The sequence below is a fragment of the Dietzia sp. UBA5065 genome (assembly GCA_002415925.1).
Taxonomy (GTDB): Bacteria; Actinomycetota; Actinomycetes; order Mycobacteriales; family Mycobacteriaceae; genus Dietzia.
Genome location: DIAZ01000057.1, coordinates 4,993 through 61,189, shown reverse-complemented (window position 1 = coordinate 61,189; position 56,197 = coordinate 4,993). Strand labels below are relative to the sequence as shown.

47 protein-coding genes and 1 tRNA gene are annotated in these 56,197 nt (G+C 72.0%); 9 read left to right on the top strand and 39 right to left on the bottom strand.

The window, feature by feature from the left end:
• Positions 1–54 precede the first annotated feature (54 nt).
• Positions 55–2,235, bottom strand: a complete 2,181-nt coding sequence (gene ligA, locus B4M60_RS04305; RefSeq protein WP_291080610.1) for an NAD-dependent DNA ligase LigA — start codon at positions 2,233–2,235, stop codon at positions 55–57.
• 59 nt (positions 2,236–2,294) lie between these two features.
• On the opposite strand from ligA, the gene B4M60_RS04300 reads away from it, so the two are divergent.
• Entirely contained in the window at positions 2,295–2,990 is a 696-nt protein-coding gene (locus B4M60_RS04300) for an exonuclease domain-containing protein (RefSeq protein WP_291080608.1), read from the top strand.
• A 10-nt stretch (positions 2,991–3,000) separates the two neighbouring features.
• On the opposite strand, the gene B4M60_RS04295 is transcribed toward B4M60_RS04300, so the two are convergent.
• The 6 genes from B4M60_RS04295 to B4M60_RS04270 all read right to left on the bottom strand — a co-directional run bounded on the left by B4M60_RS04295 (position 3,001) and on the right by B4M60_RS04270 (position 10,028).
• Positions 3,001–4,083 carry a cobalamin-independent methionine synthase gene (locus tag B4M60_RS04295; protein ID WP_291080606.1) on the bottom strand — a complete coding sequence of 361 codons (1,083 nt, stop codon included), beginning with the start codon at positions 4,081–4,083 and terminating at the stop codon, positions 3,001–3,003.
• Complete coding sequence (gene mnmA / locus B4M60_RS04290; protein ID WP_291080604.1) at positions 4,080–5,210, bottom strand: tRNA 2-thiouridine(34) synthase MnmA; 1,131 nt, start codon at positions 5,208–5,210, stop codon at positions 4,080–4,082. The genes B4M60_RS04295 and mnmA overlap by 4 nt, the downstream gene beginning before the upstream one ends.
• Positions 5,207–6,403: a cysteine desulfurase family protein gene (locus B4M60_RS04285; protein ID WP_291080602.1), complete on the bottom strand. Its 1,197-nt coding sequence runs from the start codon at positions 6,401–6,403 to the stop codon at positions 5,207–5,209. The genes mnmA and B4M60_RS04285 overlap by 4 nt, the downstream gene beginning before the upstream one ends.
• Positions 6,404–6,486: 83 nt before the next feature.
• On the bottom strand, positions 6,487–7,437 hold the full coding sequence (locus B4M60_RS04280; protein ID WP_291080600.1) for an electron transfer flavoprotein subunit alpha/FixB family protein: 951 nt from the start codon (positions 7,435–7,437) through the stop codon (positions 6,487–6,489).
• Between the two features lie 51 nt (positions 7,438–7,488).
• Positions 7,489–8,274 carry an electron transfer flavoprotein subunit beta/FixA family protein gene (locus tag B4M60_RS04275; RefSeq protein ID WP_291080598.1) on the bottom strand — a complete coding sequence of 262 codons (786 nt, stop codon included), beginning with the start codon at positions 8,272–8,274 and terminating at the stop codon, positions 7,489–7,491.
• Positions 8,275–8,396: 122 nt separating this feature from the next.
• Positions 8,397–10,028 carry an AMP-binding protein gene (locus B4M60_RS04270; RefSeq protein WP_291080596.1) on the bottom strand — a complete coding sequence of 544 codons (1,632 nt, stop codon included), beginning with the start codon at positions 10,026–10,028 and terminating at the stop codon, positions 8,397–8,399.
• A gap of 170 nt (positions 10,029–10,198) precedes the next feature.
• On the opposite strand from B4M60_RS04270, the gene B4M60_RS04265 reads away from it, so the two are divergent.
• A complete protein-coding gene (locus B4M60_RS04265; RefSeq protein WP_291080595.1) occupies positions 10,199–11,596 on the top strand; it encodes a PQQ-binding-like beta-propeller repeat protein in 1,398 nt (465 codons plus the stop codon).
• Here B4M60_RS04265 and B4M60_RS04260 read toward each other — a convergent pair.
• Genes B4M60_RS04260 through B4M60_RS04250 form a run of 3 tightly spaced genes read right to left on the bottom strand, consistent with a single transcriptional unit; the run spans position 11,581 to position 14,381 of the window.
• Positions 11,581–12,801: a THUMP-like domain-containing protein gene (locus tag B4M60_RS04260; RefSeq protein WP_291080594.1), complete on the bottom strand. Its 1,221-nt coding sequence runs from the start codon at positions 12,799–12,801 to the stop codon at positions 11,581–11,583. The genes B4M60_RS04265 and B4M60_RS04260 overlap by 16 nt on opposite strands.
• Before the next feature lie 9 nt (positions 12,802–12,810).
• Entirely contained in the window at positions 12,811–13,560 is a 750-nt protein-coding gene (locus B4M60_RS04255) for an NUDIX hydrolase (protein ID WP_291080592.1), read from the bottom strand.
• Complete coding sequence (locus B4M60_RS04250) at positions 13,557–14,381, bottom strand: ABC transporter ATP-binding protein (protein ID WP_291080618.1); 825 nt, start codon at positions 14,379–14,381, stop codon at positions 13,557–13,559. Before B4M60_RS04250 ends, B4M60_RS04255 begins: the two co-directional genes overlap by 4 nt.
• A 169-nt stretch (positions 14,382–14,550) precedes the next feature.
• Between B4M60_RS04250 and B4M60_RS04245 the strand changes: the two genes are divergently transcribed.
• Entirely contained in the window at positions 14,551–16,569 is a 2,019-nt protein-coding gene (locus B4M60_RS04245; protein ID WP_291080590.1) for a maltotransferase domain-containing protein, read from the top strand.
• 11 nt (positions 16,570–16,580) lie between these two features.
• Positions 16,581–18,914, top strand: a complete 2,334-nt coding sequence (gene glgB / locus B4M60_RS04240) for a 1,4-alpha-glucan branching protein GlgB (RefSeq protein WP_291080588.1) — start codon at positions 16,581–16,583, stop codon at positions 18,912–18,914.
• Positions 18,915–18,921: 7 nt separating this feature from the next.
• Here the strand turns inward: glgB and B4M60_RS04235 are convergent, their stop codons facing one another.
• The gene (locus B4M60_RS04235; protein ID WP_291080586.1) at positions 18,922–19,851 is read right to left on the bottom strand and encodes a tetratricopeptide repeat protein; all 930 of its coding nucleotides are present in this window, start codon (positions 19,849–19,851) and stop codon (positions 18,922–18,924) included.
• Positions 19,852–19,886: 35 nt separating this feature from the next.
• Positions 19,887–21,086: an acetyl-CoA C-acetyltransferase gene (locus B4M60_RS04230; protein WP_291080584.1), complete on the bottom strand. Its 1,200-nt coding sequence runs from the start codon at positions 21,084–21,086 to the stop codon at positions 19,887–19,889.
• Between the two features lie 76 nt (positions 21,087–21,162).
• On the opposite strand from B4M60_RS04230, the gene mce reads away from it, so the two are divergent.
• Together mce and B4M60_RS04220 are read left to right on the top strand one after the other, a co-directional pair.
• Complete coding sequence (gene mce / locus B4M60_RS04225; RefSeq protein ID WP_291080582.1) at positions 21,163–21,633, top strand: methylmalonyl-CoA epimerase; 471 nt, start codon at positions 21,163–21,165, stop codon at positions 21,631–21,633.
• A 35-nt stretch (positions 21,634–21,668) separates the two neighbouring features.
• On the top strand, positions 21,669–22,580 hold the full coding sequence (locus B4M60_RS04220; protein ID WP_291080580.1) for a hypothetical protein: 912 nt from the start codon (positions 21,669–21,671) through the stop codon (positions 22,578–22,580).
• A gap of 297 nt (positions 22,581–22,877) precedes the next feature.
• On the opposite strand, the gene nucS is transcribed toward B4M60_RS04220, so the two are convergent.
• The 16 genes from nucS to rho form a co-directional block, all read right to left on the bottom strand.
• Positions 22,878–23,558 (bottom strand): endonuclease NucS, encoded by a 681-nt coding sequence (gene nucS / locus B4M60_RS04210; protein ID WP_291080578.1) that lies wholly within the window; start codon positions 23,556–23,558, stop codon positions 22,878–22,880.
• A 39-nt stretch (positions 23,559–23,597) separates the two neighbouring features.
• The gene (locus B4M60_RS04205; protein WP_291080576.1) at positions 23,598–24,047 is read right to left on the bottom strand and encodes a DUF2550 family protein; all 450 of its coding nucleotides are present in this window, start codon (positions 24,045–24,047) and stop codon (positions 23,598–23,600) included.
• A gap of 57 nt (positions 24,048–24,104) precedes the next feature.
• Entirely contained in the window at positions 24,105–24,476 is a 372-nt protein-coding gene (locus B4M60_RS04200) for a F0F1 ATP synthase subunit epsilon (RefSeq protein WP_291080574.1), read from the bottom strand.
• 9 nt (positions 24,477–24,485) lie between these two features.
• Positions 24,486–25,934 carry a F0F1 ATP synthase subunit beta gene (atpD, locus tag B4M60_RS04195; protein ID WP_291080572.1) on the bottom strand — a complete coding sequence of 483 codons (1,449 nt, stop codon included), beginning with the start codon at positions 25,932–25,934 and terminating at the stop codon, positions 24,486–24,488.
• Between the two features lie 3 nt (positions 25,935–25,937).
• Positions 25,938–26,924: a F0F1 ATP synthase subunit gamma gene (locus B4M60_RS04190; RefSeq protein WP_291080570.1), complete on the bottom strand. Its 987-nt coding sequence runs from the start codon at positions 26,922–26,924 to the stop codon at positions 25,938–25,940.
• Between the two features lie 54 nt (positions 26,925–26,978).
• Entirely contained in the window at positions 26,979–28,619 is a 1,641-nt protein-coding gene (atpA, locus tag B4M60_RS04185; protein ID WP_291080569.1) for a F0F1 ATP synthase subunit alpha, read from the bottom strand.
• A 101-nt stretch (positions 28,620–28,720) separates the two neighbouring features.
• Positions 28,721–29,539, bottom strand: coding sequence for a F0F1 ATP synthase subunit delta (locus tag B4M60_RS04180; protein ID WP_291080566.1), 819 nt, complete (start codon positions 29,537–29,539; stop codon positions 28,721–28,723).
• 14 nt (positions 29,540–29,553) lie between these two features.
• Entirely contained in the window at positions 29,554–30,126 is a 573-nt protein-coding gene (locus tag B4M60_RS04175; RefSeq protein WP_291080564.1) for a F0F1 ATP synthase subunit B, read from the bottom strand.
• A 26-nt stretch (positions 30,127–30,152) separates the two neighbouring features.
• Positions 30,153–30,401, bottom strand: coding sequence for an ATP synthase F0 subunit C (locus B4M60_RS04170; protein ID WP_291080562.1), 249 nt, complete (start codon positions 30,399–30,401; stop codon positions 30,153–30,155).
• A gap of 99 nt (positions 30,402–30,500) precedes the next feature.
• On the bottom strand, positions 30,501–31,280 hold the full coding sequence (gene atpB / locus B4M60_RS04165; RefSeq protein ID WP_291080614.1) for a F0F1 ATP synthase subunit A: 780 nt from the start codon (positions 31,278–31,280) through the stop codon (positions 30,501–30,503).
• A 242-nt stretch (positions 31,281–31,522) separates the two neighbouring features.
• Positions 31,523–31,963, bottom strand: coding sequence for a hypothetical protein (locus tag B4M60_RS04160; RefSeq protein WP_291080560.1), 441 nt, complete (start codon positions 31,961–31,963; stop codon positions 31,523–31,525).
• A 10-nt stretch (positions 31,964–31,973) separates the two neighbouring features.
• Positions 31,974–33,134, bottom strand: a complete 1,161-nt coding sequence (locus B4M60_RS04155; protein WP_291080559.1) for a glycosyltransferase family 4 protein — start codon at positions 33,132–33,134, stop codon at positions 31,974–31,976.
• Positions 33,135–33,137: 3 nt separating this feature from the next.
• Positions 33,138–33,791 (bottom strand): L-threonylcarbamoyladenylate synthase, encoded by a 654-nt coding sequence (locus B4M60_RS04150; protein ID WP_291080557.1) that lies wholly within the window; start codon positions 33,789–33,791, stop codon positions 33,138–33,140.
• Complete coding sequence (locus tag B4M60_RS04145; RefSeq protein WP_291080555.1) at positions 33,788–34,588, bottom strand: N5-glutamine methyltransferase family protein; 801 nt, start codon at positions 34,586–34,588, stop codon at positions 33,788–33,790. The genes B4M60_RS04150 and B4M60_RS04145 overlap by 4 nt, the downstream gene beginning before the upstream one ends.
• Positions 34,589–34,591: 3 nt before the next feature.
• Positions 34,592–35,677, bottom strand: coding sequence for a peptide chain release factor 1 (prfA, locus tag B4M60_RS04140; RefSeq protein WP_291080553.1), 1,086 nt, complete (start codon positions 35,675–35,677; stop codon positions 34,592–34,594).
• Positions 35,674–37,653: a transcription termination factor Rho gene (rho, locus tag B4M60_RS04135; protein WP_414646726.1), complete on the bottom strand. Its 1,980-nt coding sequence runs from the start codon at positions 37,651–37,653 to the stop codon at positions 35,674–35,676. Before rho ends, prfA begins: the two co-directional genes overlap by 4 nt.
• Before the next feature lie 424 nt (positions 37,654–38,077).
• Between rho and B4M60_RS04130 the strand changes: the two genes are divergently transcribed.
• Entirely contained in the window at positions 38,078–39,748 is a 1,671-nt protein-coding gene (locus tag B4M60_RS04130) for a long-chain-fatty-acid--CoA ligase (RefSeq protein WP_291080551.1), read from the top strand.
• Positions 39,749–39,770: 22 nt separating this feature from the next.
• Here the strand turns inward: B4M60_RS04130 and thrB are convergent, their stop codons facing one another.
• From thrB to argS, 5 genes are read right to left on the bottom strand one after another with little or no spacing between them, the layout of a single operon-like run.
• Positions 39,771–40,733, bottom strand: coding sequence for a homoserine kinase (gene thrB, locus B4M60_RS04125; RefSeq protein ID WP_291080550.1), 963 nt, complete (start codon positions 40,731–40,733; stop codon positions 39,771–39,773).
• Positions 40,730–41,812 (bottom strand): threonine synthase, encoded by a 1,083-nt coding sequence (gene thrC, locus B4M60_RS04120; RefSeq protein ID WP_291080548.1) that lies wholly within the window; start codon positions 41,810–41,812, stop codon positions 40,730–40,732. The genes thrB and thrC overlap by 4 nt, the downstream gene beginning before the upstream one ends.
• The gene (locus B4M60_RS04115) at positions 41,809–43,161 is read right to left on the bottom strand and encodes a homoserine dehydrogenase (RefSeq protein WP_291080547.1); all 1,353 of its coding nucleotides are present in this window, start codon (positions 43,159–43,161) and stop codon (positions 41,809–41,811) included. Before B4M60_RS04115 ends, thrC begins: the two co-directional genes overlap by 4 nt.
• Positions 43,158–44,576: a diaminopimelate decarboxylase gene (gene lysA, locus B4M60_RS04110; protein WP_291080545.1), complete on the bottom strand. Its 1,419-nt coding sequence runs from the start codon at positions 44,574–44,576 to the stop codon at positions 43,158–43,160. Before lysA ends, B4M60_RS04115 begins: the two co-directional genes overlap by 4 nt.
• Positions 44,573–46,225: an arginine--tRNA ligase gene (argS, locus tag B4M60_RS04105; protein ID WP_291080543.1), complete on the bottom strand. Its 1,653-nt coding sequence runs from the start codon at positions 46,223–46,225 to the stop codon at positions 44,573–44,575. The genes lysA and argS overlap by 4 nt, the downstream gene beginning before the upstream one ends.
• A gap of 188 nt (positions 46,226–46,413) precedes the next feature.
• Here argS and B4M60_RS04100 point away from each other — a divergent pair.
• Positions 46,414–46,489 (top strand) — tRNA-Arg (locus B4M60_RS04100).
• 92 nt (positions 46,490–46,581) lie between these two features.
• Here B4M60_RS04100 and B4M60_RS04095 read toward each other — a convergent pair.
• The 5 genes from B4M60_RS04095 to B4M60_RS04075 form a co-directional block, all read right to left on the bottom strand.
• Entirely contained in the window at positions 46,582–47,061 is a 480-nt protein-coding gene (locus tag B4M60_RS04095; RefSeq protein WP_291080541.1) for a MarR family winged helix-turn-helix transcriptional regulator, read from the bottom strand.
• A 58-nt stretch (positions 47,062–47,119) separates the two neighbouring features.
• The gene (locus B4M60_RS04090; protein WP_291080539.1) at positions 47,120–49,759 is read right to left on the bottom strand and encodes an AAA family ATPase; all 2,640 of its coding nucleotides are present in this window, start codon (positions 49,757–49,759) and stop codon (positions 47,120–47,122) included.
• Positions 49,756–50,943, bottom strand: a complete 1,188-nt coding sequence (locus tag B4M60_RS04085) for a metallophosphoesterase family protein (protein ID WP_291080537.1) — start codon at positions 50,941–50,943, stop codon at positions 49,756–49,758. Before B4M60_RS04085 ends, B4M60_RS04090 begins: the two co-directional genes overlap by 4 nt.
• Positions 50,944–51,004: 61 nt before the next feature.
• Positions 51,005–51,769: a hypothetical protein gene (locus B4M60_RS04080; RefSeq protein ID WP_291080536.1), complete on the bottom strand. Its 765-nt coding sequence runs from the start codon at positions 51,767–51,769 to the stop codon at positions 51,005–51,007.
• Positions 51,766–54,642 (bottom strand): DEAD/DEAH box helicase, encoded by a 2,877-nt coding sequence (locus B4M60_RS04075; RefSeq protein WP_291080535.1) that lies wholly within the window; start codon positions 54,640–54,642, stop codon positions 51,766–51,768. The genes B4M60_RS04080 and B4M60_RS04075 overlap by 4 nt, the downstream gene beginning before the upstream one ends.
• 227 nt (positions 54,643–54,869) lie before the next feature.
• On the opposite strand from B4M60_RS04075, the gene B4M60_RS04070 reads away from it, so the two are divergent.
• On the top strand, positions 54,870–55,571 hold the full coding sequence (locus B4M60_RS04070; RefSeq protein ID WP_291080533.1) for an HNH endonuclease family protein: 702 nt from the start codon (positions 54,870–54,872) through the stop codon (positions 55,569–55,571).
• An 86-nt stretch (positions 55,572–55,657) separates the two neighbouring features.
• Here the strand turns inward: B4M60_RS04070 and B4M60_RS04065 are convergent.
• A partial coding sequence (locus tag B4M60_RS04065; protein WP_291080531.1) for a DbpA RNA binding domain-containing protein occupies positions 55,658–56,197 on the bottom strand: 540 nt, incomplete at its 5' end.

The window sequence follows — 56,197 nt, the reverse complement described above, 5'->3', positions numbered from 1 at the left end:
CATCCGGCATCCGGCATCCGGCATTCGGCACAGGGATCGCCGGGACCGCACCCCTCAGCCCTCGTCGGGAGCGTCCTCGGACCCGTCCTCGTCCGAGGGTGACGGACCGTGTTCCAGCAGGGACACGAACCCGGCCTCGTCGAGGATCGTCAGCCCCAGCTCCTCTGCCTTGGCGGCCTTGGACCCCGGGTTCTCCCCCACCACCACGTAGTCGGTCTTCCTGGACACCGAGCCGGAGGCCTTGCCCCCGCGGGCGATGATGGCCTCCTTGATGCCGTCTCGGGTGAATCCCTCGAGGGAGCCCGTCGCCACGATGGTCAGGCCCTCCAGGGTCCGCGGGATCGACTCGTCGCGCTCGTCGGCCATCGCGACGCCGGCGGCCGCCCAGCGGTCGACGATCTCGCGGTGCCAGTCCACGCCGAACCACTCGACCACCGACGCGGCGATGATCGCCCCCACGCCGTCGGTCTCCGCGAGGTCGTCCTCGGTCGCCGCGCGGATCGCCGCCATCGTCCCGAACCGCGTTGCCAACGCCCGCGCAGCGGTGGGCCCGACGTGGCGGATCGACAGCGCGACGAGGACGCGCCACAGCGGGCGGTCCTTGGCGGTGGCCAGGTTGGCCAGGAGCTTGCGGCCGTTCTCGGTGAGCACCGTGCGCTCGGCGTCGGCACCCTCCTCGATCTGCCTGCGGGTCGCCTTGTCCACCCGGGTGTAGAGGGTGGTGCGCAGCAACTCCGCCTCGCCGAGGTCGAACAGCCCGGCCTCGTTGTCCAGTACCCCGCTCGTCAGCAGGTCGCTGGCGCCCTCGTACCCGAGCGCCTCGATGTCGAGCGCGTTGCGTGAGGCGAGGTAGAACAACCGCTCGCGGAGCTGTGCCGGGCACGAGCGTTGATTGGGGCAGCGCCAGTCCGCGTCGCCCTCCTTGGCCGGGGCCAGGACCGTGTCGCACTCGGGGCACCGTTCGGGAAAGACGAACTCGCGCTCGGTGCCGTCGCGGCGCTCCACCACCGGGCCGAGGACCTCGGGAATGACGTCGCCGGCCTTCCGGATCACCACCGTGTCACCGATGAGCACGCCCTTGCGCTTGACCTCGGTCTGGTTGTGCAGCGTCGCCAGCGAGACCGTCGACCCGGCCACCGTCACCGGCTCCATGTGCGCGAACGGGGTGACCCGCCCGGTGCGGCCCACCGAGACCCTGATGTCGAGCAGTTCGGTCATGACCTCCTCCGGTGGGTACTTGTAGGCGATCGCCCACCGGGGGGCGCGCGAGGTCTGCCCGAGCCGACGCTGGACCGAGAGGTCGTCGATCTTGACCACCAGCCCGTCGATCTCGTGTTCCGGGTCGTTGCGGTGCTCGCCCCAGTAGCGCATCCGCTCCAGGACCTCGTCGACACCGATGGCGGGTTCGGTGTAGGGCGAGACCGGAAGGCCCCACTCCGCCAGCGCGAGATAGACGTCGTGGAGACTGTCGAACCCCGTTCCCTCCACCGCGCCGAGCCCGTGGCAGTACATCCCGAGACGCCGCTGGGCGGTGATCGCCGGATTCTTCTGCCGCAGTGATCCGGCCGCGCTGTTGCGCGGGTTGGCGAACGGCGCCTTGCCCTCGGCCACCAGGCGGGCGTTGAGCTCCGCGAAGTCCTCGAGCCGGAAGAACACCTCGCCCCTCACCTCGAGGAGGTCGGGCACGGGCCGGCCTGCCGAGGGGGTGAGGGTGACGGGGATGTCCTCGATCGTCCTCGCGTTGAGCGTGACGTCCTCGCCGGTGCGGCCGTCGCCGCGGGTCGCGGCGCTGACCAGCTTCCCGCCGCGGTAGACCAGATCGAGGGCCACCCCGTCGATCTTGACCTCGCACAGGAACCGCAGTTCGCTCTCCGACGCGTGGGCCCGCTCGACCGCGGAGGCCACCCAGGAACGCAACTCCTCCTCGGAGAACACGTTGTCCAGGCTGGTCATCCGCTGGAGATGCTCCACCGGGGCGAAGTCCGTGGAGAAGCCGCCCCCCACGAGCTGGGTCGGCGAATCCGCGGTCCGCAGGCCCGGGTGCGCCTCCTCCAGCGCCTCGAGCTCGCCGAACAGTCGGTCGAACTCGGCGTCCGAGACCACCGGTGCGTCCTTGACGTAGTAGCGGAACTGGTGATCGCGGACCGTCTCCGCGAGCGCGGTCCACGCCTGACGCGCGTCAGGCGGGATGTCCCCGGTGCCGATGGGCTCGTTGCTCTGGCTGGCTTGGCTCACGAGGACAGGGTAGTGCGACGCGCACCCGGGGTGTCGGAGCGCTGGCCTACGGTGAGCCCATGAACCAGGAGAATCAGAACCCCGTCACCATCGACCGGAACCGACTGCTCGCGTTCGACCTCGAGACCACCGGTCCGGACCCGCGGACCGCCCACGTCGTCACCTCGGCCCTCGTCGCCATCGACGGCCCCACCAAGGTCGAGCACACCTGGATGGCCGATCCGGGGGTGGAGATACCGGAGGGGGCCACCGCGGTGCACGGGATCACCACCGCCCAGGCCAGGGAACACGGGCGGCCGCACGCCGAGGTGGTGACGGAGACCATCGCGGGCATCCGGACGGGGTGGCGGGAGGGCCGGGCACTGGTGGTGTTCAACGCGGCCTACGACCTCACCATCCTCCGCCGGTGGGACCCCTCCTTCGAGGTGCTCGGGCCCGTGGTGGACCCCTATGTGGTGGACAGGGCGGCGGACCCGTACCGGAAGGGCAAGCGCACCCTCGCCGCCCTGTGTTCGCACCACGGGGTGAGGCTGGACGCCGCGCACGACGCCTCGGCGGATGCCGTTGCCGCCGCCCGCCTGGCCTGGAAGCTCCTCGGGGAGGTTCCCGACCTGGTGGGGGCGGACTGGCGACGGGTGAACGCGCAGCAAGCCCGGTGGCACGAGGAGCGGCAACGCGATTTCGCCGCCTACCTCGAACGGACGGGCAAGGACCCCTCCGGCGTCAACACGATGTGGCCCGTGGCCACCGTCTAGGTGATCACCGCTACTCGGCCAAGCGGGGCGCGCCCTCCGCCACGCGCCGCACCGCGGCCAGAGCCTGGGCCGGGGTGAGCCGCCCGGAGGTCATGTCGTCCACGGTCGGGGTGAGGACCAACTGGGACAGACCCGCGTACCGGTGCGCGCTGAGCCGCTCGAGCAGGGAGAGGACCGCGGACACGGACCGTTCGACGTCCCCGCTCGTCCGAGGGGGACGGGGCGTCCCGGGGAGTCCCTCGAGGTGGAGCGTCCTGCCGTCGCTCAGGACGGTGCCCGCGGCGTCGAGCGCGGAGTGGGACAGGCCCGAATGGAGCAGGCCGGCGGGCACGCAGAGCCCGTCGAGCGGGGTCTCGTCCCTCGGGGTCTCCGCGACCACGGCCCACCTCGCGGGCGCCTCCCCCTCGACCCCGGCCGGTACCCGGATCACCACGTCCGCCACCCCCGCGCGGCGGAGAGCGTCACCGAAGCGGCACAGGGTCAAGGAGAGCTGGTCCTCCGGCACGGCCGCGATCGGATCGAAACGGCTCGGTCCGGCCACTGTTCCGGCTGCGACGTGCCAGAGCATCGGCTCGTCGAGCAGGATCCGTGCCCCCGCACCCAGGCGTCCGGCCAGGCGGACGACTCCCTCGGCGACCCCCTCCGCCAGCGACCCGGCCAGGTCCCGTCGGGCGCCGCGGTCGGTGAGAACCGGCAGGCCGCCGGGGAGCTCGAGCCGAGCGGCGAGGGACCACGGGCCGAGCACCCGGACCTGCAGTCGGCGATCCGCGGGGGCGGGGTCGCCCTCGGGATCCCTCGCCACCTCGTCGGCCTCCTCGAGCGCGTCCAGGTCCCGGTCGAGCAGGTCGGACGCCGTCCGGGCGAGCCTCCCCGGCGACGTCGCGAGACGCCAGCCGCGGGTGGAGATGTCGACGGGAAGGTCGGCGAGCAGCGCGAGGGTCCGCCCGGTCTGGTCGGCGGCCGGGCCGCGGTCGGGGAGCTCGGCGAGGAACGGCATCGCGTGGCACTCCCCCACCACGACGCGCGCGGCCTCACGGGGATCCGTGCCGGGCATGGGACCGGGGCCGGTGTGGGCGGTGGACACCGGGGTCACGGCGTGTGCGCGATCGGGACAGCGGCGGTGATGGTCCCGCTGCCGAGCACGCGATCGCCCTCGGGCTCCGGCCGGTAGAGGACGGCCGCCTGCCCCGGGGCCACGCCGCGCACCGGCTGGTCGAGGGCGATCTCGAGCCGCGCGTCCGGCCCGTCCCCGATGCGCCTGACGAGGCCCGGGGTCGCCTCGCCGTGGGCGCGGATCTGTACCTGGCATCGGGTCTCGCGGATGTCGTCGTCGACCAACCAGTAGGGCGAGGACGCGGTCATGCTCGCGGAGAGCAGGTGATCCGACCCTCCGACCGTCACGGTGCCCGTGTCGGCGTCGATCGCGGTGACGTAGCGGGGGCGGCCGTCGGCGGCGGGCCCCTCGAGTCCGAGCCCCTTGCGCTGACCGATGGTGAACCCGTACACGCCCTCGTGCCGCCCGAGTTCGTCACCGGTGTCGGCGTCGACCACGGCTCCGGGGCGCAGGCCGATCCGGGCGCCGAGGAAGGCCCGGGTGTCACCGGAGGGGATGAAGCAGATGTCGTGACTGTCGGGCTTGGACGCCACGGGGAGACCCGCCGCCTCGGCCTCCGCCCGGACCTCGGACTTGAGCGAGTCCCCCAGGGGGAACATCGAATGGGCGAGCTGCTCGGGGGTGAGCACCCCGAGCACGTAGGACTGGTCCTTGCCGGGATCGACCGCACGTCGGAGGACGGGACGCCGGGAGCCGTCGGGCAGCTCCTCTGTCGAGAGCCGCGCGTAGTGCCCGGTGGCCACCGCGTCGAACCCCAGAGCCGTCCCGCGGTCGAGGAGCGCCTCGAACTTGATGCGCTCGTTGCACCGCAGGCACGGGTTGGGGGTCTCTCCGCGGGCGTAGGACTCCACGAAGTCGTCGATGACGTCGGCCCGGAACCGCTCGGCGAAGTCCCACACGTAGAAGGGGATGCCCAGGAGATCCGCGACCCGGCGGGCGTCGCCGGCGTCCTCGCGTGAGCAACAGCCCCGTGAGCCCGTCCGGAGGGTGGCCGGATCCGCGCTCAGCGCGAGGTGCACGCCCACCACCTCGTGGCCCGCCGCCACGGCCCGGGCCGCGGCCACCGCCGAGTCCACCCCCCCGCTCATCGCCGCGAGGACCCTCACGACGCCGCCGCCCCGGTCCGCGGCATCCCGAGCCCCGCGATCCGCGCGCGGTCGACGGCGGGGACCAGCGCGGCGATCGCGGCATCCACGTCGGCCTCGGTGCTGGTGTATCCCAGGCTCAGTCGGAGGCTGCTCCGCGCGGCGGAGTCGTCCGCACCGAGCGCCAGCAACACGTGACTCGGCTCGGCGACCCCCGCCGTGCACGCGGATCCGGTGGAGCACTCGACGCCGGCCGCGTCGAGCAGGAGGATGAGGGACTCGCCGGAGCAGCCCGGGAACGTGAGGTTGGCGATCCCCGGCAGCCGGTCCCCGCCCCCGTTGGCGATCACACCGGGAACCGAGGCCCGCACACCCTCGACGAGGCGCTCGCGCAGCCCCGTCAGTCGACGAGCCTCGGTCTCCATCTCCCGCACCGCCTCGTCGAGGGCCACGGCCATCGCCACGACGCCCGGGACGTCGACCGAACCCGATCGCAGATCCCGCTCCTGCCCACCGCCGAAGCTGACCGGCAGGCAGTCGGCACCCCGGTCGATGAGCAGTGCCCCCACGCCCAGAGGCCCGCCGAACTTGTGGGCGGACAGGCTCAGCGAGGTGGCGCCGAGCGTCTGGAAGTCCACCGGCACGTGGCCGACGGCCTGGACGGCGTCGGTGTGGACGGCCGCCCCGGCGGCCCGGGCCACCGCGGCGACCCCCGCCACGTCGGTGATGGTGCCGATCTCGTTGTTCCCGAGCATCACCGCGACCAGCGCCAGACGCGCACCGACCTCGTCGACCAGCTCGCGGACCGCGCCCGGGGTGACGGCGCCACGTCCGTCCACCGGCAGCACCCGGACGTCCATCCGGCCGCCGCGGTCGGTGGCCAGATGGGCCGCCGAGTCGAGCACGGAGTGGTGCTCCGTCGCGCCGACGGCCACCACGCCACCGCCGGCGGCGGCCGCCTGACCCAGCACGGCGAGATTGTCGGATTCGGTCCCGCCGGAGGTGAACACGACCTCCGAGGGCCTGCACCCCAGGTGCGCGGCGAGGGACTCGCGGGCCTCCTCCACCCGGCGGCGGGCGCGGCGCCCCGCCCCGTGGAGCGAGGAGGCGTTGCCGACGGTGGAGGCCGCCTCGGCGTAGGCCGCGATGGCCGACGGACGCATCGGGGTGGTCGCGGCGTGGTCCAGGTAGTGCGCGGTGCGGGTCGTGAGCATGTCGTCGGCAAGGATACGCCCGAATGCGCCGGACCCCGGCACCGCAGGGGTACCGGGGTCCGGGCGACACTGGCGTGTCGGACTCACTTACGGGCGTTGATGGCCTCGGTGAGCTGCGGGGCGACGTTGAACAGGTCGCCGACGATCCCGTAGTCCGCGATCTCGAAGATCGGGGCCTCCTCGTCCTTGTTCACGGCGACGATCGTCTTGGAGGTCTGCATTCCGGCGCGGTGCTGGATCGCGCCCGAGATGCCGAGGGCGATGTACAGCTGGGGCGACACGGTCTTGCCGGTCTGGCCGACCTGGAACTGCCCCGGGTAGTAGCCCGAGTCGACGGCCGCGCGGGACGCGCCGACGGCGGCCTTGAGCGAGTCGGCGAGCGGCTCGACGACCTCCTCGAACTTCTCCGCCGAACCGACGCCACGCCCGCCGGAGACGACGACGGAAGCCTCGGTCAGCTCGGGGCGGTCGCCACCGACGATCGGGTTGCGCGAGATCACCCTGGCGGCGTTCTCGGGCTCGGGGACCTGGACCTCGACGACCTCGCCCGCGCCGGCGGACGGAGCGGCCTCGACCGCGCCCGGACGCAGGGTGTAGACGGGGGTGTCACCGGAGACGGTCGCGTCGACGGTGAACGCCCCACCGAAGATCGAGTGGACGGCCGAGCCGTCCTCCCTGATCTCCACGACGTCCCCGAGGATCCCGGAGCCGGTGCGGGCGGCGAGGCGACCCGCCACCTCCTTGCCCTCGAACGTGGCGGCCAGGACGACCGCGGCCGCACCCTGCTCGGCCAGCCCGGCCAGGACGTCGACCTTCGGGGTGACGAGGTAGTTCTGGACCGCGTCACCCTCGGCGACGTAGATCTTCTCCGCGCCGGCCTCCTTGAGCGCGTCGGTGAGCGCGGCGGCGGTGCCGGTCTCGCCGAACACGACGGCGGACGGCTCACCGAGCGCGCGGGCCGCGGTGATGAGCTCGAGGGTGACCTTCTTCAGTTCGCCGTCGACGTGCTCGACCGCGACGAGGACTTCAGCCATGGTGGGTTCTCCTTGAAAGAAACTGGTGTGAGTCGGTCGGGTGAGCCCGGGTCAGATGAGCTTCTGCGCCACGAGGTACTTGGCGACGTCGTTGCCGCCCTCGCCCTCGTCGGCCACCTTCTCGCCGGCGCTGCGCGGCGGCTTGGGGGTGGACGCGGTGACCGTGGAGGCGGCGTTGTCCTTGCCGACCTGGCCGGCCTCGACGTTGGTGTCGGCCAGCGTCAGGGTCTCGACCGGCTTCTTCTTGGCGGCCATGATCCCCTTGAAGGACGGGAAGCGCGGCTCGTTGATCTTCTCGCCCACGGAGACGACGCAGGGCAGGGTGGCCTCGACCTCGAACAGCCCCTCGTCGGTCTCCCGCTCGCCCTTGACGGTGTCGCCGGAGATCTCGAGGGTGCGCATGTGGGTGAGCTGCGGCAGGCCGAGGTACTCGGCGATGATGGCGGGGACGGCGCCCATCCGACCGTCGGTGGCCTCGTTGCCGCAGACGACCAGCTCGGTGCCCTCGATGGTGCCGAGGACGTTCGCGATGGCCCACGCGGTCTGGACGACGTCGGAGCCGTGGAGCGCCTCGTCGTTGAGGTGGACCGCCTTGTCCGCGCCCATGGACAGGGCCTTGCGGATGGCCTCGGTCGCGCGGTCGGGACCGGCGCACAGGACGGTCACCTCGCCGCCGTTGGCCTCCTTGATCTGGAGAGCCTGCTCAACGGCCTTCTCGTTGATCTCGTCCAGGACCGCGTCCGCGGCCTCACGGTCCAGGGTGTAGTCACCGTCGGAGAGCTTGCGCTCCGAGTAGGTGTCCGGAACCTGCTTGATCAGTACGACGATGTTCGTCATGGGCCTGCGTCGACCTCCTGCGAGTCGGGGCTGGGTGCGGTCCGAACTGGCCGGGCGCACCGGATTGTGGTCCTGCGAGACACAATAACGTCACTCGGCCCGACGCCGCAGGGTCGGGGCTGTCAGTTGATGCGCTTCTCCCACCCAGACCACGCCGCGTCGCGGAGCTCGTTCTTGCGCACCTTCCCGGTGGAGGTGCGCGGCAGCGCCTCGGTGAGCTCCACCGCGCCCGGCACCTTGTAGCGCGCGATCCTGGTGCGGCAGTGCGCGATCACACCGTCGGAGTCGAGGTCGGAGCCCGGCCTGACCACCACGTAGGCCTTCGGCCGCTCTCCCCACTTCTCGTCCGGCATCGAGACCACCGCGCAGTCCACCACGTCGGGATGCGACACGATCGCCTGCTCGACCTCGATCGTCGAGATGTTCTCGCCGCCGGAGACCACGACGTCCTTGGCCCGGTCGAGCAGCTGGACGTAGCCGTCCGGGTGCATGACCCCGAGGTCGCCCGAGTGGAACCAGCCGCCGGCGAACGCCGTCGCGGTGGCCTCGGGGTCGGCGAAGTAGCCCTTCATCACGCCGTTGCCGGTCATGACGACCTCGCCCATCGTCACGCCGTCGGCGGGGACGTCGACCAGGTGCGTCTCGCCGGGCGTGGTGCGCTCCACCACGCGGACGGTGTCCGCGTGGATCATGGCCACCCCCTGCCGGGACTTGAGCCCCGCGCGCTCGTCCGGGTCCAGGTCCGCCCAGCCCGGCTGCGGCGCGCAGACCGTGAACGGCCCGTACGTCTCGGTGAGCCCGTAGACCTGGGTGACGTCGATCCCGAGCTCCTCGAAGCGCCGCAGGATCGTGGGCGAGGGCGGGGCGCCGGCGGTGATCATCCGGATCCCCTCGGTCGGCCGGGCCGCCGGGTCGTCCGCGATCGTGGACAACACGGCCGGGGCGCCGGCCAGGCGGTTGACGCCCTCGTCGTCGAACAGTCTCCAGATCTCGTCCCCCCGCACGGCGCGCAGGCACACGTGGGTTCCCATCGCGCCGGTCAGGGCCCACGTCGTGCACCAGCCGTTGCAGTGGAACATCGGGAGCGTCCACAGGTAGCGCGAGCGGTGGTCGAGGCCCTGGGTGATGATCTCGCCGAGCGCGTTGAGGTAGGCGCCGCGGTGGGTGTACATCACGCCCTTGGGGCGACCCGTGGTGCCCGAGGTGTAGTTGACGGCGATGACGGCGTCCTCGTCCGAGACCGCCCAGGACACCGGCTGCGGCGAGGCGAGCGCCAGCTCGTCCTCGAGCGCCTCCGCGCGGGGGCCGAAGCGCGCCGGGTCCGGTTGCGTCCCGTCCGCGTCGGGCGCCACCAGGATCAGCCTGATCGACTCCGGCACCTCGTCACCGAGGCCGGCCAAGAGCTCGGCATCCGCAATCAGCACCCCGATCCCCGCATGGTCGACGATGTAGGCGATCTCCGCCGGGGCGAGACGGGTGTTGAGGGCGACCACCGCCGCGCCGGCGAGCGGCACGGCGAACTGCGCCAGGAGGGCCTCCGCGGAGTTCGGTGCGAGCACCCCCACCCGGTCGCCGCGGGCCACACCCCGCACCCGCAGGAGCGCGGCGAGCCGCGTGGCGCGGTCGGCGAGCTCGGCGTAGGTCTGCCGGCGGGGTCCGTCCACCACCGCGGTCGCGTCGGGCGCCACCCGAGCCGCCCTCTCGAGGAAACCCAGCGGGGTGAGGGCGGTGTCGAGTCCGGAATCGGCTGTCATCGCGGTGTGGACCGCCTCTCGTGGTCGGGGGGTGATACCGGTCACCGTAACCGCGCCGGCCGGCGGTCGCCCGGCGATCCCCGGACATCCCCCTAGCGACGCCCTCCGGGGTCGGGGCGCGGCCGCCGACTACGCTCTCCCCTGACGACCGCGTAGCGAAGGGGACTCGAGTGGCACCGGCACCGACACCGCCGCCGGCGGCGGGGGCGACTCCCCCGCGCCGCGCGGCTCGGCCCGTCCGCGCGCTCCTGCTCGGCTCGGTCGTCCTCGCCCTCGCCGCCGGGTGCGCCTCGAGCACCGAGAGCGGCGGCGCCCGCCTCGGCCAGGCGGACAGTTGGTCGTCCGTCACCGGCGGTCCCCCGAACTCCGGGCGCGCACACTCCTCCGTCGCCGACTCCCCCGAGCTCGTGTGGTCACGCCCGCTGGGCGCACCGGCGACGGGGGTGGCGAGCTCCGACGGGATCGGCACGTTCTTCCAGGCCACCGTCTCCGAGCGCGGGTGCAACCTCTGGGCCCTGACCGCCGAGGACGGGCGGAAGCGCTGGTGCCTGCGGATGCCCACCGACGGGCCACGCATCACCGCCACCGTCGACGGCCGGGGCTCGGTGTTCGTCCCGATGTACGGCGGGGTCGGGGCGGTGTCGGCGGAGGGGGAGAACCGCTGGTTCGCCGAGACGCGCGGCATCCCCACCACCGTGACGCTCCTGGACAACCGGAACCTGCTGCTCGTCTCCCACCTGGGGATCGCCCGGGTGGTCAACACCCAGACCGGCCTGGACGCCTCCCCCAGGCTCCCGGTCGCCGGCGAGCTCGCCCCGTCCGCCCCCGGATTCGGCCTGCCGTGGTGCGACTCCGGCGAGCGCGGCTGCCCCGCCCCCGGTCCGGCGGCCGTCGACACCGCGAGCGGCACCGCCTACCTCACGGTGTGGCCACCCACCCGCCCCGCCCCGGAACTCGTCGCCGTGCGGCTGACCACCGGCGACACCGGTCTACTGGAGGTGCTGTGGCGGACCGGGCTCCCGGCGGGCCGGCTCGGCGTGCCGGTGGTCCTGTCGGACGACCGCGGTGAGGTCTACGTGCACGCCGAGGACGGCACGCTGACCTCGTACTCCACCGCCGACGGCGCCGCGCGCTGGTCCGCGCCGATCGGGTACCGCCCCGACACCCCGCCGGCGCTGCTGCCCGACGGGACCCTGGTCACCGGTGGCCGGACCTCCACCGTCTGGAGGGGGGTCGACGACGACCACGCCGCGGACGCTGGCCCGGCGCCCGTGGTGGCCGTGCGCGGGGCGGACGGAACCGGCCGCGAGGTCTGGCGCCGGGACGACCTGCGCCAGCTCACGAACCCCGCCGCCACCGCGGACGGCAGGGTGGTGGTCGCCGTCAGGACGGCGGGGGCCGGTGACGCGCCGGGCATCGCCCTCCAGCTCCTCGACGGCGGCGACGGCCGGACGCTCCACGAGATCCCGGTCCCCGCCGCCACGGGCCCGGTGTCCGGTGTGAGCGTGGATGACGACGGCCGGATCGCGCTCACCACGGCGGTGGGTGCGGTCTACGTCTTCGCCTGACCGTCCGTGCGGGGCCCGCATACAAAGACCACGGCCGACCTGTCGATCCTCGTCACCACCAGGGCCAGCGGCCGTGAGCCCTTCAGGGCCAGCGACCGGCGGAGCACGTCCGGGTCCGAGTCGACGCCCCGCACCAGGATCTCCAGCGAGCCGCAGTCCCGGTCACGCAGCACCCGGCGCAGCTCCTTGCGGTCGAGCCTGCACCGCTGCAGGACCTCGAAGCCGGTGTATCCCCGCGGCACCCGCGGGCCGGTGAGGTGGGCGATCCGGGGGTCGAGCTGACGGAGCCCGTGGCGGCGGGCCCAGTGCCTCACCAGCCCCGCCCGGACGACCGCCCCGTCGGGGTCGACGATGTACCTGTCCGCCTCCCCGTGGGCGTCCACCTCGTCGTCGTCGCCGTCCGTCACCTCCTCCACGTGGACCGCCACGCCGTCCGCGACGAGTCGCGGGGGCCCCCAGGGACCGGGGTCGCCGGCCGGGACGGTGCGGATCACCGTCGCGCGGCGCGCCACCCCGGCGGACAGGCCCGGCGACCACAGGCACGCCTCGCGCACGGACCCGTCGAGCGAGACCAGCTCGACCTCCCCGGCGTGGTCCAGCACGGAGGTGTCCAGCCCGGGCGCGCACTTGATCACGTGGTCGCGGCCCCGCGCCGCGGCCAGCAAGGCGGGCAACGGCGGGCTCAGCTGCTCGGGGTCGTGGATCCGCCGGCCGCCCGACCGGCGGGCGGGATCGGCGACGAGCACCGCGTCCACGGTGGGCGGGGCGAGTGCGTCCGCCACGCACACCAGCGCACCGGGCACGTTGCGGGCGGCCATGCGGGCGCGGACCGGGTCGAGATCCGAGCCGACCACCCGGTCCGCGGTCCGGACGAGCTCGCCCAGCTCCGCACCCACCGAGCAGGTGACGTCGTGGACGTCCCGGCCCGCCAGCCGCCGCGCGCGCAGGGCGGCGACGGGCCACGCGGTGGCCTGCTGGACCGCCTCGTCGGTGAGCAGCATCCGCTCGGCCCCCCGGATGCGGCCGCGGGCCCGGAGGCGGGCGGTCACCAGGTCGATCGCCGCGGCCGCGTGCGCGGGGTCGGCCCCGCGGACGACCGCGGTCGACGCCACCAGCCGTGCGCGCGACCAGTCGAGCCCCGCGGCGAGCGCGAGCAGGTCGCCCCCGGCGTCGGTGGTGAGGAAGTCCAGGTCGTCCGGCGTCACCGGCGTCCCCTATCTGCCGCCCGGGGCGATGCTCCGGGGCGCGTCGAGGAGTTCGGCCACGTCGACGGCCGTGGCGAGGCCGGCGAGCACGTCCAGGGTCGGACGGAGCATCCCGAGGTGTCCGAGGATCCCCGCCTGGGCGGCGTCGTCGGCGCGGATCCACTCCGCCGCGCGGGCCTCGCTCGTGCCGCCGTCCGGCTCGGCGCCCTCCGGCAGCGCGGCCACGAAGAACAGCGTGTCGTAGCGCCGTGGCGGCCCCGGCGGGGTGGTCCAGCGGTCCCACGGCCGCAGCCGGTGCGCGGACAGGATCAACCCGTGCGCGGAGAGCAGCGTGTCGAGGTCCCCCTCCCCGGCGTCCAGGGCCCGCCGCTCCTCCGGGCCCGGGAGATCGACCGGACGCCCGTCCCCCGCGGCCGCGGGATCGGGCTCGGCCAGCAGGACTCCGGTCTCCTCGAACAGCTCCCGGGCGACCCCCCGAACGGCGGCGGCCGCCCGGTCGGCGGGGATGCCGAACCGCTCCGCCCACCAGGTCGCGTCCGGGCCGCGCCAGGGCCGGGTCCCGCGGTAGTCGCGGGGGTCCACCCCGCCACCCGGGAACACCGACATGCCGGCCGCGAACTGCATGGTGGACACGCGGTGCTGGAGGAAGACCTCGACGCCTCCGCCCACCCGGGCGTCCCGGATGAGCGCGACCGTGGCGGCCTCGCGGACGGGCACGGACGCCGCCGGCACGACCGTGACGGGATCGGGGCGGCTCACGGCCGTCGGTGGCGGCCGAGCCGGCGCGCGCGCCGGGCGAAGTACCGCCCGTCGATCGCGTCCACGACGATCGACTGGGAGAACGCGCGGCTGAGGTTCTCCGAGGTGATCACGTCGTCGATCAGACCGAGCGCGGTCACCCCGCCCTCCGCGAGCAGCATGGCGTGGGTGAACCCCGGCGGGATCTCCTCCACGTGGTGGGTCACCAGGACCGTCGCGGGCGCGTCCGGATCGAGCGCCATGTCCCCGAGTCTGGCCACCAGGTCCTCGCGGCCGCCCAGGTCCAGGCCCGCGCCGGGCTCGTCCAGGAGGAGCAGTTCGGGGTCGGTCATCATCGCCCGGGCGATGAGGACGCGCTTGCGTTCCCCCTCCGACAGGGTCCCCCAGGTCCGCTCGGCCAGATGCTCCCCGCCGATCATCTCTAAGGTGTCCGCGGCGCGGTCGAAGTCCGCCTGGTCGTAGCGCTCCCGCCACCGACCGAGGACCGCGTACCCGGCGGAGACCACCAGGTCCTGCACCACCTCGTCGCCGGGGATCCTGCCCGCCACCGCGGCCGAGGACAGCCCCACCCTGCTGCGGAGCTCGGTGACCTCGGTCCGGCCGAGCTGCTCGCCCAGGATCACGGCCGTCCCCGTGCTCGGGTACTCGAGCGCCGAGGCGATCCGGAGCAGCGAGGTCTTGCCCGCCCCGTTGGGCCCCAGCACCACCCACCGCTCGTCCAGCTCGACCTGCCAGGTCACGGGCCCGACCAGCGTGCGCCCGTCCCGCCGGAGCGAAACGTCGCGCAGGTCCAGGACGAGGTCGGGGTCGGTCTCGATCAGGGTGGTCACGGCCCCCATCTAACCCCGTATCGGGGACCCGGGTGGCCGGGACCACCTCCCGTGCAGGTGGACCGTCGGTGACCTCGCTCCCCGATCGCCCCCGCTTCGCTAGCGTCGTGGGGGTGGAGGCATCCGCGCCGCGGAATCCCCAGCCGAGAGGAGCACCGACGTGAACGACCGTCTGGCCATCGACGAGGTCCGCCCACTGGTCTCCTGCGGGAGGTTCCCGTCCAAGTCCGTGGTGGGTGAGGTCCTGCCGATCTCCGCGACCGTGTGGAGGGAGGGTCACGACGCCGTGGCCGCGAGCCTGGTGGTCCGCCGCCCCGGCGGGTCGTCGTCCCGCTCGACGATGGTGCACGGGGCGGAGGCGGACACCGTCCACGCCCTCCTGCACACCGATGTCCCCGGCATGTGGTCGTTCCGCGTCGAGGCCTGGTCCGACCCCTACGCCACCTGGCGCAGCGGCCTGGTGAAGAAGATGGACGCCGGCCAGGGCGCCGAGGTGCTGGGGAACGAGTTCGAGGTGGGGGCCCGCGTGCTCGACGCGGGCGCCGCCCAGGCGGGTGCCGCCGGGGCCCCCGACCGCGCGGCCCTCCTCACGGAGGCCGCCGCGGCCCTCCGGGGTCCCGGCGACGCGCACGCCCGGAGCGGGCGGGCGCTGTCCCCCGAGGTCGCCGCGGCGATGGCCGCCGGCCCGGTCCGGGAGCTCGTCACCGTGGGGCAGACCCACCGGGTGTGGGTGGACCGCCGCGAGGCGCAGTTCAGCTCCTGGTACGAGTTCTTCCCCCGCTCGACCGGCGGGTGGAACGACCGCGGCGAGCCCGTCCACGGCACCTTCGCGACCTCCCGCGGCTACATCGACCACGCCGCCGACCTCGGGTTCGACGTGGCCTACCTCCCGCCGATCCACCCCATCGGCGAGGTGAACAGGAAGGGCCGCAACAACACGCTCACCCCGGACCCCGGCGACGTCGGCTCCCCCTGGGCGATCGGCTCCGCGGAGGGCGGCCACGACGCCGTGCACCCCGCCCTCGGCACGATCGAGGACTTCCGTGACCTCGTGGCGTACTCGGCCACGCGCGGCGTCGAGATCGCCCTCGACCTGGCGTTGCAGTGCGCACCCGACCACCCGTGGGCCGCGGCCCACCCCGAGTGGTTCACGGTGCTGCCCGACGGCCACATCGCCTACGCCGAGAACCCGCCCAAGAAGTACCAGGACATCTACCCGGTCAACTTCGACCTGGACCCCGAGGGCATCTACGCCGAGGTCCTCCGGGTGGTCCGCCTGTGGACCTCGCTCGGGGTGCGGATCTTCCGCGTGGACAACCCGCACACCAAGCCGGCGGACTTCTGGGCCCGCCTCATCGCCGAGGTCAAGCGCACGGAGCCCGACGTCCTGTTCCTGGCGGAGGCGTTCACCCGCCCGGCCCGCCTGTTCGGGCTGGCCAGGCGCGGATTCTCGCAGTCCTACACCTACTTCACGTGGAAGACCACCAAGGCCGACCTGGTGGAGTTCTGCGAGCAGCTCCTCGGGCACGTCGACGAGGCCCGGCCCAACATGTTCACCAACACCCCGGACATCCTCCACGAGTCGCTGCAGCGCGGCGGCCCGGCGATGTTCGCGATCCGGTCGGTGCTCGCGGCCACCCTCTCCCCGGCGTGGGGCGTGTACTCCGGCTTCGAGCTCTACGAGTGGCAGCCGGTCGCCGACGGCAGCGAGGAGTACCTGGACTCCGAGAAGTACGAACTCCGGCCGCGGGACTTCGCCGGGGCCGAGGCCGCCGGCCAGTCGCTGGCCCCCTGGCTGCGGACGCTCAACCGGATCCGCCGGGAGCACCCCGCCCTGCAGCAGTTGCGCACCCTGCGCTTCCACGAGGTGGACAACGACCGGATCATCGCCTACTCCAAGGTCGACCCCGCTAGCGGCGACTGCGTCCTGGCCGTGGTCTCGCTCGACCCCCACGGGGCACAGGAGGGCACGCTGACGCTGGACATGGCCGCCCTCGGATACGACGACGACGCCCGGTTCAGCGTCCACGACGAGGTCTCCGGCCGCGAGTTCCACTGGGGGCCGAGCAACTACGTCCGGCTCGAACCGTGGACGGCGGTCGCCCACGTCGTGGTGGTCCCACCGTGCGACGAAGCACGTAGGGTCGAACTGACCTACCGCACGCACATCGTGGATTGAGGCACAACGGCATGGGAAAGCACCACAGCGAGAAGGGCCGGTCCGCTCCCGACGGCCCCGCCACGCCGGCCGGGGCATCGGCAGCACCGCCCGTCGATCCGGATGCGGTCTGGCTGACACCGGAGCAGGTAGCGGACGGACCGACGGGGCCGGCCTCGTCGTCGTCGACCCCGGTCGCCCTCCCCGGGCACGTCCTGGACGCGCTGCGCTCGGGCACCCATCACGACCCCCACTCGGTCTACGGCGCCCACCGGGCCGGTGACGGCTCGGTGGTGCGCACCATGCAGCCCGGCGCCACGACGGTTCAGATCCGGTCGGGGGACCGCGTCGTGACCATGGAACCCCTCGGCGAGGGCATGTTCCACGCGACGCTGCCCGAGGCCGACGTCCCCGACTACCGCCTCCACGTCACGTACCCGGACGGGCACGAGCGCACCGTCGCCGACGGCTACCGCTTCCTGCCCACGCTCGGCGAGGTGGACCTCCACCTGATCGGCGAGGGCCGGCACGAGCGACTGTGGACCGTCCTCGGCGCCCACGTGCGTACCTACGACACCGCCGGCGGACCCGTCACGGGGACGTCCTTCGCGGTGTGGGCGCCCAACGCCCGCGGCATCAGCGTGGTGGGCGACTTCTGCGGGTGGAACCCGCTCGCGCTCCCCATGCGCTCGATCGGGTCCTCCGGCGTGTGGGAGCTCTTCGTCCCGGACGTCACCGACGGGGCGACCTACAAGTACTGCGTGCGCGGTGCCGACGGCCGGACCGTCGACCACGCCGACCCGCTCGCGGTGGCCGCCGAGGTGCCCCCCGCCACCGGGTCGAAGGTGTTCACGTCGCGCTACGAGTGGGACGACGACGAGTGGATCGCCGCCCGCGCGACCCGCGATCACTCGCGCCTGCCCATGACCACCCTCGAGGTCCACGTGGGCTCCTGGAGACCCGGACTCGGGTACCGCGAGTTCGCGCACCAGCTCGCCGACCACGTGGCCGAGACCGGGTTCACCCACGTGGAACTCATGCCCGTCGCCGAGCATCCCTTCGGCGGCTCGTGGGGCTACCAGGTGTCCTCCTATTTCGCCCCCACCAGCAGGTTCGGGTCCCCCGACGACCTGCGTTACGTGGTGGACCACCTGCACTCCCGCGGCATCGGCGTCCTTGTCGACTGGGTCCCGGCGCATTTCCCCAAGGACGAGTGGTCGCTCGGCCGGTTCGACGGCACCGCGCTGTACGAGCACGCCGACCCGCGCCGCGGCGAGCAGCCCGACTGGGGCACCTACGTCTTCGACTTCGGCCGTCACGAGGTGCGCAACTTCCTCGTGGCCAACGCCCTCTACTGGGCCGAGGAGTTCCACATCGACGGGCTGCGGGTGGACGCCGTCGCCTCGATGCTCTACCTGGACTACTCGCGCGAGGAGGGCGAGTGGACGCCCAACCGCTACGGCGGCCGGGAGAATCTCGAGGCCATCTCGTTCCTCCAGGAGGTCAACGCCACCGTCCACCGCGAGCATCCCGGGTTCCTCACCGTGGCCGAGGAGTCCACCTCGTGGGGCGGGGTCACCGCCGGCACCGACACCGGCGGGCTCGGGTTCTCGATGAAATGGAACATGGGGTGGATGAACGACACCCTGAGGTACGTGGGGCTCGACCCCGTCTACCGCAGCCACCACCACGGCGAGGTCACGTTCTCCATGATGTACGCGTGGAGCGAGCGGTTCGTCCTGCCGCTGAGCCACGACGAGGTGGTCCACGGCAAGGGCTCCATGTGGCAGCGCATGCCGGGGACGTCGTGGGACCGGGCCGCCGGCCTGCGCGGCCTCTACGCCTACATGTGGGCGCATCCGGGCAAGAAGCTCCTCTTCCAGGGACTGGAGTTCGGCCAGACCGGGGAGTGGAACGACGAGCAGGGCGTGACCTGGGAGAACCTCGAGGGCTGGGAGGGCGAGTACCACCGCGGCATCCTCGCCTCGGTGCGCGACATGAACGCGCGCTACGCCGAGAACCCGGCGCTGTGGGCCCTGGACGACGACCCCTCGGGCTTCTCGTGGATCGACGCGAACGACGCGGCGCACAACGCGTTGTCGTTCCTGCGGACCGACCACGCGGGCAACACGATCGCCTGCGTGGTGAACTTCTCCGGCGCCACCCTGGGCGGCTACCGGATCGGGCTGCCCGAGGGCGGGTTCTGGGAGGAGATCCTCAACACCGACGCGACCGGGTACGAGGGCTCGGGGACGGGCAACCTCGGCGGGCTCCACGCCGAGGACGTCCCCCACCACGGTCGTCCGCACTCGGCCGCCATCACCGTCGGTCCGCGTGCCGCGGTGTGGCTGCGGCACTCGCGGTGACCCCCGGTCAGTAGAGGGCGCTCGCGAGGTTCCGGCGGGCGGCCAACACCCGCGGATCGTCCCCCGGCAACGCCTCGAGGAGCTCTATCAGCCGGGCGCGCAGCGTCGCCCTGTGGTCGCCGGCGCTCACGCGGATCGCGTCGACCAGTACCCCGAACGCGGACTCGTACTCCCCGCCCACGAGCGCCCGGTCGGCGGCGCGCAGCGCCGCCTGGACCGTGCCCTCGCCCGCGTCGGACTCCTCCGTGGCGCGCCGCGCGGCCTGCACGTACCGCAGGGCCTCGAGGATGCCGTGGTCCCCGGGGCGGGACTCCACCAGGGCCGTGAACCGCTCCTCGGCGGTGACGAGGTCGCCGTCCGCCAGCGCGTCCTCCGCCGCATCACGTTCCTCGTCCGCCGGCTCCTCCCCGTCGCCGTCCCCGGGGGCCGGCGCGGGGCCGCCGAGCTTGCCCTCGGTCGCCTGCAGCACGGCCGCGAGCCACTGGCGGAGGGCGTCCTCGGGCTGGTCGCCCTCGAAGTCCGCCAGCGGGCGTCCCGCCGCCACGGCCACCACCGTCGGCACCGCGCGCGCCTGGAACGCCTGGGCGATCCCCGGCGCGGCGTCCACGTCCACCACCGCGTGCACCCACTGACCGGCGGCCTCCTCGGCCAACGAGGCGAGCAGGGCGGTCAGCGCGGACGGGGCCCGGCGGGACATGAGCTCGACCACCACGGGAACCTGGGTCGACCGGACCAGGACGTCCTGCTCGAACGACGCCTCGTCCACCACGATGCTGCCGACGTCCCCGCCGTCTGCGCCCGGGACGCGGCCCGGGACGGCCGCGTCCCGTTTTGCTTCGACACGCTTCTTCAACCCCGTCAGGTCCACTGCGCCGGCGAGCGACGCCGCCAGGTGCTTCTCGGAGGCGGACGGGGGTCGGTTACCTGGTCTCGTCACGGCGTCGATCCTGCCATGACGAGACCGGTCCGGTGTCAGCTGGTCGCGGGAACCCGGATGATCAGGGCGTCGCCCTGGCCACCGCCGCCGCAGAGGGCGGCCGCGCCGAGGCCGCCGCCGCGGCGGGCGAGCTCCAGGGCCAGGGTGAGGACCACCCGGTTGCCGGACGCACCGATCGGGTGCCCGAGCGCGATCGCGCCGCCGTTCGGGTTGACCGCCGCCTCGTCGGCCCCGAGCTCGCGGGTCGAGTGGATGCCCACCGAGGCGAACGCCTCGTTGAGCTCGAAGAGGTCGATGTCGGACACCGGGATCCCCGCCTTGGAGCAGGCGTCCTCGATCGCGCGGACCGGCTGGTGCTGGAGGGTGGAGTCCGGTCCACCGACGGCGCCGTACTGGACGATCTCGGCCAGGATGGGCCAGCCCTCCTTCTCCGCACGCGCGGCGCTCGTGACGACCGTCGCGGAGGCGCCGTCGGAGATCTGCGAGGACGAACCGGCGGTGATCGTGCCGCCCTTGGCGAACGCGGGTCGGAGGGCGGACAGCGACTCGGCGGTGGTCTCGCCGCGCATGCCCTCGTCGGTGTCGACGACGGTGTCGCCCCGGCGGCCCTTGACGGTCACCGGCACCACCTCGTCGGCGAACAGCCCGTCGGCCCACGCCCTGGCCGCGCGCTGGTGGGAGGTCGCGGAGAACTCGTCCTGCTGCTCGCGGGTGATCTCCAGCTCGGCGTTGCGCTGCTCGGTGAGCGCGCCCATCGGCTGGTCGGTCGGCACGTCGTGCAGGCCGTCGTACGCCATGTGGTCCAGGACCTCGATGGAGCCGTACTTGTACCCGTCCCGGCTGTTCGGGAGGAGGTGCGGGGCGCGGCTCATCGACTCCTGGCCGCCGGCCACCACCACCTCGGCCTCGCCGGCACGGATCATCTGGTCGGCCAGCGCGATGGCCGTCAGGCCCGAGAGGCACATCTTGTTGATGCTCAGCGCGTGGACCGAGGTGGGCAGGCCCGCGGCGAGCGCCGCCTGACGGGCCGGCATCTGGCCGACGCCCGCGCCCAGGACCTGCCCCATGATCACGGCGTCGACCGACTCCGCCGGCACCCCGCCCTTCTCGAGGGCGCCACGGATGGCGACGCCACCCAGTTCCGGCGCGCTCACGGTCTTGAGGCCGCCCTGGAGGCGGCCGAACGGCGTGCGGGCGCCGGAGACGATGACGGTGCGGGTGGGGTCGGCGGACATGGAGAACCTTCCGGTCGAGGGGTGTGACGTATCACGCCCAAACTACCGCCTGGGGACACGGGCTACCGTGGAGGGCATGACCACTACCCCAGCCAGCCAGCCCCTGTTGCCCTCGGAACTCGTCGTGGCGATCGACCACGTCGGCGTGGCCGTCCCCGACTTCGATGCCGCGGTCGCCTGGTACCGCGACAACCTCGGGATGGAGAACCTCCACGAGGAGGTCAACCAGGAGCAGGGGGTGCGCGAGGCCATGCTCGGCTCCCCCGGCCGCCCCGAGGGCAGCGCCCTCCTGCAGGTCCTCGCCCCGCTGGACGAGTCCTCGACCATCGCGAAGTACCTCGACCGCAACGGCCCAGGCATCCAACAGATGGCGGTCCGCGTGACCGACATCGACGCGATCACCGCCCACCTCACCGGTCGCGGCGTCCGGGTGCTGTACCCGGCCCCGAAGAAGGGCACCGCGGGGTCGCGGATCAACTTCGTCCACCCCAAGGACGCCGGCGGAGTGCTGCTGGAGTTGGTCGAACCCGCGGCCGAATCGCACTAGGCCCCCGCCCCCGCTCCCCCGCTAGGGTGGGATCCATGTCCAGCATGTACACGCCCACCAGCACCGGGGAACCCTTCGCGGTGGTCCGCAGGGGCTTCGACCGCGAGCAGGTGACGGCCACGCTCGCGCGCCTCGAGGCCGAGACGGGACTGCTCCGCGCGGACCGCGACGCGGCCGTGGAGCGAGCCGAGCGCGCCGCCGCCGAGGCGGCCCGGGAACGGGCGCGGGTCTCCGCCCTCGAGGCCCGGGTCGCGGAGCTGGGACGCGCACCCGTCACGGGCGAGCAGATGGCCGACCGTCTCTCGACCATGCTCGCGCTCGCGAGCACGGAAGCCGAGTCGATCCGGGACTCCGCCCACGCGGCGGCGGACCGGATCCTCGCGGACGCGGAGCAGGAGGCGTGGACCCTCCGGGACTCGGCTCGACGCGCGGCCGCCGCGGATCGCCGGGAGGCGGAGTCCGAGCTCACCGCCGCCCGCGACCGGGCGTCGGCCGTCCGCGACGGGCAGGAGGCGGTCCTCGCGGCCGCCCGGTCCAGGGCCGGGCAGATCGTCGCCGAGGCCGAGCACGAGGCGGAGCGGCTGGATCTGGAGGCCGCCCTGCGGCGGGATCGGATCGACGAGGACCATCGCCTGGCCGCCGACGCCCGCCGGAGCCGGTCCCTGCGTGAGGACCAGGCCAGGGAGGCCGCGTCGGTCAGCGCCGCGGCGGCCACCGGGCGCGCCGCCGAGGAGTCCGCGCGGAGCATCGTGGACGGCGCCCGGGCCGAGGCGGAGAGGCTGATGGCGCTGGCGCGCCGACACACCGAGGAGCTGCGGGGGCTGCGCGCGGACGTCATCGCGGAACTCGCGGGGATCCGCGCCCGCCTCGAGCCGATCCCCGGCCGCCCGGCCGACCACGAGGCGGGGCTACCGCACGAGCCGGATCTCAGCTCCACCGGCGGGTGACACCGCGACTCCCGCGCCCCGACCAGCACCCGTTGTGCCAGTGCCGCCGCTCGTCCTCTCCCCCGGGCCTGTCCGGCCAGGCCGCCACGTGCCCGGTCCCCGCCGGCACCACATGGTCGCAGCCCGGGCAGCGGTAGTCCTTGGCGGAGCGCGACGCCGGGATCCGTCGGACGTGATACCTGTCCGGATCGCCGGACGGGCCGGCCTCGAGGTCGCTCGACCCCAGCCCGTCTCGCCGGGGGACGGGCCGGTCCCCGCCCGCCCGCCTGTGGCGCCTCGGCATCCCGGTCACCGACCTCAGAAGAGCCGCAGGTCCGTCGACTCGATTCCCCGCAGTGAGTCGTAGTCGAGGGTCACACAGCGGATGCCGCGGTCCTCGGCCAGGGTCCGGGCCTGGGGTTTGATCACCTGGGCGGCAAAGACCCCGCTCACCGGTGCGAGCAGCGGGTCGCGGTTGAGCAGTTCCAGGTAGCGCGTGAGCTGCTCGACCCCGTCGATCTCGCCCCGCCGCTTGATCTCGACCGCCACGGTGACGCCGTCGGCGTCCCGGCCGAGGATGTCCACCGGGCCGATCGCTGTCATGTACTCGCGACGGACCAGGCGGTACCCCTGCCCGAGCGTCTCCATGTGCTCGGCCAACAACTCCTGGAGGTGCGCCTCGACGCCGTCCTTGACCAGCCCCGGGTCGATCCCCAACTCGTGCGCCGAGTCGTGGTGCACCTCGGCGACGGTGATCCGGAGTTGTTCCCCGGTCTTGTTCTCCACCACCCAGAGGCGATGATCGGGGTTCTCCGGGTGGTCCTGCTCGACGAGCGAGCACGGAGGTGTCATCCAGTTGAGCGGCTTGTACGCCCGGTCGTCCGCGTGGACGCTCACCGAGCCGTCCGCCTTGACCAGCAACAACCGAGGCGCCATGGGCAGGTGGGCCGTCAGGCGGCCCACGTAGTCGACCTGGCACGTGGCCACGACCAGACGCACGTCATCCCTCCTCGATCTGCGGGTATCCGTTCCGGCACATCAGCCCGGGCGACGGTCCGAGCGGCGGATCTGGTCGGTGGAGCACGCCTCCACCCACGCGAGCAGCCCGGTCAGCGTGGCGGGGCCCGCGCAGAGTTCGCCTTCTCGCACCCTGCCCCTGCGGTCGTGGCCGGAGAAGGAGACGATCATCTCCCCGACCTCCGCGACGTCGAACTCGTGGCCGGTGGGCTGCCGCCTCGACCCCAGGGTCAGCGACCGACGGTCGAGCCGTACGTCCGCGCCGAACCGGACGCTCAGCAGGCGGTAGAACGCCACGTCCGTGTCGGAGTACCGGATGGCGCCGTGCCTCCACGCGTCCTCCCCGGCGCGTCTGACGAGCACCGATGTGGAGTCCCCCAGGTTGACCACCAGCCGATACACCACGGCCGCGGCCACCGGGAGCAGCACGAGCAGCACGACGCCACCGAGAACGATCCCGGTAGTCGCCACTCTGCTCAACCCCTTCCGGTGGCCGCGGCCGTGGTCGACGGGCGTGGCCCAGACGTGTCAGGCGCCGGCCTTCTCCACCGCGCGCAGGCGACCCTGTGCCGCGGCGATCGCCGCGGCGTCGTCGCCGGCCTCGGACAATGCCCTCTCGGCCGCCGAGCGGTCGATGTCCTGTGACCACTCGGCGGACTCGCCGAGGATACTGACCTTGGTCGCCGTGACGGACAGGAATCCACCCTGGACGGCGGCGACCTTCTTGCCCTCGTCCGTGTAGACGGTCACGGTTCCACCGGCGTCCAGCTCGCCGAGCACAGGCTCGTGCCCGGACTGGATGCCGATCTCGCCCTCGGTGGTCTTGGCGACCACCATGGACGCGCTACCGGACCAGAAACGGCGCTCGACCGTGACGAACTCGACTTCGATGTCAGCCATGCTCTGTGGTCACTTCCCCGCGAGCTTCTTGGCGGCCGCCTCGACGTCGTCCAGACCGCCGATGCCGTTGAAGGCCTGCTCCGGGAGGTGGTCGAGCTCGCCCTTGCAGAGCTTGTCGAACGCCTCGATGGTGTCCGCGAGCGGAACGACCGAGCCGACCTGACCGGTGAACTTCTCCGCGACGAGGAAGTTCTGGCCGAGGAAGCGCTCGAGACGACGAGCACGCTGGACGGTGACCTTGTCCTCCTCCGACAGTTCGTCCATACCGAGGATGGCGATGATGTCCTGCAGTTCCTTGTACTTCTGGAGGATCTGGATGACCTGCTGCGCCACGCGGTAGTGATCCTCGCCGACGATGCCCGGCTCGAGGATCCGGGAGGTCGAGGTGAGCGGGTCGACGGCCGGGTAGATGCCCTTCGACGCGATGGAGCGGGAGAGCTCCGTGGTGGCGTCGAGGTGGGCGAAGGTCGTCGCCGGGGCCGGGTCCGTGTAGTCGTCCGCGGGGACGTAGATCGCCTGCAGCGAGGTGATCGACCGACCGCGCGTCGAGGTGATGCGCTCCTGGAGCTCACCCATCTCGTCCGCCAGGGTCGGCTGGTAGCCGACGGCGGACGGCATGCGGCCGAGCAGGGTCGACACCTCGGAACCGGCCTGCGTGAACCGGAAGATGTTGTCGATGAACAGGAGGACGTCCTGTCCCTGCACGTCACGGAAGTACTCGGCCATCGTCAGGGCCGAGAGGGCGACGCGCATACGCGTCCCCGGCGGCTCGTCCATCTGACCGAACACCAGGGCGGTGTCCTGGAGGACCCCCATCTCCTCCATCTCGAGGAAGAGGTCGGTTCCCTCACGGGTGCGCTCGCCGACGCCGGCGAACACCGAGGTGCCGGAGAACTCACGCGCGATGCGGGTGATCATCTCCTGGATGAGCACGGTCTTGCCGACACCGGCACCGCCGAAGAGGCCGATCTTGCCGCCCTTGACGTACGGGGTCAGCAGGTCGATGACCTTGACGCCGGTCTCGAGGATCTCCGTCTTGCCCTCGAGCTGGTCGAAGGCCGGCGGGTCGCGGTGGATGCCCCACTGCTCGCCGTCCCGGCCGGTGCCGGGCGCGTCGAGGCAGTCGCCCAGGGCGTTGAACACGTGGCCCTTGACGACGTCGCCCACCGGCACCGAGATCGGCTTGCCGGAGTCGACGACCTCGGCCCCGCGGACGAGACCGTCGGTGGACTGCATGGAGATGCAGCGCACCATGTTGTCGCCCAGGTGCTGGGCGACCTCGAAGGTCACCGTCTTGGCGACCGACGAGAGGGTGATCTCGGCGGTGAGGGCGTTGAAGAGGGCCGGGAGGGCGCCGCGCGGGAACTCCACGTCGACGACCGCACCCAGGACGCGGGCAACGCGACCGGTGAGACCGGCCGTGCCCGTCGTGCTCTGATCGGTAACAGCTGTGGTCATTGCTTAGTCACTTCCTGCGCTAGCGGCGAGCGCGCCAGCGCCACCGACAATCTCGCTGATTTCCTGGGTGATCTGTGCCTGGCGGGCCTGGTTGGCCTCGCGGCTCAGGCCTTCCACCAGTTCGGTCGCGTTGTCCGTCGCCGACTTCATCGCCGTCCGTCGCGCCGCCGACTCGGACGCCGCCGACTCGAGGAGGGAGGCGAAGGCGCGGGTCGACATGTACCTCGGGAGGAGGTTGTCGAGCAGGGTGTCCGCGTCCGGCTCGAACGTCACCTCGGGCTTGAAGTCCGACTTGGACGTGTCGAGCATGTCCTCGCCCAGATCCAGCTCCTCGATCTCGACACGGGTCTCGATCGGGGCCAGGCGCCGCGCCCGCGGGGTCTGGGTGAGCATGGACTTGAACTGGGTGTAGACGATGTGGACCTCGTCGACGCCCTGACGGGTGGTGTCGCCCTCGTAGCCGTCGCCGAGGAACTCGGCGGCGTCGAACGTGGACTCCCCGCCGGCCGCGAACGCCGCCGAGAGCAACTGGAACGCCGGGCGGGCCTCCTGGTACACGGGCTTCTGGGAGTGTCCGTGCCACGATCCGGCGAGTTCGACCTCGCGGAAGGTGTAGTAGACGATCCCCTTGTTCCCCAGCACGTAGATGTCGACCTCGCGGCCGGCCTCCTCGAGGAAGGCGATCAGCTCGGCCGCCTCCTTGAGCACGTTGTGGTTGTAGCCACCACACATGCCGCGGTCCGAGGTCACCACGAGCACCGCGGAACGCGTGGCGTCCTCGGGCTCGTTGAGCATCCTGTGCTTGACCGACGACGCCGTGGCGAGGTCGGTGAGGATCGCCGTGATCTGGTCCGCGAACGGCTGGGCCTCCGCGACCCTCGCCTGGGCCTTGGAGATCTGCGAGGTCGCGATCAACTCCTGGGCCTTGGTGATCTTCTTGGTCGAGTTGACCGACTTGATCCGGTCGCGTAGTTCGCGCAAGTTCGCCATGGCGTCAGATCACACTCCTCTCGGCCTTGACTCGGATGGCTGTCATCGCAGGCCTCAGGCCTTCTTCTTCTTGGTCACCGTGAGGGTCTCGCGATCGATCTCGTCCTCCGAGAGCGCCTCGGCCTCGGGCTCGTTGACCACCCGCGAGCCGTCGGAGGCCACGAAGCCCTCCTTGAACTCGTTGGTCTTGGCCTCAAGGGTGGCCTTGGACTCGTCCGAGAGCGCCCCGCCGCCGTCGATCTGGCCGTACACGTCCGACGCGCTGTGATGCAGGGTCTCGAGGAGTTCGTTCTCGAAGCGCCGCACGTCCTCGACCGGCACGGAGTCGTAGAAGCCCTCGCCCGCGAGGTAGATCGAGACGATCTGGTCCTCCACGGCGACCGGCGAACTCTGATCCTGCTTGAGGATCTCGACCAGACGCTGGCCCCGCTCGAGCTGCGCCTTGGAGGCCGCGTCGAGGTCCGAGGCGAACGTGGCGAACGACTCGAGGTCGCGGAACGCCGCCAGGTCGAGGCGCAGCGAGCCGGAGACCTTCTTCATGCCCTTGGTCTGCGCGGCGCCACCGACTCGGGAGACGGAGATACCCACGTTGACGGCGGGCCGCACACCGCGGTTGAACAGGTCAGACTCGAGGAAGACCTGGCCGTCGGTGATGGAGATGACGTTGGTCGGGATGAACGCCGAGACGTCGTTGGCCTTGGTCTCGATGATCGGCAGCCCGGTCATCGAACCACCACCCATCGCGTCGGACAGCTTGGCGCACCGCTCCAGCAGGCGGGAGTGCAGGTAGAAGACGTCACCCGGGTAGGCCTCACGACCCGGCGGGCGGCGGAGCAGCAGGGAGATCGCGCGGTAGGCGTCGGCCTGCTTGGACAGGTCGTCGAACACGACGAGGACGTGGGCGCCCTCGTACATCCAGTGCTGGCCGATCGCCGAGCCGGTGAACGGCGCGAGCCACTTGAAGCCGGCGGAGTCGGAGGCGGGGGCGGCGACGATGGTGGTGTACTCCATCGCGCCGTGCTCCTCGAGGGTCGCCTTGACGCCCGCGATGGTGGAGCCCTTCTGACCGATCGCGACGTAGATGCACCGCAGCTGCTTGGTCTTGTCGCCCGACTCCCAGTTCGCCTTCTGGTTGAGGATCGCGTCGATGCAGACGGCGGTCTTGCCCGTCTTGCGGTCACCGATGATGAGCTGCCGCTGGCCGCGACCGATCGGCGTCATGGCGTCGATCGCCTTGATGCCGGTCTGCATGGGTTCCTCGACGGGCTGGCGCTCCAGCACGGACGGGGCCTGGAGCTCGAGCGCGCGGGTGCCGGCCGCCTCGATCTCGCCCAGGCCGTCGATCGCCTGACCGAGCGGGTTGACGACGCGTCCGAGGAAGCCGTCGCCGACGGGCACGGAGAGGACCTCTCCGGTGCGGCGCACTTCCTGGCCCTGGGCGATCTGGTCGTAGTTACCCAGGATCACCGCGCCGATCTCTCGATCCTCGAGGTTCAGCGCGACGCCGAGGACGCCACCCGGGAACTCCAGGAGCTCGTTGGCCATCGCGGACGGCAGCCCGCTGATGTGGGCGATGCCGTCGCCCGTGTCGGTGACGATACCGACCTCCTCGCGGGACGCCTCGGTCGAGACGCTGGAGGTGTAGTTCGCAATCGCGCTACGAATCTCGTCGGAGGAGATAGTCAGCTCCGCCATGTCATTCCTGCTCTCACTAAAGTGGTCTGGACTTGTCTTTTTCAGGTGAGCATCGACCGTGTGCGACCGCTGCTCGTCGGTTCGTCGGCCCCGACTACCGGTTACGGGAGTGCCCGCCTCACGGCGGACAGCCGCCCGGCGAGCGATCCGTCGATGACCTCGTCACCGACATGGATCACCATTCCGCCGAGCACGGCCGGGTCGACCTCGACGTGCACCGCCATCTCACGCCCGTAGATCCCGGCGAGTGTGCGCGACAGCGTCTCCTGCTGACCCTCCGAGAGCTCCGTGGCGGAGGTGACGACCGCCACGGACCGGCCCTGGAGCTCCGCGGCGAGCCGCGAGAGCGCGTCGATGTCATCCGCCGGCATCCCCTGTGGGCGGGTCACGGCCTGCGAGGCGAGAGCCTCGGTGACGGCGGTGACCTTGCCGTACAAGACCTGACCGAGGAGCGCACGCTTGTCGTCCGCCGTGGTGGACCGGTCGGACAACGCCTGCTCGAACTGCGGGTCGCCGGCCACGATCCGTCCGAGCCGGAAGAGCTCGTCCTCGACCACACCGAGCTGGCCCTGCTCGCGAGCCGAGAGCAACAGCGCCTCCCGGCCGAGCACCACGAGGCTTTCCCGCAGGTCACGCGGGGTGGACCACGACGATGCGACCGCAGCAAGCACGACCGAGAGGGTCGCCTCGTCGATCTTCCAGCCCAGGACCGACCGGGCGAGGTCCTGTCGGGCCTCGACCGGAGCGGAGGAGTCCGCGACCGCGACGCGGAGCGCGCGCTCCCCCTCGAAGAGGTCGACCACCCGGAACAGCTCGGCGCCGACGGTGGCTCCGGTTGCTCCGCCGGCGGGATTGGCGGACAGCGTGGACTGCAGGACCGACCGGGACTGCTCGAGGGCGTCGCGGCTTGCTGCGTGCATAGTCAGCTACTTCCTTACTTCTGGCCCGCGCCGGCGACCCGGTCGAGGTCGGCGAGGAAACGGTCGATGGTGCCCGAACGGTGGACCGAGTCGGACAGCTGCTCACCCATGAGACGCTCAGCGAGATCGATCGACTGACGTCCGAGGTCGCCGCGGAGTTCCGAGACGATCTGCTGACGCTGCGCGTTGAGCTGCTGCTCGCCCGCCGCGACGATGCGGTCCTTCTCGAGGTTCGCCTCGGCCTTCATGTCCGCGATGATCTGCTGCCCCTGGGCGCGCGCGTCGTCACGGATCTTGGCGGCCTCGACGCGGGCTTCCGCGAGCTGGGCGTTGTACTTGTCCAGGGCGGCCTTCGCCTCGGACTGAGCCGCCTCCGCCCGCTCGATGCCGCCTTCGATGCGCTCGCTCCGCTCGTCCAGGACCCGCTTGAACATCGGGAGGACGAACTTCCAGAACACGAAGAGGACGACAGCGAAGGGAATCAGCGACCAGACGATGTCGTACAGCGCCGGGGTCAGGACGTTGGGCGTCTCCTCGAGGGGGAGCCCTTCGCCCTCGCCGGCGGCGAGGATGTGGATCGGATTCATGTCGTTGACCTTGCGCCAGTCGGCGATCAGAAGATGAAGCCGGTGACGATACCGATGAGCGCGAGGGCCTCGGTGAACGCGATGCCCAGGAACATCGTGGTGCGGAGCTGGCCGGCCATCTCGGGCTGACGTGCCATGCCTTCGATGGTCTTACCGACGACGATGCCGATGCCGATGCCGGGGCCGATGGCGGCGAGGCCGTAACCGATGGCGCCGTAGCCCTTGGCCGTGGTCTCGATTGTCTCGGCAGCCTGGGCGAGAGTGACGATATCCATGTGGGTTTTCCGTTCCCTTTCAGATGGCCGGTACGGGATGTCCGCACTCGGTCGTCGGAGTGGTCTGTGTGTCCCGGCGCTCAGTGGCGCCGGAAGTCTCTAGTGACTGTCGGCGTGGAGCGACAGGTCGATGTACACCGCGGCGAGCAGGGCGAAGATGTACGCCTGCAGGAAGATCACCAGCAGCTCGAAGAAGGTGAACGCCACGGCCACGATGATGGTCACGAGGCTGACGGCGGTCCAGCCGTTGAACTGCCAGAAGAAGAAGTTCGTGGCGGAGAACAGCAGCACGATCATGATGTGGCCGGCGAGCATGTTGGCCATGAGACGGATCGTGAGCGTGGCCGGGCGCAGGACGAAGGTCGAGATGAACTCGATCGGCACCACCAGCAGGTGGAGGGCCGGGGGGAGGTTCGGGACGACGATCGACTTGCCCACGAAGGAGAAGAAGCCGTACTTCTTGGCGCCCGCGTAGATGAACACCACGTAGACCACCAGCGCCATGACCAGGGGCATACCGATCCTGGCGTTGGGCGAGATGTTGAGGCCGGGGATCACGGCCGGGATGTTCATGAACAACGTGAGGAAGAAGATGGTGGCGATGATCGGGAGGAACCGGTCGCCGTCCTTCTTGCCGATGATGTCGTCCGAGATGTAGGTCTTGACAAAGTCGAGGGCGATCTCGACCACGTTCTGGAAGCCCTTCGGGACGATCTTCGCGCCGCGCATACCCACGTAGAACAGCAGGGCGACGAGCACGCCCACGAGGACGCGGATGATCATCAGCCGGTCCAACTCGAACGGGGTGCCCTCGAACAGCACCGCCGGCGGGAAGAAGTCGTTGAGTGAAGGCGGGTGGAACTCGCCCTTGAATGCCAGCAGTGACGTGCTCAGCGTTCTCTCCCCTGTTCGGGCCGCCTTCTTCAGACGGTGGTCTGTGTCATTCGCTTCGGTTCACGTGCAGGGAACCCGGCGGGCCCGAGGGGATCTCGGCCGCTCTCGCGACGCGCCCTCATCCCGGTTTCCCGCCACGGAGCATCGTAACAAAGACCCGGGTGTCTGACCTCACCGGGGCGCACCCCCGGAGGGGCGTGCCGGGCCGCCCCGCGGCGTGACTGCGCTCAGTCCCCGGTGACGGGTTCCACGGCCGGCGCCTTGTGACGAATGATCGCGACCGTCTCGGTGGCCAGGACGACGATCATCGCCACGACGAGCGTGAGCGCGAACGCTCGCCTGGAGTAGAAGTCCAGGGGTTTCAACGCCGCCACCACGCCGATCGCCACGATGAGTTTGAGCAGCCACGTCCCGAGGAGTACGGCCCCGGTGACGTTGGGCGAGGTCTGCGCCGTCGCGACCACCACCACCGCGGTGAGGAGGACGAACACCCCACCGATCGCGGCCCCCAACAGGGCGCCCCACAGTCCGGGGGTGCCGTCGAGCGCCCCCCACAGGCCCGCACTGAGCAGCATCAACACGGCCAGGGCGGCCGTGCCGAGCGTGAGCGCCTTGCGTAGTCCGGCGGTGTGGGCGCTCTCGGCGGGCTGCGGGGGTGTCTCCGTCATGTGGCCCAGCCTAGCGGGAGCCGGAGGGACTCCCGGAGTGGTCCTCCCCGCGGATGCTCCGCAGTCGCGGGACCAGGGTGGCGGCCAGGACGGCGATGAGCCCCGCGGCGGCGAGCGGGACCATCACCTCGGACGGGAGCATGGTCGCCCCGACCGCTCCGAAGGCGATGAGCGAGACCCAGGCGTAGATGACGAGGGCGACGCGCCGATGGGAATGACCGAGGTCGAGCAGCCGGTGATGCAGGTGCATCTTGTCCGGGGCGAACGGGCTCCGCCCGGCCCCGACCCGCCGGACCACGGCCATGACCAGATCGAGCATGGGGACGAACATCGCCGCGGCCACCACGATCACCGGCGAGAGCAGGACGATCATCTCCTGCGGCCCGTACAGGCTCTGCGAGATCTTGCCGGACGCGCTGGTGGAGGCGGCCGCCAGCACCAGGCCGATGAGCATCGATCCCGAGTCGCCCATGAAGATCCGGGCGGGCTGGAAGTTGTGGGGCAGGAACCCCAGGAGCGCGCCGGCGAGGACCGCCGTGACCAGCGCCGGCGGATACGCGCCCACCGTGCCGCCCTGATCGAGCATGATCCCCACCGAGAAGACGCAGATCGCGATCGCCGCGATGGCCCCGAGCCCGGCCGCGAGTCCGTCCAGCCCGTCGACGAAGTTCATCGCGTTGACGATGGTCAGGGTGAACACCACCGTGAGCAACCCGGCCTGGAGCTGGTCCAGGACGAGGATGTTGCCGTCGCCGAACGGGAGGTACACGAGGGTCCACGACACCCCCATGGCCACCAGGACGCCCGCGGCGGCGGCCTGACCGGCGAGTTTGGTCACCGCGCCGATGCCGAGGATGTCGTCGACGATCCCCACCAGCACGATCAGGCCGCCGGCGACGATCGTGGCCTCGACGTCGGGGGCGAAGGGCGGGAACCCGCGGTTGAGGGCCGGCAGCTGCGCCGCGAGGAACACCGCGACCAGCATCCCGGTGAAGATCCCCACCCCGCCCAGTCGCGGCGTGGGGACAACGTGGACGTCGCGGTCGCGGGGGTAGGCGAGGCCGCCGATAGCGGGGGCGACTCCCCTGACCAGGCCGGTGACGATGAAGGTGACCAGGGCAGCGGTGACCCCGATGAGCAGGAGCTCGCGGAACGGGACCCCGATTCCCACGGGTCAGCCGCGCAGGGCCGCGGGGTCGGTGCCGAGGACCTCCCCGATCCGGTCGGCGGACACCGCCCCCTCGCGGACGATGCGTGGCGCGGATCCCGTGAGATCGACGATCGTCGAGGGTTGGCCCACCGCGCAGGGGCCGCCGTCGAGGTAGACGGCGACCGAGTCGCCGAGCTGTTCCCGCGCCTGGCCCACCGTGGTGGCCGGCGGCTGTCCGGAGACGTTGGCGCTCGAGACCGCGAGCGGGCCGACCTCGCGGAGGAGCTCGATCGCGACCGGGTGCAGCGGCATGCGGAGCATGACGGTGCCGCTGGTGTGCCCGAGGTTCCAGTTCAACGACGGCGCCTGGTGCACGATCAGACTCAGACCACCGGGCCAGAAGGCGCGGATGAGGTCGCGGGCGGGGGCGGGGGTGCCCACGACCAGCCCGTCGATCGTCTCCCACGAGCCCACCAGGACCGGGACCGGCATGTCGTGGCCGCGGCGCTTGGCCGAGAGCAGGAGGGTGACGGCGTCCGGATCGAAGGCGTCGGCGGCGATGCCGTACAGCGTGTCGGTCGGGGTCACGACCAGGCGACCCGCGCGGAGGGCGCCCGCCGCCGCGCTGAGCCCGACCTCCCGGCCGGTGTCCTCGGTGCAGTCGTAGGTGATGGTCACCGGGTGATCCCCTTCCGGACTGTCTGGTCGACCTCGTCGTCGTCGGTCTCGGCGCGTCTCGTCGCGGTGACGAACCGCGGACGTCCCGCGAGGTCGGTGTGCTGGTCCACGTTACCGAAGCCCCCCTGCGCGCAGACGACCGCCGCGACCGCGGCGCCGGTCGCGTCGTCGTGCTCGACGGCCAGATGGCCGCCCGGGGCGAGGAGCCCGGCCGCGACGTGGACCAGCGGCGTGATGACGACCAGACCGTCGGCACCCCCGAAGAGCGCGGTCGCCGGCTCGTGCCCGAGGACGTCGGCCGGGAGGTCGTCGGTCTGCGGGATGTAGGGCGGGTTGGCCACGACCGCGGCGACCCTGCCCCGCAGGTCCGGCAGCAGAGCGGGATCGGTGGCGTCCGCCGCGTGGACCTCGACCGGGGTGTCCCCGGCGGCGGCCCGCTCGCCGGCGTTGCGCCGGAGCCACTCGAGCGCCGGTCCGTGCAGCTCGACCGCGTGGACGTACGCGTCGGGGCGGGCGTGGGCGATCTCGAGCGCGAGGGTCCCGCTCCCCGCGCAGAGGTCCACGACGATCGGTCCCGGCCCCTCGCCCGGCGCCGGCAGCGCGGCGAGGGCGTTCTCCACCAGGAGNNCGGGGTCCAGACCGTCCGCCAGCGGCAGCGCGGAGCGGTCGACGCCGAGGACGTGGGCGCAGATCAGCTGCGCCTCGGCGAGCGCGGAGTCGACGCCGGCGGACCGCAGAGCCCGGGCCGCCGACCTGACGACCCCGGTCACCGCGGCCGGGGCCGGCTGGGCGTCCACGGCCTACGCGCTTTCCATGCGCCGGCGCCGGTCCTCGTCGGCGAGCGCATCGAGCACCGCGTCGAGATCGCCGTCGAGGACCGAGTCCAGGTTGTGTGCCTTGAATCCGACACGGTGATCCGCGATGCGGTTCTCGGGGAAGTTGTAGGTGCGGATCCGCTCGGAGCGGTCGACGGTCCGCACCTGGGTGGCCCGTCCTTCGGAGGCCTCGGCGCTCGCCGCCTCCTCCGCCGCGGACTGGAGCCGGGCGGCGAGGACCTGCATCGCGCGCGCCTTGTTCTGCAGCTGGCTGCGCTCGTTCTGACACGTGACGACGGTGCCGGTCGGCAGGTGCGTGATCCGCACCGCCGAATCGGTGGTGTTGACGCCCTGGCCGCCCTTGCCCGATGACCGGTAGACGTCGATCCGCAGGTCCGACTCGTCGATCTCGACCGGGCCCACGTCCTCCGGCTCGGGGAACACCAGCACCCCGGCCGCGGACGTGTGGACCCGCCCCTGGGACTCGGTCACCGGGACGCGCTGGACGCGGTGCACGCCTCCCTCGAACTTCAGTCGCGCCCACACGCCGTCGCGTGAGGGCTGCCGGGACCGGATGGAGAAGGAGGCGTCCTTGTACCCCCCCAGGTCGGACTCGGTCACCCCGAGGACCTCCACCACCCAGCCGTGCTTCTCCGCGTACCGCGTGTACATGCGGGCCAGGTCGGCGGCGAACAGCGCGGACTCCTCGCCGCCCTCGCCGGACTTGATCTCCATGAGCACGTCGTCCGCGTCGTGGGGATCGCGTGGTGCCAGCAGGTCCGCGAGCTTCGACTCGAGCGCGGCCGCCTCCGCGCCCAGGCGCTCGGCCTCCGCGTGGAAGGAGGAATCCTCGTGGGCGAGCTCCCGCGCCGCCTCGAGGTCGTCCCGGGTCGACACCAGCGCCCGGTGGCACTGGACCACGGGCGTGAGCTCGGCGAATCGCTTGCCCACCCTCCGCGCCGCGGCCGCGTCCTCGTGCAGGGCAGGGTCCGACAACTGCGCCTCGAGCCCCCCGTACTCGGAGAGGACGTCGTCGATCGAGGACGGGGACCGCCCCGGGGGCTGCGTCACTCCTCGTCCTGCGGCAGGCTCGGCGTGGTCTTGGCCACCTGCAGCAGGAACTCGTAGTTGGTGTTGGTCTTGCGGAGCTGGGACATGAGCAGGTCGATCGCCTGGTGCGAGTCGAGCCCCGAGAGGACCCGGCGGAGTTTGTGCATGATGCCGGCCTCCTCGGGCGTCATCAGCAACTCCTCCTTGCGGGTGCCCGACGGTCCCACGTCGACCGCGGGGAACACGCGCCGCTCCGCGATGCGCCGGTCCAGCTTGAGCTCGGCGTTACCCGTGCCCTTGAACTCCTCGAAGATCACCGTGTCGCCCGCCGACCCGGTCTCGACCATCGCCGTGGCGATGATCGTCAGGGAGCCGCCGTTCTCGATGTTGCGCGCCGCGCCGAGGAAGCGCTTGGGCGGGTACAGCGCGGTGGAGTCGACGCCACCGGAGAGGATGCGGCCCGAGGCGGGCGAGGAGTTGTTGTAGGCGCGGCCGAGGCGGGTGATGGAGTCGAGGAGGACGACGACGTCCTGGCCCATCTCCACCAGGCGCTTCGCCCGCTCGATCGCCAGCTCCGCCACCTGCGTGTGATCCGACGGCGGCCGGTCGAAGGTCGAGGCGATGACCTCGCCCTTCACCGATCGCTGCATGTCGGTGACCTCCTCGGGCCGCTCGTCCACGAGGACCACCATGAGGTGACATTCCGGGTTGTTGATCGCGATGGCGTTGGCGATGTTCTGCAGGATCGTGGTCTTACCCGCCTTGGGCGGGGAGACGATCAGCGCACGCTGACCCTTGCCGATCGGCATGATCAGGTCGATCACGCGCGTGGAGATGATGTTCTTCTCGGTCTCCAGCCGCAGTCGCTGGTTGGGGTAGAGCGGGGTGAGCTTGCTGAAATCCGGACGGTTCCGGGCCTGATCGACCGGTCCCCCGTTGACCGAGTCGATCCGGACCAGCGGGTTGAACTTCGCGCGGTTCTTCGCGCCCTGGCCGCCCTGGCCTCCCTGACCGCCGCCCTGCCCCTCGGGCTGGCCCTCGCGGGGCGTCTTGACCGCGCCGGTGACCGCGTCGCCGCGGCGGAGGCCGTGCTTGCGGATCATGTTCATGGAGACGTAGACGTCGTTCGAGCCCGCGAGGTAGCCGGAGGTGCGGACGAACGCGTAGTTGTCGAGCACGTCGAGGATGCCGGCGACGGGCTGGAGGACGTCGTCCTCCCGCACCTCGGTCTCGCCCTCCACCGGGCGGCCGCCGCCGCCACCACGGTTGCGCTCGCGCCGACGACGGCTCCGGCGACCCCGGCCGCTGCCGTCGTCGTCCCGGTTCTGGCCGTCCCCGCGCGGACCGTTGTCGCCGCCCTGGTTGCCCTGGTTCGAGTCGTCGGCCTGCTGATCGCGGTTGCGGGCGCCCTGCTGGTCGCGGTTCTGCTGATCGCGGTTGCGCCCGTTCTGCTGTCCGGATCCCTGGTCGTCCCGGTTCTGGCCGCCGCGACGCTGACGGTTGCCCTGGTTCTGATCCTGCCCCTGGTTCCGGCGTTGGTTCTGGGCCTGGTTCTGACCGTCTCCCCCGCCACCGTCGGCGCGACGCGGCCGGTCCCCCTGGGACTGCTTGCCGTCGCGATCCTGGGCGTCGTCGCTCGACCGCGCATCCTCGCCCCGCTGACCCTCGTCGCGCTGCCCCTCGTCGCGCTGACCCTCGTCGCGGGACTGGGACTGCTGGCGCCGGGGCTGCTCCTCGCGCCGGGGTTCCTGCGCGGCGGGCGCCGACTGGGCTGCGGCGGGGGCCTTCCCGCCGCGGGCGCCGTCGATCATCGCGACGAGATCGCCCTTGCGCTTGCCGGAGAGGCCCTTGAGGCCCATCTGCTGCGCCAGCGACTTGAGGTCCGCCAGGCGCATCGCTGCCAGTGCGGCACCCTGCGGCGGGGTGGAGGTGGTGTCCGTCGAGGTCACGGGGGTCCTTTCTGGGCTCGTACCGGGGCGGCGAGCGCCGCCTGGCATCGAGCGTCTGTCCGGGACGCGGACTGGGCGTCCCGGGTGGCCGCTGGGGCCGTCCACGGCGGCGGGTGAGCCGGACGTGGAGTCGTCTGAGGGGGATCCACTCGAGGTGACGCCTTCCGGGGCGACGGGATGGTGACCGTCCACTCCGGTGGGGAACCACTCACGGGCACGGGATCCCTGGTGGCCACTCGCCGATCGGCCGCTCCCGCCGGGACCCACCCACACGCCGCCTGCGGCGACGAAGGTGTTCTGGAGCAGTCTCGGGCTACGGGGACGACCGGGCGTCCGTGGCTTAGAGAAGCATACTACCCGCACGCCGCGTCCACGCGTGTCCCCCTGGCGAGTCGGCTCCGCCGTGGAGGTCCCCGCACCGATCACCGGTACCCTTCCAGCCATCGTCACGCGCCACTTCCGGGGAGGTCCGATGTTGGGAACGATGCTGGACACGCCCCTGCTCGTGTCGCGGATCCTCACGCACGCCGCCGAGCGCCACGGGCAGTCGACCCTCACCGGGTTCGTGGGCGACCTCCAACCCCGGACCTCGCGGTATGACGTGATCGCCGCGCGCGCGGCCGCCACCGCCCACGCCCTCTCCGAGCTCGGGGTCACCAGGGGCGGCGTGGTGGCGGTGCTGGCGGGTAGCCGGAACGAGGTCGTCGAGGCGATGTTCGCGGTCCCGTCGATGGGGGCGGTCATCCTGCCGCTCAACATCCTCCAACCGCGTGACGTCCTCGCCTCGGCCCTGCGGGACAACCGGGTGTCCGTCCTGCTCGTCGACCCGGAGTTGATCCCGCTCGCGCTCGAGGTCACCGCCCACCTCGAGCACGTGCGCCACCTCGTCGTCGTCGACTCCGACCTGCCCCCCGCTGGCGGTGACGCGACCGGGGGCGCCTCGTCCGCGCGGATCCACGCCCTCGAGACCCTCCTCGACGGGCACCCCACCACCTACCCCTGGCCGGATCTCGACGAGCGCACCGCCGCGGCGATCGCGTACACCTCGGGCACCACCGGGACCTCCAAGGCCGTGGCCTACACCCACCGCTCCATCTGGCTGCACTCCATGCAGATGTGCATGGCCGAGAGCGCAGCCCTGACCAGCGGCGACTCCGTTCTCACGACCGTGCCGATGTTCCACGTCATGTCCTGGGGACTCCCGTACGCCGCGTTCATGGCCGGAGCGAGCCTCATCACCGCACGCCCCCGCCCCGGACAGGCGTTGGTCACGGGCCGGGACCTGGCCGGCCTCCTGGCCACCCACCGCCCCAACAAGATGGCCACCACCCCCGCGTCGCTCCAACGGCTGCTGCGGTGGTTGGAGAACCACCCGCAGCCGGTCGGCCACCTGGGAGAAGTGCTCGTGGGCGGTTCCGCTCTCCCCGAGGCCCTCCTCGACGCCTGGGTGGAACGCCACGGGGTGACCGTCCTGCAGGCCTACGGCCTCACCGAGTCCAGCCCGATCGCCACGTTCGCCCGGGCCGACCCGCACTCGTCCGCGACCGAGCGGCGGGCCCAGATCCTCGGACAGGGGAGGTTCCCCGCCGGCGTCCAGGCGCGCGTGGTGGACGAGGGCAGGGTGCTGCCGGATGACGGGTGGTCGGTCGGGGAACTCCAGATCCGGGGGCCGTGGGTGACGGCGCGATATCTCGGCGACGCGGCCACCGACCGCTTTGTCGACGGCTGGCTGCGCACCGGCGACATGGCCACCATCTCGCCGAAGGGGTATCTCGACGTGGTGGACCGGGTGGATGACATCATCGCCTCCGGCGGGGAGCTCATCTCCTCCGTCGAGCTCGAACACGCCGTGCTGACGGACGACCGGGTCGCCGACGCCGCGGTGGTCGGCGTGCCCGACGAGCGGTGGGGCAACCGGCCGCTCGTGCTGATCCAGCTCAAGTCCGGGGCCAACGCCACCGCCCGCTCCCTGTGGGAGGGCTTGCACGGGACGCTGGACCTGTGGAAACGACCGGACCACTGGGCGTTCGTCGAGGACATCCCGCGCACGTCGGTGGGCAAGTTCGACAAGCGCGAGATCCGCTCCCTCCACGCCTCCGGCGCCTACGCGGTCACCACGATCTCGCCCGGTACCACGCGCTGACCGGACCGACGCGGCCCGGCCCTCAGGCGTCCGGGACCACCCGCGCGCCGTCGGCGATCCTCAGATCCAGGACCCTCCACCCCTGGGCTTCGGCCTCCCGACGCAGGTCGACCGGGAGCGACGCGGTGTCCAGGACCAGGACCGTGGGCCCCGCCCCGGAGACCGTCGCCGCCAGGCCCCGCTCGCGGAGCCGTCGGATCCACTCGGTGGTGCCCACGAGCGCCGGGGCCCGGTAGCCCTGGTGCAGCCGGTCCTCGGTGGCGGCCAGCAGGAACTCGGGGTGCGACGCGAGGGCCACCGACATCAGGGCGGCCCGGCTGGCGTTGAAGGCCGCGTCCTCGTGCGGGACGGTCTCGGGGAGCAGACCCCGGGTCTGGGCCGTCGAGGACGTCTCCTCCGGCACGAGCACGGTGGCGACGATCGACGGGTCCACGTCCATCCGCACCGCGCGATACGTCACGGTCCTCGCCGAGCGCTCGGTCCACGAGACCACCACGCCCCCGAGCACGCTCGCCGCCGCGTTGTCCGGGTGTCCCTCGAACTCGCTCGCGAGCTGGACCAGGCGATCGTCGGTCAACACGCGGCCCATGAGTCCGTCCGCCGCGACCAGTCCCCCGACCGCCGCGGACGCGGACGACCCGAGTCCCCGCGAATGCGGGATCGCGTTGACACAGCTGATCCGCACACCGGGGGCACCCATCCCGCCGGCCCGCAGACCCGCCTCCACCGCCTTGGCCACCAGGTGCGACGCGTCGGTCGGCACCTCCCCGGCGCCCTCACCCGACACCTCGAGCTCGAGCCCGGACTCGATGACCGTCACCGTGATGGTGTCGTACAGGCCGAGCGCCACGCCGAGGGCGTCGAATCCCGGACCGAGGTTGGCGCTCGACGCGGGGACCTCCACCGTGACCGCACGACCGACCGGGAGGATGCGCCCGCCGGAACTGCCGAAGACCTCGGGACCGGATCCGTGCACCTCGCTCACTCCAGGCCGAGCGCGCCGGCGACGGCCGACGGGTCGACGGGGATGGGCTCGACCTCGGGCATCCCCAGGAGCGCGGTGTCCGGGTCCTTGAGGCCGTTTCCGGTGACGGTGCAGACGATGGTCTGCCCCGCCTCGAGCTCCCCGTTCGAGTGGGCGTCGAGCAGCCCCGCGACCGACGCCGCCGAGGCCGGCTCCACGTACACGCCGTCCCTGCCGGCGACCATGCGGTACGCCTCGAGGATCTGCTCGTCGGTCCGCTTGCGGAAGCTCCCCCCCGACTCGTCGCGGGCGGTCACGGCGCCGTCCCACGACGCCGGGGATCCGATCCGGATGGCCGTCGCGATGGTCTCCGGGTTCTTGACCGGGGCGCCGTCGACGAGGGGTGCCGCGCCGGCCGCCTGGACTCCCATCATCCGCGGCCGCGCCGCGATGATCCCGTCCGCGTGGTACTCGCTGTACCCCTTCCAGTACGCGGTGATGTTGCCCGCGTTGCCGACCGGGAGGAAATGGAGGTCGGGGGCCCGTCCCAGCACGTCGACGATCTCGAACGCGGCGGTCTTCTGGCCCTCGATCCGCACCGGGTTGACCGAGTTGACCAGCCCGATCTCCGCATAGGTCGCGGTGGTCTTGCGCGCCAGTTCCAGGCAGTCGTCGAAGTTGCCGTCGACCTGGATGATCGTGGCACCGTGCATGACCGCCTGCGCCAGCTTCCCGGCGGCGATCTTGCCCTGCGGGATCAGCACCGCGCAGCCCATCCGGGCACGCGTGGCGTATGCCGCCGCGGACGCCGACGTGTTGCCCGTCGAGGCACACAGCACGGCCCTCTGGCCCCGCGCCTTGGCGTCGGTCACGGCCATGGTCATCCCGCGGTCCTTGAAGGACCCGGTCGGGTTCAGCCCCTCGACCTTCAGGTACACCTCGCACCCGGTCAGCTCGGAGAGGTACGTCGCCGGGAGGAGAGGCGTCGCGCCCTCGAAGAGGGTGACGGGCTCCCAGTCCGGGCCGATCGGGAGCCGGTCGCGGTACGCCTCGATGAGGCCCGGCCAGCGGGTGTGTACGGGCTTGTGGGTGGTGTTCATTCGGTGTCCACTCCCTCGAGTCGGATGACGCTGGTGATGACCGTGACCGCGTCCTGGTCGGAGAGCGCGGCGACGGTGTCGGCGAGCGCGCGCTCGGAGGCCCTGTGGGTCAGGACGGTGAGTTCGGCGGTGGGCTCGGAATCGTCGACCTCGGCCTCGGGCACCTCGACCTCGGTCTGGCGGACCTGCGCGATCGATACGCCGTGGCGCGAGAACTCGGCCGCCACCAGTGCCAGGACACCGGGCTTGTCGGCCACGCGCATCCGCACGTGGTAGCGGGTGGAGACCTCGTCCATCGAGGCCACGGGCAGGGCCGCGTAGGTGGATTCGCCGGGGGCTCGACCCGAGTCCACCTTGTTGCGTGCGGCGGCGACCATGTCACCGAGGACGGCCGACGCGGTCGGGGCCCCGCCGGCACCCTGTCCGTAGAACATCAGCCGGCCGGCCGCCTGGGCCTCGACCACCACCGCGTTGAAGGCTCCGTTGACCGTGGCGAGCGGATGGTCGTCGGGCAGCAGCGCCGGGTACACGCGCGCGGACACCGCCTCGGTCCCGTCCGCCCGGCGCAGCTTCTCGCAGATCGCGAGGAGCTTGATCGTGCAGTCCATGTCCCGGGCCGAGGCGAAGTCGTCGGGGGAGATCCGGGAGATCCCCTCCCGGTAGACGTCCCCGGCGGTGACCCGGCTGTGGAAGGCGATCGAGGCGAGGATCGCGGCCTTGGCCGCCGCGTCGTAACCCTCCACGTCCGCGGTCGGGTCGGCCTCGGCGTACCCCAGCCGGGACGCCTCCGCGAGGGTCTCCGAGTAGTCGGCGCCCGTGGATCCCATCTCCGAGAGGATGTAGTTGGTGGTGCCGTTGACGATGCCCAGGACCCGCTCGACCTGGTCACCCGCCATGGATCGCCGCAGGGGTCCGATCACGGGGATAGCGCCGGCCACGGCCGCCTCGAAGTACAGGTCGGTCCGGGTGGAGTCCGCCGCCTCGGCGAGCTCGTCCGTGTACTCCGCCAGCAGCGCCTTGTTGGCCGTGACCACGGCCTTGCCGTGGCGCAGCGCCTCCAACAGGAGTGGGCGGGGCACGTCGATGCCGCCCATGAGTTCGACGACCACGTCGACGTCCTCACGGGACACGAGCGAGGCCGGGTCGGCCGTGAGGAGATCCGGATCCACGCCCCTGTCCCGTGTCAGATCGCGGACCGCGACGCCGCGCAGGGCCAGCGGGGCGCCGATGCGGGAGGCGAGCGCCTCCGCGTTCTCCGTCATGTAGCGGATGACCTCGGTGCCGACGGTGCCCATCCCGAGCACCGCCACCCCCACGGGTCGCACGCCAGACGCCGTTGCGTCGCTCACTGTCCCACCTCCAGGCTCGTCAGATCGTCCAGGGTTTCACGGCGGAGCACCAGGCGTGCCCGTCCGTCGCGGACCGCCACCACCGCGGGGCGCCCGATGAGGTTGTAGCGGCTCGACATGGAGTAGCAGTACGCCCCCGTGGCCGCCACGGCGACCAGGTCACCCGTGCCCACGTCCGCGGGCATCCAGAGGTCACGCACCACCACGTCCCCGCTCTCGCAGTGCTTGCCCACGAGCCTCGCGACGACGGCCTCCGCGTCGGAGATACGGCCCACCAGTCGGGCGTCGTAGACGGCGTCGTAGAGCGCGGTCCTGATGTTGTCGCTCATCCCGCCGTCGACGCTGATGTAGCGGCGGCTCTCACCGCCCGCGAGCTCGACGTCCTTGACCACGCCGACCTCGTAGAGGGTGACCGTGCCGGGTCCCGCGATCGCGCGACCCGGTTCCACCACCAGGGTCGGAGGGGCGAGCCCGACGTCGCGGGCGAACCCGTCGACGATGTCCGTCAGCGCCGCGGCCAGCTGCGCGACCGGCGGCGGGTCGTCGGACGGGACGTAGCTGATGCCCAGACCGCCGCCGAGGTCCAGGTGGTCCAGCTGGGCGGTGCGTTCGACACCGAACTCGTCGACGATGTCGCGGAGGAGGCCGATCACCCGGCGGGCCGCGAGTTCGAACCCGTCGACGTCGAAGATCTGCGAACCGATGTGGCTGTGCAGGCCGGTGAGTCGGATGTGCGAGGCCTCGAACACCGCGCCGACGGCGTCCATCGCCGCGCCGCCCGCCAGCGAGAACCCGAACTTCTGATCCTCGTGAGCCGTGGCGATGAACTCGTGGGTGTGCGCCTCCACGCCCACGGTCACCCGGATGAAGACGTCCTGGACCACACCCTCGTCGGCGGCGATGCCGTCGAGGAGCGCGATCTCCGACATCGAGTCGAGCACCACGTGGCCGACACCGCTACGCACCGCGAGCCTGAGCTCCTCGGCCGACTTGTTGTTGCCGTGCATGGTGATCCGCTCGGCGGGAAAGTCCGCGCGCAGCGCCACCGCGAGCTCGCCGCCCGAGGCGACGTCCAGGCTCAGTCCCTCCTGCGCGACCCAGCGTGCGACCTCGGTGCACAGGAACGCCTTGGAGGCGTAGTGGACCCTGTCGGCGCCCCCGAAGGCCCGGGCCATCTCGCGGCAGCGGGAGCGGAAGTCGTCCTCGTCGATCACGAACAGCGGGGTTCCGAACTCGGCGGCCAGGTCATCCGCAGCGACCCCCGCGAACTCCACCACCCCGTCCACGCGCCTGCCCGCTCCTCGCGGCCACACGGCGGGGTCCAGGGCCATCACGTCCGCCGCGGTACCGGGCCGCTCGCCGATCCCCGGGGCGTGGGGGAACTCGTGCCGGGACCCGGCCGGATGCGCGCTCACATCTTCTCCGGTGCGCTGACGCCGATCAGGCGCAGGCCGTTGGCGAGCGTCTGCCTGGTCGCCGAGCTCAGCGCCAGCCGGGCGGCGTGCAGCGGCCCCGCCTCCTCGTCACCCATGGGCAGAACTCGACAGGTGTCGTAGAAGCGGTGGTAGGCGGCGGCGAGCTCCTCGAGATACCGTGCGACACGGTGCGGCTCGCGGAGATCGGCGGCGCTGGCCACGATCTGGGGGAACTCGCCGATCGTCCTGATGAGCGCACCCTCGCGGTCCTCGACCAGCAGGGAGAGGTCGGCGGCCTCCGTGGTGACGCCCAGGTCCGCGGCGTTGCGCGCGAGCGAACACAGCCGCGCATGGGCGTACTGGACGTAGAAGACCGGGTTGTCGTTGGTCGCCGAGGTCCACAGCTGGAGGTCGATGTCCATGGTCTGGTCCACCGAGGAGCGGATGAGCGCATACCGCGCTGCGTCGACACCGATCGCGTCCACCAGGTCGTCCAACGTGATGACGGTGCCGGCGCGCTTGCTCATCTTGACCGGGACACCGTCGCGCACGAGGCTGACCATCTGCCCGATCAGCACCTCGATCGTCGCCGGATCGTCGCCCAGGGCCGCCGCGGCCGCCTTGAGCCGGGCGATGTACCCGTGATGGTCCGCCCCGAGCATGTAGATGCACAGGTCGAATCCGCGTTCCCGCTTGTCCAGGAAGTACGCGATGTCCCCCGCGATGTACGCGGCGTTGCCGTCGGACTTGAGGACAACCCGGTCCTTGTCGTCACCGAAGGCGGTCGAGCGCAGCCACCACGCACCCTCGGACTCGTACAGGTTGCCGTTGTCCTTGAGCGTCTGGACCGCGCGGTCCACCGCCCCGGAGGTGAACATCGAGTTCTCGTGGGTGTAGACGTCGAAGACCGTCCCGAACTCCGCGAGCGAGGCCTTGATGTGGGAGAACATCATGTCGACGCCCGCCGCGCGGAAGGTCTCGAGCCCGTCCTCCCGCGTCTCCTCGAGGACACCGGGGTGCGCGGCCACCACTCGGGCCGCGATCTCCTCGATGTACGCCCCCGCGTACCCGTCCTCCGGGGTCGCCTCACCGCGGGCGGCGGCGGCGAGCGACCGGCTGAACCGGTCGATCTGGGCGCCGTGGTCGTTGAAGTAGTACTCGCGGGTCACCTCCGCGCCCGAGGCCTCGAGGACGCGACCGAGCGCGTCACCGACCGCCGCCCAACGGGTGCCGCCGAGGTGGATCGGACCCGTGGGGTTGGCCGACACGAACTCCAGGTTCACCCGCCGGCCGGCCATGGCGCCGCCGTTGCCGAACGCATTTCCCTGCTCGATGACGGTGGCGACGAGCGATCCCTGCGCACCCGACTCGAGTCGGATGTTGAGGAAGCCGGGGCCGGCGATCTCCGCCGAGGCCACGCCGGGATCCGACACGAGCGCGGTGGCCAGGTCCTGCGCGAGGTCCCGGGGTGCCACCCCGATCTTCTTGGCCAACTGGAGCGCGATGTTGGTCGCGTAGTCGCCGTGCTCGGGGTTGCGGGGCCGTTCCACCGTCACCGTCTCCGGCACGACCGAGGTGTCGGCTCCGCGTTCGGCGAGAACGTCGATGAGTGCGGCACGGATGACGGCGGCGAGGTCAGCGGGAGTCACGTCTTCCTATCCTAGGTGTCCGCACGTCGACAGGGGAATCGGCGGCCGCCGGGACCCGGCCTGTCGGGACCGCGCGGGGCCGATGCGGTTCCGCCTCCCGGCCGGTGCTACGATCGGTCTCGCCGTTGGGCAGGGTGATCCCACGATCGCCACGCCCGGACGGCCTCCGGTCTTCGGACCGGTATCCCGCCCTCGTAGCTCAGGGGATAGAGCGTTGGTTTCCGGTACCAAAGGTCAGGGGTTCGATTCCCTTCGGGGGCACCACACGGGAAGGGCCCGGGCTCACCAGCCCGGGCCCTTCCCGTTTCCCGTTTCCCGCTGAGAGCGCGAGCCCGGGACTCGCCGAGCCCCGGTGATCAGCTGGGCAGGGTGATCTTGTCGACTTCCCCGATCCGGGAGACCACCCGGTCGTAGATGTCGGTGAGCTGGCGGATCTCCTCCTCCGTCACGACGTCGACGAAGAGCTCACGGACCTTCTCAACGTGCTTCGGGGCCACCCGGGCGATCGCGTCGGCACCCTCCGCGGTGAGGGTGACGATCGTGCCACGCCCGTCTTCCGCGCACTCGCCCTTCGAGACCAGACCCCGGCCCTCCATACGCCGGACCTGATGGGACACGCGGCTTCGATCCCAGCCGAGGACCGCGCCTAGATCGCGGGCACGCAGGCCCCGCCCGTCGGTCTCGCTGAGGCTGACCAGAACCGAGTAGTCGGATTGCGACATCGACGCGTCCCGCTGGAGCTGCCTCTCGATCGCGAGCTCGAGGAGCTGATTGACATCCCTGTACCGGCGCCACATGCGCTGCTCTTCTTCGCTCAACCAGCGTGTATCGCTCATGGGCCTATTACAGCACGGAATGTGAACCGCTCTTTCATCAGGCGACCTCCGCGCATTCTCAGTCCCCGGTCGCACCCGTTCTGCTCATGACGTGGGTACGCGCGCCACCGATCCCCGCGAACCGCGCGCGATCGCAGGTGAGAACGATCACCTGGGACGTCGCCGCGGCGGCCGCGATGACCGCCCCCATCGTCAGGCGGCGAGTCGGATCCGTGTAGCCCATCGTGTCGTCGAGGAATACCGGGACGCCGTCGTCCCCGACGATCCTCGCGCAGGCGATCCGCACTATCACCGCGAGTTGCTCGCGCGCGCCACCCGACAGCGCGTCGTAGTCCACGGTCACCTCTCCGATCCTGCGGCTCAGTATGGTGAGATCCTCCCCCAGGCGCACATCGAACTCGCGCCCGTAGACCAGGGACCCCAGCTCGAGAACGGCACGGTGGAAGGGCTCCTGGTAGGCCAACAACGCCTCGGCACGACGCTGGACCAAGGTGCGGTGGAGGAGGTCCGCTGCGCGGGCACGCCGCCACAGCGCGTCGTTCTCACGCCCCGCCGCGTCGGTCTCACGCTCGGCCACCGCGACGTCCTCCAGCCTGCCCTGGTCACCGATCGCGTTGACCCGACCGAGAGCCGTCGCCACCGCCGCCGCGGCCTCCCGTTCCTCGGCGACCAGCACGTCCAGGGACGCCCGCGCATTGTCCAGCAATCCCGGTGGCGCCTCGGCCAGCGCCTCGTCCAACCCCGCCCTGGCGACGGTCGCCGCCGTCCTGGTGGAATCCGCAACGACCCTCGTCTGCTCCACCGCCACCGCGAGGTCGTGGTCGGGTACCGCGTCCCGCGCCGCGGCGAGGGCGTCCTCGCACTCCCGAAGTCGCTCATCCGCCTCCCTGAGCAACGCGGTGCGGGTGGCCGCGTCCGTCCTCAGGGTCTCCGCCTCCGCCGAGGCCGCCCGGTCCTCCGCGCGGCACCGGGCCAGGTGCTCCTCGGCGGACGCGGACTCCGCGGCGAGATCCCCGATCGAGCCTACGACGGGCCCGGCGGAATCCCCACAGTCAGCGCCCTCCGCGGCGGTGGGCGGCTCGGCGTCCGCGCCAGAGGCGAGCATCGCCCGCCTGCCGACCAGATCCTCTGGGGTGTCCCCGGCGAGGAGGTCCGATCTCCGCCGCCGGAGCGCGGCGATGTCGGCGCGGAGTTCCGCCGAACGCCCGGCCCGCCGCTCAGCGTCGGCGGGCGAGTCGAGCTCGTGCTCCTCGAGGAGACGGTCCAGCACGGTGCGCGCGCGGGCCTCCGCGCGGCGGACGGAGTCCGTGTCGCCGGCGGGCACGACAGTGAGGGAGATCGAGCCCATCTCGAACACGGTGTCCTCGACGATCTCCCGCGCCCACCCGTCCGCCACATCGATCGGATCACCTCCGACGCGGATCTCGCCGACACCCGCGACCTCGACCCGGGGTGCACTGGCCGCACTGCGCACCACCGCCTCGCGCAGGGCGGCGTCCGCATCGCGGATCCCGTCGAGGACGTCCGCCGGAAGATCGATCTCCGCGAGCTCTGCCTCCCGCTCCGCGAGCGTCTCCCCCACGTCCCGCAGGGTCGCCAGGAGCGCGTCGAGGGCCGCCAGGTCCGAGCGTCGGCGGTCCCGCTCGCGGGCCACCCGCTGCGCATCGAGCAGGGCCCAAGCGGTGGTGACGCGCGTCTCGGCGGCCTCCAACGCGGACCGTGCCTCTCCGGCCCGCGCCTGAGCCGGTTCCAGCCTCCGCCCCGCGGCCTCGGCCGCATCCCGGAGCGCGGTCCGCCTGACCTGCTCGCGGTCGCGTCGGGCGAGGAGCTCCGCGCGCTCGCGCCGAGCACGGCTCGATGCCTCGTGTGCGATCGCCGCGCGGTCGGCCTCCGCCTCCGCGGTGCTGCAGCGGTCACGGTGATCGGCCACCACCCGATCCGCCTCCTCCAGCCTCGTCACCTCCGCCTGGACCGTGTCGAGCGCTGCCTGCCTCCCCTCATGGGACGCCTTCCTCTCGGCGTGTTCGGCCACCGCCGTGTCGAGTTCCGCGAACCGCGCGGTGGCCTCGGCCAGTGCCGTCCGGGCGTCGGCCAGGCGCGTCTCCGAGCGCGCCAGATCCCCGGTGGGTTCGCCTCTGCGGGCCGTCAGGTAGCGGTTCCGCTCCTCCTCGACGCGCGTGACCAGGGTGTCGTCTCCCGTCGGGTCGTTTCCGCCCGCAGCGGCGTCCAGCGCTCGGCGCAGCGAGCTCAGGCCGCCGCCCGCATCAACCTGACCGATCGGGTCGTCCTGAGCCACGCGCAGCGCCTTCCAGAGCGAGCGGTCCACCCGACGATCGAGGAGGTCCCGCACGTAGTCGTGCGCGTCATCGCCGGTCAGCGCCGCCTTCGCCGAACCCGTGAACTCGAGCGAAGTGCGCTTTCCCCTGACGAACTCCTTGCGGTAGCGCATCCGCTCACCGTCGACGGTGAACTCGGCCTCGACCACCACGGGGACGTCCCTGCCGACGGGGCTCGCGGCCTTGATCTCCGCGCGCGACGAGGACGCCTTGTGCTCGAGGAGCATCTCGAGGGCGTCCATGAGGCTCGTCTTCCCCGATTCGTTGGGCCCCTCGATCAGGAAGACGCCACGGGACGGGAGGGTCACCTCTTCCCGTCCGACGCCCCGGAAGTCCTCGATGCGCAATCGGTGCAGGATCATCGGACACCCCCGTCCACGAGCCGGTACAGCAGACTGAGCGCGTTCCCGGCGTCCTCGGAGTCGGGTCCGGCCCCGGCCGCCTTGGCCACGAGATCCTCGACGGCCCGCCCCGCGTACCCGTCGACGAGGCCCGTGAAGTCGGAGTCCTCGGCTCGCACGACCAGGTGGGTGAGTCTCTCCCTCAGGTAGGCGGAGGCGAACAACGCCGACCACGTCTCCAGGAGGTCGTCGATCCTCGCGCGCAGAGCCACCCCGACGGTTCCCGTGAGACCCAGCTTGAGAACGGTGCGGGGTTTGTCGTCGATCGAGTCGACGAGCTCGGCGAGCGCGTCGAGGTCCGCCTCGGTCTCGATCTCCGCGGTGAGCGCCCTGAAGGACCACCTCCCGGTCCTCAGCCTGGTCACCTCGCAGTGCCGCGGCTCGCCGGGCGGTGCCGTTCGCGCGAGTTCGACGAGCAGTGCGTATCCGGAGTCCCGCTCCTTGTCGTCGAACGCCGTCGTCTCCGGGCTGCCGGAGAACCAGATCCGGTGCCCCGACCCGACCCTGGTGACCGAATGTCGGTCCCCCAGTGCCACGTAGTCCACGAGCCCGGCGTCGACCGCATCCTCCACCGCCTCGACGCGGATCGCTTCCACCGACGGCGAATCGCCACCGTAGACCGCGTCGGTCCCGCCGTGGGCGACGAGCACCCGGAGTCGGTCGGTCGGTTCCAGGTCCGCCAACAGCGCCGGCAGCCGGCCCGGGTCGGGGCGTTTCGAGGTCCACGGGACCCCGACCACCTCGACACCGGGGACCACCTCGACCGGACCGGTGCCGTCGAGCACGATCACGGATCCGTCCGCGATCACCGACGCGAAGTCCCGACAGCGGAAGACGGACGACACATCGAGGGGGTCGTGGTTACCGGGGAGGATGACCACGGGGACGGGGAACGACGCGAGAGCCTCCGCGGTGCGTAGCACGACCGATCTGGGGACCGCGTTGTCCTCGAAGGCGTCACCGGCCACCACCACGAACTCGGCTCCGTGCACGGTGGCGAGGTCCCCCAACGCCGCCACCGCCGCCAGCCTGTCCGCCGTGTACACCGCCTGCGACTCCGCCCCGAGGAATCGCCGGGTCATGCCGAGCTGCCAGTCCGCCGAATGGATGAACCGGGCCGTGCCGCCGTTCCGGGAGTTGCTCATGGCCGCATAGTAGGGCGGGGGTCCGACACGCCCCCGCGGGGCGGCCGCCGGGAGGTGGGCGTCACCGCGGCCTGTACCGCGAGAAGGCGTCGAGGAAGTCCTCCAGGTCCGCGACCACGCGGAGCTGCTCGAGTGGATCTCCGGTGGCGGCCGCTGCGACCCTCCGGGTGACGGGGGCGTCGAGCAGATCCTCCAGCCCGGCGGGATCGGGGTCGGGGACCGTCGGGAGCAGCAGCGGCTCGCGACCCCACAGGCTCTCCTGGACGTCGAACGCCACGCCGTCGGAGCCTTGCGCCCCCGCTCCCCCGAGCACCGCACCGAGTTCATCCGCGCGGAGTCCCCGGAGGGCGAACAGGACCTCGGGGGAGACGTCCCACCACTCGACCATCACGTAGGACGCGGCGAGCACGTGTCGGCAGGGCCCGGGGTGCACCGGGCACCCACACCGATACGAGGTGGACCCGCGGACCGCGGGCATGAGGAGGAAGCCCACGGTGTCGGAGTACGAGCCCGACAGCGCGCCCAGCACGCCGCCCTCCTCCCGGCGCAGGGCGGCGCGGAGGGCGTCGGAATCCGTCTGGTCCACCGGCGCGAACTCGAACTCGACGGTGAACGGATCGGGACGACTGCCGTCGACATCGCAGCGCACGGTCCGGCCGGAATGTTCCAGCGAGAGCACACGTCCGCTCCGGGCCTCCTTGCGAGCCAGGTACACCTCGCGCCTGTCCACCCCTGCCTCGAGGTCCGCGGACCACCGGCGGCTCCACATGTGTGTCCCGAACGGCCCGGCTTCCGACCGGGCGGGGATGCCCGTCCGTCGGCTCACGGCTCGTCGTTCCCCTCGTCGGTGAGTCCGACGAGCGCCGCCAGGCCGGCATCGTCCAGCTCGGTCAGTGCCCCCGCGAGCGGCCCCAGCGTGAGCTCGGCCAGTTCGCGTTTGGACTCCAACAACTCGTCGATCCGGTCCTCGACCGTGCCCGGCGCGACCAGCGTCCGGACCTGCACCACCCGCGTCTGGCCTATGCGGTGGACGCGGTCGGTCGCCTGGTTCTCCACGGCCGGGTTCCACCACCGGTCCAGGTGCACGACGTGGTTGGCCTCGGTGAGCGTGAGACCGGTTCCACCGGCGCGGAGTGACGCGAGCATCACCGGCGGACCGTCCGGCGCCTGGAACGCCTCCACCATCGCGGCTCGGCCGGCCGCCGTGACGCCGCCGTGGAGGAACGGCACCGCGGTGGCCGCCCGTCGCTCCACCATCGGCAGGATGAGGTCGCCGAACGCCCGGTACTGCGTGAACAGCAGGACCTTCTCCCCCGCCTCGAGGATCTCGGTGAGCACCTCGTCCAGCGCCGCGAGCTTTCCGGACCGGTGACGGCCTCCCCGCAGCAGGGCGGATCCGTCCCCCAGGTAGTGCGCCGGGTGATTGCAGACCTGTTTGAGCGCGGTGAGCCCGGACAGGATCGCACCCTTCCGCGCGGCGCCCTCGGACTCCTTCACCTGTTCCATCATGTCCTCGACCACCGCCAGATACAGGGTGGCCTGCTCGCGCGTCAACGGGGAGTCGACGCGGATGTGCTGCTTCGCGGGCAGGTCGGCGGCCACCCTGGGGTCGGATTTGAGGCGGCGCAGCACGAAGGGGGCGGCGAGGGCGCGCAGGCGGGAGGCCGCGGCCTCATCGCGATGGGATTCGATCGGGACCGCGAACCGCGCGCGGAACGTGCTCGCCGACCCGAGCAGCCCCGGGTTGGCGAAGTCGAGCACCGCCCGCAACTCGTCGAGACGGTTCTCGACCGGGGTGCCGGTGAGGGCGATCCTGTGTTCGGCGGGGATGGTCCTGATGGCGCGGGAGACCGCGGTGGTCGGGTTCTTGACCGTCTGCGCCTCGTCGGCGACCAGCCGTCGCCACGGCACCCCGGCGAGGAGGTCGGCGTCGCGGGAGGCGGTTCCGTACGAGGTCACGACGAGATCCGCCGCGGTCATCTGATCGGCCGCGCCCGCCCCGGTGTCGCGGCCCGGCCCGTGGTGGACGAGCACACGCAGTGCCGGGGCGAACGTGGCGGCCTCGCGCGCCCAGGTGGTCACGAGGGTCAGCGGTGCGACGACCAGGGTGGGCCCACTCCGCCCCTCCAGATGCTCGACGGCGGTGAGGGCCAGGACCTGCATGGTCTTGCCCAGCCCCATGTCGTCCGCGAGCACCGCCCCCGTCCCCGCTGTAGCCAGGGCCGCGAGCCACCGCACCCCCTCCGCCTGATACGGACGTAGAGTCGCACGGAACCACTCCGGGAGGACCACGGGGGACGACGACGAGGGGAGCCACCCGAGGGTCGTGGGCGCCTCGATCTCCACGCCCTCCGCCTCCTCGGACATCAGCGCCCCGACCAGGGCGGGTGCCGTGACCCGCTTCCCCCGCCGGGCGGCGAGGAACCTCGCCGCCCTCCTGAGCGCTCCCGCATCCGCCCGGACCCACTGACCCCGGAGCCGGACCAGATCCGAGGCCGCGTCGAGCAGGAGCCGGGCCTCGACCTCATCGAGCGGGGTGTCGTCGACGACCATCTCCCAGTCCACGTCCGCGAGTTGGTCCAGACCGAGCCTGTGTCCCGAGTCGACGGCCTCGGTGCCGGGGTCCTTCACCGCGACCCTGACCGCGGTCCTGACCCTGGTCCACGCCCTGGGCAGGAGGACCTCGACGCCCCGCCCGCGCAACGCCTCGACCCCCTCGTCGACCAGGTCCACGACGAGTCCGGGGGGCAGGAGCAGATCCGCGCTCCCCGCCGCGTGCGTCGCACGGGACAACGGCGGCCACGAACGGACGGCCCTGTCGACCACGTCCCGTACCGGTCCGGCCACCGCCGACGCGTCGGCCAGGCCGGTGACCGGGCGGAGCGAATCGGCACCCGTCCGCACGAGCACCTCCAGCCGCCAGAGGATCCCCTGGCCGGTGGTCGAGCCACCGACCGGATCATCCGGGGCGTCGTCGTCGCCCGACGGTTCCATCAACCGGAAGACCACCTCGACGTCCCGTGCGGCGGCGGCGCGGCCGAAGTCGCCGATCGCCTCGGCCAACGGCTGCCCCCCCGAGGCCACCTCCCCCCCGGTGACGAGCGCCCCGCCCAGCTCACTCCGGCGGTCGGCGGCGAGCGGCGCGAGCGCGGCCCTGGCATGGTGGTCGGCCAGGGCCGACAGCAGCCGGTCGAGTTCCTCGCGGGTGGAGACCAACCCGTGGCACCGGGTGAGACTCTCGGCGCTCCACGCCGCGACGACCGGCGAGGAGACGAGTGCCCACGACGCGTCCCAGCCCCCGTCCTGCCGGGACAGGACGGGGACGACGTGACCGGTGGAGACGAACGCCGCCACCCCGTCGGACAGAGCGGACAGTGCGCGTAGGCCGGCCCCGACCCAGCCATCGTCCACATCGAGCAACCCGCAGAGGTCCACTGCGGCACCGACCGACACCCGGATCCCGGGCACGGTAGCGGGTCTCGCCCGGCCCTCGATCACGGCGCGGACACCGATGCGGTGCGTGAGCCGGTAGCCCTCGAGGAGGTCGATCACACGGGCCGGAGCCCCGGCGCGGGCGACGGCGGTGACGGACGCGGCCGGCGCCACGGACTGTGGCCGACGCAGGCCCGTGTCGCACCAGAGCCCCACGACCCCGGCCTGCCAGACGGCGTGAAGACGGGGATCGGCGGGTGGGGACACGACCACATGTAAGCACGGAGGTCCGACAGGGTGCCGTACGCGGGGTGCCGTACGCGGGGCCCCGTCGGGGAACCGCGGTTCTCCACAGCCCCCGGCCCGTCCCCAGGCGTCGCGCGCGTGCAGCCCTGTCCCGCCACGAGGCGACACCCGGGCCCGACACTCGGTCGATGACGTGCGAATCGCCCTCCCGGACCCCAACACCAGGGTCGCCCCGACCTCGGCCGCCCGTGGCCCGTCGAGCCTCGGCCCTCGCGGTGCTGACCCTGGCGGCGGCGTGCGCCGTCGTGTGGTCCGGCGACCGGCACACCCCGGTGCCCGGAAGCCCCGGACGTGAGAGCGTGGCCCCGCTCCTCGCCCATGTCGAGGTGGTGGGCGAACGCGTCCCGGTGCCGGGGTACCAACGGGACTGCTCAGGGGAATCCGCGTGCGTGTTCGGTCCGGCGTGGAGCGACGCCACCGGCGCGCCGGGCTCGGGGAACGGATGCTCGACCCGCCAGGACGTCCTGTCCCGGGACCTCCGCGGAGCCGTGACCGATCCCGACTCGCCGTGCACGGTGAGCGGCGGCATCCTGGTGGACCCCTACACGGGCCGGGTGGTGGACGTGGAGCGCACCGGGGTCGGGGGGATCCATGTCGACCACGTCTTTCCGCTCTCCGCCGCGTGGGACCTGGGAGCGTGGCGCTGGTCCGCCCGGCGTCGCGCGGCCTTCGCCAACGACGTCGACAGGAACCTCATCGCCGTGACCGGATCCGTCAACACCCGCAAGAGCGACTCGACTCCCGCGGACTGGCTGCCCCCCGATCCCGGGCGGCACTGCTTCTACGCCGCCCGGTACCTCAGCGTGGCGGTGGCCTACGGGCTTCCGGTCACCGCCGCGGATCACGAGGCCCTCGGAGAGGCGGTGCGACGCTGCCCCCGCGGCGGGTAGGCGCGGGGGCAGCGGGGTCGGACTCCGGTCAGAGCGTTACTGGCCGCGGACGCCGGTCACCTGCGGCCGGTGACCACCGCCTACCGTCAGTGGCGGTCCGAGCCGCCACCGGAACGGCCACGGAAGCCGCCGCCTCCGCCGCCGCGATCCTCTCGGCGGTCCCCGCGCCGGTCGCTCCGGCGATCGCCACCACGGTCGCCGTGGTCCCCACTGCGGGGGCGTCCACCGCCGCGCTCGTCACGGAAGGACGACGGCCGGCCCGCCGGAGGACCCGAGTCGGGACGGATGTCGATCTCGGCACCGGCGACCCGGATACCGCGCATCGACTCGATCTGATCGCGGGAGAGCCCGGCCGGGAGCTCGACGATCGAGTGGTCGAACCGGATGGAGATGCGACCGATGTCCCCACCGCTCAGACCGGCCTCGTTTGCCAGGGCGCCCATGATCGAGCCGGGCTTGACGTTGTTCCGCTTACCGACGGCGATCCGGTACTCGGCCATGTCCTTACCCGACCTCGACGGTCGAGGACCGTCCGAGAAATCGCGTCCCGGTCGCTCCCGGCGGTCGTCCCGCCGGTCGTCCCGCCGCCCGTCACGGCGGTCGTCCCGCCGGTCGTCGCGGCGGTC

Bases quoted from the DNA above. Each gene is read 5' to 3' on its own strand.
- thrC (WP_291080548.1), bottom strand. From the start codon at position 41,812: ATGAACACCACCCACAAGCCCGTACACACCCGCTGGCCGGGCCTCATC.
- B4M60_RS04280 (WP_291080600.1), bottom strand. From the start codon at position 7,437: ATGGCTGAAGTCCTCGTCGCGGTCGAGCACGTCGACGGCGAACTGAAG.
- B4M60_RS04300 (WP_291080608.1), top strand. From the start codon at position 2,295: ATGAACCAGGAGAATCAGAACCCCGTCACCATCGACCGGAACCGACTG.
- B4M60_RS04095 (WP_291080541.1), bottom strand. From the start codon at position 47,061: ATGAGCGATACACGCTGGTTGAGCGAAGAAGAGCAGCGCATGTGGCGC.
- mce (WP_291080582.1), top strand. From the start codon at position 21,163: ATGACCACTACCCCAGCCAGCCAGCCCCTGTTGCCCTCGGAACTCGTC.
- B4M60_RS04090 (WP_291080539.1), bottom strand. From the start codon at position 49,759: ATGATCCTGCACCGATTGCGCATCGAGGACTTCCGGGGCGTCGGACGG.
- B4M60_RS04190 (WP_291080570.1), bottom strand. From the start codon at position 26,924: ATGGCGAACTTGCGCGAACTACGCGACCGGATCAAGTCGGTCAACTCG.
- B4M60_RS04160 (WP_291080560.1), bottom strand. From the start codon at position 31,963: ATGACGGAGACACCCCCGCAGCCCGCCGAGAGCGCCCACACCGCCGGA.
- B4M60_RS04175 (WP_291080564.1), bottom strand. From the start codon at position 30,126: ATGAATCCGATCCACATCCTCGCCGCCGGCGAGGGCGAAGGGCTCCCC.
- B4M60_RS04220 (WP_291080580.1), top strand. From the start codon at position 21,669: ATGTCCAGCATGTACACGCCCACCAGCACCGGGGAACCCTTCGCGGTG.
- glgB (WP_291080588.1), top strand. From the start codon at position 16,581: ATGGGAAAGCACCACAGCGAGAAGGGCCGGTCCGCTCCCGACGGCCCC.
- atpD (WP_291080572.1), bottom strand. From the start codon at position 25,934: ATGACCACAGCTGTTACCGATCAGAGCACGACGGGCACGGCCGGTCTC.
- B4M60_RS04180 (WP_291080566.1), bottom strand. From the start codon at position 29,539: ATGCACGCAGCAAGCCGCGACGCCCTCGAGCAGTCCCGGTCGGTCCTG.
- atpA (WP_291080569.1), bottom strand. From the start codon at position 28,619: ATGGCGGAGCTGACTATCTCCTCCGACGAGATTCGTAGCGCGATTGCG.
- rho (WP_414646726.1), bottom strand. From the start codon at position 37,653: ATGCCAGGCGGCGCTCGCCGCCCCGGTACGAGCCCAGAAAGGACCCCC.
- B4M60_RS04130 (WP_291080551.1), top strand. From the start codon at position 38,078: ATGTTGGGAACGATGCTGGACACGCCCCTGCTCGTGTCGCGGATCCTC.
- B4M60_RS04230 (WP_291080584.1), bottom strand. From the start codon at position 21,086: ATGTCCGCCGACCCCACCCGCACCGTCATCGTCTCCGGCGCCCGCACG.
- B4M60_RS04170 (WP_291080562.1), bottom strand. From the start codon at position 30,401: ATGGATATCGTCACTCTCGCCCAGGCTGCCGAGACAATCGAGACCACG.
- B4M60_RS04200 (WP_291080574.1), bottom strand. From the start codon at position 24,476: ATGGCTGACATCGAAGTCGAGTTCGTCACGGTCGAGCGCCGTTTCTGG.
- B4M60_RS04285 (WP_291080602.1), bottom strand. From the start codon at position 6,403: ATGCTCACGACCCGCACCGCGCACTACCTGGACCACGCCGCGACCACC.
- B4M60_RS04085 (WP_291080537.1), bottom strand. From the start codon at position 50,943: ATGAGCAACTCCCGGAACGGCGGCACGGCCCGGTTCATCCATTCGGCG.
- B4M60_RS04275 (WP_291080598.1), bottom strand. From the start codon at position 8,274: ATGACGAACATCGTCGTACTGATCAAGCAGGTTCCGGACACCTACTCG.
- B4M60_RS04270 (WP_291080596.1), bottom strand. From the start codon at position 10,028: ATGACAGCCGATTCCGGACTCGACACCGCCCTCACCCCGCTGGGTTTC.